This is a genomic window from Streptomyces sp. NPDC002156, from assembly GCF_053593675.1.
Genome location: NZ_JBSFDA010000024.1, coordinates 1 through 57,047 on the forward strand (window position 1 = coordinate 1; position 57,047 = coordinate 57,047).

Consider the following 57,047-nt stretch of genomic DNA (forward strand, 5'->3'; position numbering starts at 1 on the left):
CGAACTCCAGCGCCGTACGCGGGGGCGCACACTGTATGTACTGGACGAGCCGACGACCGGGCTGCACGTCGACGACGTCCGCCGGCTGCTGGCCGCCCGCCGCCGCCCGCTGACACCACTGTTGGTGTTGCCGTTGTCGCCCTCGGCCTGCCCGGGCACGGCGAGTTCGGCGCCGACGCCCGGATTCGCGACCTCGGCCACCACCGCGCCCGCCCCACCCCCGAGAGGCACCTCGAGGACGTACGCACTGCCGCTCATGCCCGGCACCTCGTGCGTCTGGAGCACTCCGCCGTGGGCGCGCACGATCCCGCGCACGATCGGCTCGTGCACCGGGTCTCCCCCGGTGTACGGCCCGCGCACCTCGATCCGTACGACCTCACCGCGCTGCGCGGCAGCGACAACAACGGTGTTGTCCATGTAACCCCCCGCCGAGGCGGGCGAGTTGCCGGTCGCGTCGACGCCGGCGACGTCCGCGACGAGATGCGCGAGGGCCGTGGCGAGGCGCTGCGGATCGACCTCGGCCTCGATGGGCGGCGCGTGCACGGCGAACTGGACGCGTCCGGGCCCGATCAGTTCGACGGCACCGTCGACACCGGCGGCGACGACCGCGTCGAGCATCACCTTCGTACGGGTGACGGAGTCGGTGCCCGTGTCGAGCCGCTGGTAGGAGAGGACGTTGTCGACCAATGTCGTGATGCGCGAGTAACCGGCCGACAGATGGTGCAGTACCTGGTTGGCCTCGGGCCACAGTTGGCCGGCGTCGTCGGCGGCGAGGGCGGCCAGTTCGCGGCGCAGCTCGTCGAGGGGGCCGCGCAGCGAACGCCCGAGCAGCACGAGCAGCTGCTCCTGGCGGCCGGCCAGGGCCTCGTACCGGTCCTTCTCGCGCTCGCCGAGCGCCGCGTACCGGTCCTCGCCCGCGGCGAGTTCCTCCTCGTGCTCCTCGCGCAGCTGCTCGATCTCGGTGACGTGCTGCTGGCGCAGGGCGGTGAGTTCGGAGGCGTGCTCCTCGGCGACCCGCTCCAGTTCCTCCGCGTGCAGCTTGTCGGCGGCGTCCTTCTCCTCCGCGAGGGAGTCGTACGGACGCCGGTCGGTGAAGGTCATCACGGCGCCGACGAGCTGGTCGCCGTCCCGGACGGGCGCGGTCGTGAGGTCGACGGCGACCTTGTCCCCGCTCTTGGACCACAGCACCTGCCCGCGCACCCGGTGCTTGCGCCCGGACCGCAGGGTGTCGGCGAGCGGCGACTCGCCGTACGGGAAGGGCTCGCCGTCGGCGCGCGAGTGCAGGATCAGCGTGTGCAGCTCGCGCCCGCCGAGGTCGCTGGCCCGGTAACCGAGTATCTGAGCGGCGGCCGGATTGACGAGTACAACTCGCCCTTCGGTGTCGGTCCCGACAACGCCCTCCGCCGCCGCGCGCAGGATCATCTCGGTCTGACGTTGCGAACGCGCGAGTTCGGCCTCGGTGTCGACGGTGCCGGACAGATCGCGTACGACGAGCATGAGCAGCTCGTCATTGGCGTAGCCGTAGCTGTCGTACGCCTGCTGGCCGTTCTCAAGATTCGCACTGGTGACCTCGACGGGGAACTCGCTCCCGTCCGTCCGCCGGGCGATCATCCGGGTCGGCTTGGTCTGCCCGTGCGGGTCCATCGAATCGGGGCGCCGCATGGTGCCGGGGATCAGCCGTGAGTCGAACTGCGGCAGCAGGTCGAGCAGCCCGCGCCCGACGAGGGCGGTGCCCGGTGCCTCGAAGGCCGCGAGGGCGATCGTATTGGCGTTGACGACGGTCCCATTGGCGTTGACCAGCACCAACGCATCGGGCAGCGCGTCGAGTATGGCTGCGAGGCGAGCAGCGCCTCGGGATGGCCTGCTGCTCACGAGACGCTTCCTCCCTGTTACCGCACCTTGCCGACCGCGGGCGCCATCTTGCCAACCGGCCCGCAACGTGTCACGCGAGGGAGTCTAAGGGCAGTGGTTGCGCTCGCGACGCCGGATGAGAGGGAGGTCGCACGACGAAGTGACAGAGACCCGGTGACGGTGCACTTCACACCACTTATGCGGTACGGAGTGCCTGTGACTGCGGTGTGAGGGCGCGCGGTGGGCTCCGCCGACCCCCGGGCGGTCTGCCGAACGCCCTATCGAAGATCGGGGAGCAGTGGCACGAGCCGGTCCCAGCGGGCGGTCTGGCATCCGTTGCTGCGGTCGAACGTGGCGTCGACGGGACGCCCGGCCCAGGTCCCGGTCACATGGGCGGTCGCCGGCCCCCCGTACATCATCGTGCAGATGCTGTCGGGGGGTACGGGGGCGAACGGGTCCTTCCCCCACCTCGCTCCCCGGTCGAGCGACCCGCAGGCCCCCTCGACGTCGGGGTGACTCCCGCCCCCGGGATGACACTCCAGCTCGAACCGCCCGTCATCGCGTCCGCCGGTGCCGTGGACGGTGACGGTGAGGTGGTCGGCGGCGCGCGCCGTCGTGTGGACGTGGGGCGCGAAGGGGGAGAGCGGGCGGGTCTGGGGCGCGGCGTCGGCGTGTGCGGCGATGGGCGAGGCGGAGAAGGAGGCGGCGGCGAGGGAGACGCCGGCCGTGGTGGCGAAGAGGACGCGGTGGAGCGGGATGACCTTGAACATGACCTGACTAACGCGTGACGCCGGAGGACGTTGCGCGGGCCGTGTCGGTGCGCCGCCGGGCAGCGGGTGGGGCACGCACAACGGCTTTGCCCTGCGCCCCGCCTGCCTAGTACCGTGGGAGGCGATTGGTGACACCGCGCTCGTCTGTGTCATCATCTGCACGCACCACTCGCGCTCGCGCGGGAGGTTGTGCTGGAGGCGTCGCCTAGTCCGGTCTATGGCGCCGCACTGCTAATGCGGTTTGGGACTTACATCCCATCGAGGGTTCAAATCCCTCCGCCTCCGCACCTGATCCCGAAGCCCTGGTCACGACTGACCGGGGCTTCGGCGGTTCCCGGGCCGTTCCGGGACGTTTCCGCAGGTCAGGCAGGGTGCGGCCAATGGATTTCACCTCACGCCGCCAGTCATGTAATGTTGTTCCCGCAACGCCGACCGGGCCGAAAAGCCCGCAAGGAAGAGCAGACACAACAGAACAGACAAGCACTCGTAGCTTAACGGATAGAGCATCTGACTACGGATCAGAAGGTTGCAGGTTCGAATCCTGCCGAGTGCACAGCAAGCCAGAGGCCCCGTGGATCACTCCACGGGGCCTCTGGCGTTTGCGTGATCTGCCGCAGGTCGTGCCCGGGCGGGCGTCCGATGCCCACAGTGTGCCGGCGCCGCTTGGGACGACAGCAGAAGCGGCCGCTCAGTGAGAGCCCGTTTTTGGTAATGCCCCATTCTTTCCGGTCGGATAAATGTGCGGGGAATGTAGGCCATTCTGCCTAATGTGGCGCCACTGGGGTGATCCTTGTGCGCGGGGCGAGTCGCTTATTAGTAATTCCATGTGAAGAGTTAAGAATGGCGTCGTCTGTGACCGAGGCGATGCGACAGCAGAACGAAGCGCGCTGTGAGCGTGCTTTTTGTCTGATCCCTCCCAACCGAATGGAAGGTTCTCGTGAGCCGTAGATCGATCCGAACCTCGCGTCTGAAATCCGCCGCATTGGTGTCGACGGGCGCGGTTGCCGTGGCGCTCAGTGTGGTGCCGAGCACGGCGGCTGCCGCCGACGCGATGCAGAGGCCCAGTGCCGACAGCGCCGCGGCCCAGCTGCGCCCGACCGACGTGACCTCGGCGGCCATCGCCGATGCGATCCGCAGGGCCGGCGCGCAGGGCCAGGCGACGCTGTACCCGGACGGCGCCCCGTCCGTCGACGACCGGAACAACCGCCCCCACCCCAAGGGTGAGCGGGGTCCGCAGGGCAAGCCGGGCAAGCCGGGCAGACCGGGTAGGCCGGGTAGGCCGGGCCCGCAGGGTCCGCAGGGCGAGCAGGGCGAGCAGGGCGAGCAGGGTGAGCAGGGTGAGCAGGGCCCGCAGGGCAACCAGGGCTTCCAGGGCAACCAGGGCTTCCAGGGCAACCAGGGCGCTCAGGGTGCTACGGGTGGAACTGGTGCCGTCCGGTTCTACGTCCGCACGGCCACGGCGGCAGAGGGAAGGCTTTCGACCGTGCAGTGCCTCGAGGGTGACTTCGCCACCGGCGGCGGAGCCCTCATCTCGAACGGCAACCTCCAGAACACTCTTCCCATCGGTGGCCCGGTGTTCGCGGCTCCCACCCAGGGCGGTACTCCTCCCACAGGGTGGCAGGCCCTGAACACCGCCAACAACACGCCCCCCACCGTCTACGTCGTCTGCGCCGACGTGACGCCGTAACTCCCAATGGCGAGTGCTTTGCCCCCGATGAATTCACCTGATCGGGGGCAGAGCCCATTTCCGTGCCGTCGGTGGAATACCTAGACCAGCAGCGGCCCGCCGCACCGTTCGGCGCCGTCCTTCATCGCGATGAGATTGGCGACCACGTAGGAGATGTTCTTCTCGGAGTGCCATTCGGACGGGAAGCAGGTGGTCAGCCGTGAACTCTGGAACCTGGCCTCGATCTCGGGCACGAACGAGCGGTACTGGTTGTCCGTGTAGTACCAGAAGGAGTTCTCGTTGTAGTACGCGACGTGGGTCGGGTCCTGGTAGGCGCCACGGCCGTCGGAGCTGGGCGTCGTGCTGAGGAGCATGCCGCCGGGTACCAGCAGCCGGTACAGCTCGTTGATCAGGGGCACCTTCGCGGGCACGTGCTCCAGGAAGTCCACGGCCCGCATCAGACCGACGGAGTTGTCGGGCAGGTCCAGTCTGCCCGGCAGGGTTGCGACGATGTCGACGCCCTCACCCGGGTACTGGTCCACGCCCAGGTAACCGGGCGGCTTCCGGTGCGCAGCGCCGAGGTCCAGAGCGAGCAGCCCCCTCCGGTGCGTCCAGGCAAGGGCGTTGGCCTCGATGTACTTGTCGTACAGAGCGACCGTCTCGCGCTGGATGTGCGCGTTGATCTCCGGGGCGCGTTGCGTGTTCGCGGGGTGCATCCGCTGGAGGTACAGACAGCGGGGGATGTGGTGGAAGTCGCCGACGTGGAACAGCCGGCACATCAGGTCCTGGTCGTCCAGAACGGTACGGGTGGCGTCGTACCCCCCTGCCTTCAGATAGGCCTCCTTGCGGAACGCCCGCACATGGTTGGGCGCGTACCAGATGTAGGCGACGTTGTGCGGAGTCGGAGCCATGGACCTGACCTGAAGCAGCTTGCGGCCGTCGACGCGCACGTCCTCGTAGTGCCAGCCGTGTTCCTCGTTGAACCGGCTGTCGTCCCGCTTGCCGTCCTCGGTGATCTGCGCGGTGTTGCTGTAGACGAAAACGACCTCGGGATGCGCGTCGAACGCCTTGCCCAGCTCGGCCAGGCAGGCCTTCGCCAGCAGGTCGTCGTGGTCGAGTTCCACCAGGATCTCGCCGCGCGCCAGTTCACAGGCCCTGCGTTTGGCCGCTCCGACGCCGACGACGTCGTCGGCGATCTCCACCCGGACTCTGTCGTCCGGGCGCTCCGGCCGCCACCGGGTGCCGTTGTTGAGCAGGACGATCCACTCCCAGTCCGGACAGGTCTGCGCTTGGAGGGTCGCCAGGCACTCATCGAGGAAACGGGCACGGTGGCTGGGGGTGAAGACGGAGAACCTCGGGGTGGCGGTCGACGTCATCTGGTGCTCCCTGCTTGGCTCGATGTCGATGAGGGCTGACGGCCCGGAGCCGGGCCACCGCCAATTTCCGCCGACGTTACGAGTCCGCCCTGGTGACCACGCCGCTTGGCAGGCGGTGGGGGCGTACAGACCACCCGAATGTGCCAAGGGGCCCCGGACCCACGTCCTTCAGCCGGCCAGGACGGGATATCGGGCGAACTGGCCCCTCAAGTACCGGTAGTGGGGATGTATCACTTCCATAACACCTGATGGTTGAGATGTGAACTTTGGGACGGGAGGGTGTGAAGATCCCTCTAGCGGTCGAACGTTTCTGCATTCCCCCACGCGTGCGTTCCCGCCCACTCACGTTCTCCTCGGTCGCGGGTCCGGCTCCCTCATGGGACGCGTCGTGACCGGGTAATCCAGAAAGGGTCGAGAGCCCTCCATGCAGTTGCCGCAGTTGCCAGACCGCGCCGCAGCCGTGTCCCGCAAGCGAGTTCAGGCCATCGCCGTCTCTCTCGCCACCGCGGTCACCGTCGGTGGACTCGTCGTGATTCCGGCCGTCACCGCGCAGGCGGCCGTCTCCTGTGCCACCGGTACGTGGACCGAGCAGTTCTTCGCCAACGCCAAGCTGTCCGGCGCGGCGAAGAAGACCGTCTGTGATGCCGCCATCAGCGAGAACTGGGGGGCCGGGCGTCCCGCAGTCTCCGGGCTCGCCAACGACAACTTCTCCGTTCGCTGGACCCAGGTACGGGACTTCGGCGGCGGCGGGCCGTTCAGCGTGACCGCCGCGAGCCAGGACGGCGTACGGATATACGTCGACGGCAAGAAGATCCTCGACACCTGGAAGGACGTCACGCGGACCCAGACCAAGACCGTCGCGCACACCTTCTCCAAGGGGCGCCACACCCTGCGCGTCGACTACTTCGCCGGCCGGGGGTCCGCCAACGTCTCGGTCAAGGTGACGCCCGCCGCCAAGGACAAGGTCAAGCCCAACGCTCCGGTGGGCGTGAAAGCCTCGTACGCCTATCCGACCGCCAAGCTGACCTGGACCAAGAGTCCCGAGGCCGATCTCGCCGGGTACCGGGTCTACCGGTCCACCAGTTCGAACGTGCCGGTCGTTCCCGCCAACCTCATCAGTGGCAGCAAGCTCGTCACCGCCACCTCGTACAACGACAAGCCCGCCGCCACCGGCGCCCGTTACTACTACCGTCTCGTCGCCGTCGACAAGTCGGGGAACGTGTCGGGCGGTTCGTCCGTTGTCAATGTGACGTCCAAGGACGTCACCGCACCCACCGCGCCCACGAACGTCACCGTGACCGGGAGCGGCACCGGCAACACCGTCGCCTGGGGCAGGCCCACCGCCGACACCGTCAAGTACCGCGTGTACCGCGCCACCTCGGCCACCGGCACCGGCGTCACCAAGCTCGCCGACACCACGGCGGCCAGTTACAACGACGCCTCCGCCGCCGAGAAGACCACCTACTACTACGCCGTCGCCGCGCTCGACGCCGCCGGGAACGAGGGCGCCCGCAGCGCCTATGTCTCCGGTACCCGGCCCGACACCACGGCGCCCGCCGCCCCGGCCAGCCTCACCGCGACCGGCATGCTCGGCAGCGTCGAGCTGACCTGGACCTCCGGCGACTACCCCGACACGGTGGCCTACGAGGTGTGGTCGTCGGCCTCCGCCGACGGGACGTACACGAAGCTGGCGTCCATCGACGAGGGGTATTTCAACGACATCTCCGCGGTCGCCGGGGCCGTCACCTACTACAAGGTGTACGCCCTCGATGCCGCCGGGAACGTCTCGGCCGCCGCGACCGTCTCCGGTAGCGCGCTCACCCCGCCCGACACCACCGCGCCGGACGCGCCCAGCGGCCTCGCCGCCGTCGGCGGGGACCGTGAGATCAAGCTGAGCTGGACCGCGCCGGTCACCGAGACGGGCCTCAGGTACCGCATCTACCGGTCCACCAGCCCGGACGTGGCGCTCACCGGCGCGAACCTCGTCGCCGCCGGGCAGACCACCACCTCGTACACCGACACTAACTTCGACGCCGACGCGGTGACCTACTACTACGCGGTCACGGCGTACGACGCCGCCGGCAACGAGTCCGTGAGCAGCGGCTCGGCCGGGGCCACGACCCTGTACTTCGCCGCCGATCTCGTCGTGGGCAAGGGTGGGTTCTCCACCATCCAGGCGGCGCTCAACGCGGCTCCCTCCGGGGCGACGGCGGATGTGACCATTCTGGTCAAGCCGGGGACGTACACCGGGTCCGTGGTCGTCGCCGAAGGCAAGACGCATCTCGTCGTCGTGGGCGGAACGGGCGACGCGGCCGACACCGTCATCACCCAGGCGCGAGGTGTGAGCGACGGCAGCACCGCCGTCACGATGGAGTCGTCGGCGACCGTCTACGCCGACGCCTCCGATCTGACGGTCAAGAACCTCACCATCGCCAACGAGTACGTCGAGGACGCGACCAGCAGCAACAACCAGGCCGTCGCGCTGCGGACCACCGGTGACCGGCAGGTCTACGACAACGTGCGGCTGCTGGGCAACCAGGACACCGTCTACATCCGCGAGCCCGACAGCCGGGTGCTGATCCGCAACAGCTACCTGGAGGGCGACACCGACTGGCTCTACGGCGCCGGTACCGCCGTCTTCCAGAACGACGAGATCCACTACACCGGCAGCCGGGGCAAGAACGGCGGCTCGATCACCGCCGCCAGCACCAAGGCGAGTTCGAACCACGGCTTCCTGATCACCGACAGCGACATCACCCTCGATGCCGGGGTCACCTCGTACTACCTGGGCCGGCCCTGGCCGCAGTACTCCAGCGACTACCAGCCCCAGGTGATCGTCCGCGACACGTCCATACCGAGGACTCCCACCTCGGCGTGGAAGGACTGGGACGCAAGCCACAGCTGGAAGAACGCGCGTTATGCGGAGTACCAGAACACCGGCGTCGGCGCCGACAACAGCGGGACGAACGCGAACCGGCCGCAGCTGAGCGACATCGAGGCCCGGAAGAACACGGCCGCGCGTTTCCTGCGCGGCACGGACAACTGGGACCCGACGGGCACGCTCGCCGCCGAGGACTTCGTCGTCCCGGACGCGCCGACCGGCCTGACGGCCGCGGCCACCGCCACCGGGATCGACCTGGCGTGGACCGCCGCGACGGACAGCGATGTCGCGGGGTACCAGGTGTACCGGCGGGCGCCCGACGGCGACACCCGGGTGATCAGCGGTCAGGCTCCCCTCAGCGGCACCTCGTACACCGACTCCACGGCCGTCCAGGGCAGCGCGTACACCTACTGGGTCGTCGCCATGGACACCTCCGGCAACCTCTCCGGCGACTCGGTGTCGGCCACCGCGACCGTTCCGGTGCCCGTCGTGGACGAGGCTCCGGGCGTCCCGACCGGGCTCACCGCGACCGGCGCCGCCGGGCGGATCGACCTGGCCTGGACCGCGCCCGCCGACGGCGACCTGGCCGGTTACCGGGTCTACCGGTCGACCTCCGCGGGGGTCACGGCGACCGAGGGCAACCTGGTCGCCACGGGCGTCACCTCGACCTCGTACAGCGACAGTTCGGCCGCCTTCGGGACGACGTACCACTACGTGGTCGTCGCCGTGGACGCCGCCGGGCAGGTCTCCGGGGTCTCCGGCGAGGTCAGCGGCTCCGAACTGCCCGTCGGTACCGACGTGGTGGTCGCGGCCGACGGCACCGGGAACTACACCACCGTCTCGGCGGCCGTCGCGGCGACGGCCTCCGGCGGTACGGCGGCCAACCCGTTCGTCATCGCGGTCCGGCCCGGTACCTACCGGGAGACGGTCACGCTGAAGAACAAGCCGTACGTGCAGATCGTCGGTACGAGCGGCGACGCGGCCGACACGACGATCGTGTACGACAACGCGGCGGGCACGATCAACCCGGCCACCGGCGCCGCCTACGGCACCACCAACAGCGCGACTTTCACCAACGCGAGCAACAACACGCGCTTCGAGAACCTGACCATCTCGAACGACTTCGACGAGGCGGCCCACCCCGACCTCATGGCCGCCTTCACGGGCCAGGGCGTCGCACTGATGGCCCAGGGCGACCGGCAGGTCTACGACAACGTGCGGCTGCTGGGCAACCAGGACACCCTCCTCACCAAGCAGGCCAACTACGGCGGTGCCCTGGGACGGCAGTACTTCACGGACTCCTACATCGAGGGTGACGTCGACTTCATCTGCGGCCACGGCACCACGGTGATCGACAACTCCACGATCAAGGTGCTGACCTCGCGGACCAGCACCCCGATCCTTTCGGCGCCGCAGACCCACGCCGCGGTGGGATACGGCTTCCTCATCTCGAACAGCAGCATCGTGACCGACGGGGTCAACAACAACGCGAAGATCAGCCTCGGTCGGCCCTGGAGCGCCAGCGGCCAGCAGGTCATCCGCAACACCTCGCTGCCCGCCCAGGTCCTGAGCGCGCCCTACCAGAACTGGAACGCCACACAGACCTGGCAGGCCGCCCGCTTCGCCGAGTACCTGAACACGGGCACGGGCGCCGACAACACCGGCACCAACACCAACCGCCCCCAGCTGACCGCCGAGACGGAGGGCACCTACACGGTCTCCGCCTATCTGACGGGCACGGACGGGTGGGCTCCGCAGGGTAGTTGACCGTCCATACGGGTACGGGGCTCCATCGTTCGCGGTGGGGCCCTTCGCCGTTGTCCGGTTTCCCGGTCCGCGCGAGGATGACGACGTGACGATCTTGCCGCCGTCCGTCCTGCGCGCACTGGAGCGGTTCCACGCCGCCCGGCCGTGGGACCACAACGCCCACTACCACCCGTGGATCCTGCGGCAGTTGCCCCGGCGGTACGGCCGAGCCCTGGACGTCGGCTGCGGCAGCGGCGACCTGGTGCGGCTGCTGGCCGTGCGGAGTACGTCGTCGGTGCTCGGCGTCGACTCGGACGCCGCGATCGTCGACCGGGCCCGCGAACTCACCTCGCCGGCCGCCCCGGTCACCTTCGCCGCCGTGGACGCGATGACCGGGCTTCCGGAGGGTCCGTACGACGTCATCACCTGCGTCGCCGCCGTCCACCACCTTCCGTACGCCGACGCGCTCGCTCTCTTCCGGCGGCGACTGGCGCCCGGCGGGACGCTGGTCGTCGTCGGGCTGGCGCGGGCCGAGAGTCCCGTCGACCATCTGCTGGGGGCTGTCGCCGTGTTGGCGAACCTCGTCATGGCGTGGGTGAGGAACCGGGGGCGGCGGGCGGCGCGGCCGGTGGCCATGACCGCGCGGACGCGGGCCGCGGAGACGGGGTTCGGCGAGGTGGTGCGGGAGGCGCGGCGGGTGCTGCCCGGATGCCGGGTGCGGCGGCGGCTCTTCTGGCGGTACACGCTGGTGTGGCGGAAGCCGACGGGGAGTTGATCCCTTCTCGCCCCTTCTCCTTCCCATGGCGGTTCCCTTCTGGCGTTCCCTTCTCCTTCATCTCCTTCTTCTGCTCCGTTTTCGCCCTCTTCCTGTGTCACCGTTGGCCCATGACCGAGACTGGGGCTGCCGTCCATGAACCTGCGTAGTCATCTTCTCCAGCGGCTGCTGGGGCTCGAACCTCCCCTCACCCGCGATCTCGTCGTCCAGCGGGATCTGCGCGTCCCGATGGCCGACGGGATCGAGCTGCTGGCGGACCGGTGGGTGCCCCGGGGGCGTGAGGACGACGGGCTGCCCGTGGCACTGATCCGGACGCCGTACGGGCGGCGCGGGGTTCAAGGAGGCGGTTCCGTACGGCTGTTGGCCGAACGCGGGTTCCAGGTGCTCGTGCAGAGCGCACGCGGGACCTTCGGCTCGGGCGGGGTCTTCGATCCGTTCCGGAACGAGCGGGCGGACGGGCTCTCGACGCTGGAGTGGGTGGTCAAGCAGCCCTGGTGCGCGGGGTCCGTCGTGCTGGTCGGGGCCAGTTACATGGGGTTCGCCCAGTGGGCCGTCGCCGATTCGCTGCCGCCCGAGGTCAAGGCGATGATCCCGATGGTGACCGAGTCGGCGCTGACCCTGGAGTTCCTGCGGACGGACGGGTTCTCGCTGGAGACGCCGTTCGAGTGGGGCGTGATGGTCGCCGGGCAGGAACGTCCCTTCGCGGTGCTGCGCCAGATCGCCCAGGCCTCCCGCAACCGGCGTGCCCTGGCCACGCTTCCGCTGAGCGGCGCCGACCTGGCCGCCCTCGGCCACCGCTCCGACTACCTCCAGAGCATCTTCGCCCATGACACCGACGGTCTTGGGTCCGGCGTCGATGAGCGTGACGATCAGCTCGACCATCGGCATCGGGTGACGGGCGTGAGTGTGCCGGTCAGTTCGATCGGGGGCTGGTACGACATCTTCCTGCCGGGCCAGTTGCGGGACTTCCGGGCGCTGCAGGAGGCGGGGCGGTCGGCGCGGCTCACCGTCGGGCCGTGGGGCCATCTGTCCCCGCACGGCACGCCGATCCGCGAGGCGGTCGAGTTCGGGCTCGCCCACGCGCGCGGGGAGACGCCTCCGGAGCGGGAACCCGTACGGCTGTTCGTGATGGGCGGCGTAGGGGAGAAGGACGGTGAGTGGCGGGACTTCGGTGCCTGGCCGCCGGTCGGGTACGCGCCCCGGCGGTTCCACCTCGCGGCCGATGGTGTGCTCGGCGGCGAACCGGGTGAGCGGGCGGCGCACGACACCTATCGGTACGACCCCGCCGACCCCACTCCCGCCGTCGGCGGCGTCCGGATGGGCCGGGGCGCCGGGCGGGTCGCCAACGGGGAGTTGGAGGCGCGGGCCGATGTCCTGACGTACACGACGCCCGAGTTGGAGGAGGACGTCGAGGTCGTCGGGGAGGTCGGGGCGGAGATCTGGTTCAGGTCCAGCCTGGCGCACGCCGATGTGTTCGTGCGGGTGTGCGATGTCGACGCGCGCGGCCGGTCGTACAACGTGTGTGACGGGCTGGTCAGTGTCACCGGCGCCGATGAACTCCGCCTCGTCCGCGTCTCGTTGTGGCCCACCGCCTACCGTTTCCGGCGCGGGCACCGCATCCGCGTGCAGGTGTCCAGCGGGGCGTTCCCGAGGTTCGCGCGCAACACGGGGTCCGGCGAGCCGCATGGCACGGCCACGGTTCTGCTCGCCGCCGACCAGGAGGTGCATCACGGGGGTGGGAGTCCGTCGGCGGTCGTGCTGCCGGTGCGGAGTGAGTGAGCCGTCCTTCCAGTACGTCCTTCTGTGCGTCTAGTACGTCCTTCTATGTGTCCGTCTCGCGGATCTCGTCCATGTACGCGCGGGCCAGTTCGCCCTGGCGTGTGAACCAGTCGGCCAGTACGGAGACTTCGGCCGGGGAGTAGTCGGCGATGAGGCCGGCGAGGCGGGCGTAGTAGGGCTCGTAGAGGGCGTGGACCCGGGCGACGGCGGCCGGTTGGGCGGCCACGCGGACCCGGCGGCGGTCGTTCGGGTCGGGGCGGCGGGTGAGGTAGCCCGCGCGTTCGAGGCGGTTGAGGATGCCGGTGACCGCGCCCGTGGTGACGTGCGCGCGTTCGGCCAGGTCACCGGCGGTGAGCAGGTCCTCGCCCGCCTCCAGGACGAAGGCGAAGCAGGTGAGGTCGGTGACGTTCAGGCCGAGGCGCCGGGCCATCTCCTGCTGGCTGAGCAGGTGCGTCGCGATGGTGTGGTCCATCGCCGTGAGCATCTGGGCGGGGGACGCGGGCGGGCGGGACGTGTCGGGTGGGCCCTGCGCGTCAGGGATGCCTTGCATCGGGAATTGCCTTAGCTGGTGAGAGGTTTTGTGGTTAAACTGCTTACGGCGTGAGAGATTCTCGATTCTACGTGGGGAGACGCGCACGTGAGCACCTACGACGAGGGACACACCGTCGCCGGCTGGACCGGCACCGCCATCGGGACCGTCGGGTCCTGTGTGCTCGGCCTCGGAATCTGTACGACCTCGGCCCTCGCGGTGACGGGCGGGATCGCGGTACTGGCGGTCGCCCTGCTGGTCACCTGGGCGCTGCATCTCGCCGGGTGGGGGAAGGCGCCGGGCGTGCGGCCGGTGGGCGAGTGGCGGATGCGGGCGCGGGACCGCTCGGCGCGGGCCGGGCATTCGGGGTGCGTGGGGTGCCGGCTGGCGGGGCGGGGGCGACGGGTGGGCGGGGCGAGCGGTACGGCCGTTGCCGCCGAGTCCGCCGAGGTCGTTCCGGAGCACGTCTGACGGCGTTGTCAGTGGCAGCCCGTACTCTCGCAAGGGATGGCACAGGCGTGGAGATGCACGGGGCTGCGATGGTCGGCGGACGGTCCCGTGCTGCGGTGGGACGGTGGGCGCGACAGTGCGCTGACGTGGGGAAAGAGGGTGGCCTTCGGGGTCACGGAAGGGGGCGTACGGACATGTGTGGGAGCGCGGGGCAACGCCTGTCCGATACGGGCGGTGGTGTCGGGGCGGAGTACGGGGGCGCGGTGCGAGGAGTGCGCGCGGCTGGACCGGGCGCACTCGGTCGCCGCCGACACGATCGCGGACGATCCACGCCCTTATCACGTATATCTGGCCTGGTTCGGGCCCGGCATGACCAAGGTCGGCATCACGGCGCTGGAGCGGGGCTCGGCGCGGCTGCTTGAGCAGGGCGCTGTCACCTTCAGCTGGCTGGGGTCCGGCCCGTTGATGGCCGCCCGGCGTACGGAGGAGCTGCTGCGCGCCGCACTCGGGGTCCCGGACCGGATTCCGTACGCCGACAAGCGGGCGGTGCGGGCCGCGCTGCCGGGGACGGTGGCGGAGCGGGCCGCCGAGGTCGAGGAACTGCACGCCCGGGCGGTGGCGCTGGGCGCCTGGCCCGAGTCCCTGGAGCGGGAGCCCTGCCAAGTCGTCGACCACGTCGGGGTGTTCGGGCTGACCGGGTTGGCGCCGGCTGTGGGTGCGGTGAGCGAGCTGGTGGCCGGGGGTGTCGTCGGGGGCGAGCTGGTGGCGGCGGCCGGGCCCGATCTGCATCTCGACCTCGGGGACGCGGCTGAGGACGGGCGGGGCGTGGTGGTGCTGGACACGAGGCTGATGACGGGGTGGGAGCTGGTGCCGGTCGGGAGCGGTGGACTCACCGTGCCTGTGCGGGAGTTCAAGGGGATGAAGGGGGCGGGGGAGGCGGCGGGGGTGCAGGACGGGTTGTTCTGAGCCCGATTCGGGGGGTATCGAGCTGAGGAAGGTCTGACATCGGTATGAGGATGAGGTGAGAAGGGGAGGTCGGAGGGGACGAATCGGGCGTGCGGAAGTGGGGTGCGCGACGTCGGATCAGGTTCGCCCAGGAGACGCACAGGATGCCCTCTGGTGGCCTCAGGGGCTTGTCGTCAACGGGTCCGGCGGCCTGTGAAGCCGAGAAAAGGGCAGGTCATAGTGGGTATTGGTGGGTCGGGCGAGGTTGGCCGGGCGGGGCCGTAAGCGACATTTGGGCGGCGGATCCCCAGGGGTTCCCTGAGAGGCGCCTGTGAGTTTCTCAGGAAAATCACAGGTTCCAGAAAGCTTGCTCTCAGAGGACACCGACAAGGTGTCCGCTATGACCACGACCTCGCCCCAGGGGCGCACCGAACTGCTGAGGCCGGACGGGAGCCCCGTCCGAGTGCTTGTGGTGGACGACGAGCTGTCGATCACCGAGCTGCTGTCCATGGCCCTCCGCTACGAAGGCTGGCAGATCCGCAGCGCGGGTGACGGAACGGGTGCGGTGCAGACCGCGCGCGAGTTCCGGCCCGACGCCGTCGTTCTCGACATGATGCTGCCCGACATGGACGGCCTCACCGTCCTCGGCCGGCTGCGGCGCGAGCTGCCCGACGTACCCGTGCTGTTCCTGACGGCGAAGGACGCCGTCGAGGACCGGATCGCGGGCCTCACCGCGGGCGGCGACGACTACGTCACCAAGCCCTTCAGCCTCGAAGAGGTCGTGGCGCGGCTGCGCGGCCTGATCCGGCGCTCCGGTGCCGCCGACCGCCGCTCCGACTCCGTGCTGGTCGTCGGTGACCTCACCCTCGACGAGGACAGCCACGAGGTGTCGCGGGCCGGAGAGGGCATCCACCTCACCGCGACCGAGTTCGAGCTGCTCCGCTTCCTGATGCGCAACCCGCGGCGCGTGCTCAGCAAGGCCCAGATCCTCGACCGCGTGTGGTCGTACGACTTCGGCGGCCAGGCGAACGTCGTCGAGCTGTACATCTCCTACCTGCGACGGAAGATAGACGCCGGGCGCGAGCCGATGATCCACACCCGGCGCGGTGCCGGGTATCTGATCAAGCCCGCCGGCTGATCCGTACTCGGCGTGGGGCGGGCATGTGTTCGCCCTCATAGTCGCGGGTCGGTCGATTCCCCGGCGTACGGGACGGCGCGCGGTCAGAATGTAGGGCGCGTCAATGGTGGTGCCGCTCCGGAAGACGTAGTCGAGCCCGGCAGGAGGGCAGCACGGTGAGCAGTCAGAGGAAGTCGCACAGGCAGCGGAAGGTGAAGCGGCAGAACAAGCCGCGGACGTTGCGCACGCGGCTGGTGGTCTCGGCGGTCACGCTGATCGCCGTGGTGTGCGCCGTGATGGGTACGGTGACGACCATCGCGCTGGAGAAGCACCTCTACACGCAGCTCGACACCCAGGTCGAAGAGGCCGCCAAGCGTGCCGGCGGGCCGCCGAACGGGACGGGGCCGGTCGGCAACCCGGGCGGCAACCCTGAGGATCCCGGACAGCAGCCGGGCACCGCACCCTCCACGGGCACCGCGCCCTCCACCGGCAACGCCACCACCTCCACGGGCGCCGCGAACCAGACCGTCAAGGAACGGCTCACGGAGTTCATGCAGAAGGGCGGGACGCAGGAGTACACCGTCGCCGCGGCCGTCGACGCGAACGGAGGTGTCACCGAGGCGTACGTCGCCGAGATGCCGGCGTCGAGCACGACCTCGACCGACAGCAGCGAGATGGAGGCCGTCGCGCTGAGCGCGGCGCAGCGGTCCGAGCTGGCCGCCGTCTCCCGAAGCGGTGGCCTGCACACCATCACCCTGGGCGACCTCGGCGAGTACCGCGTCACGTACGTCACCGGCAGCCGCGGCAACTTCTACGTCGCTCTGCCCACCGACTCCGTCACCCAGACCATCAGCACCCTGATCCTCGTCGAGGTCAGCGTCACCGCCGCGGGCCTCGTGGCCGCCGGTATCGCAGGCTCCGTACTCGTCGGAGTGGCCCTGCGTCCCCTCCGCAAGGTCGCCTCGACCGCCACCCGCGTCTCCGAACTCCCGCTGCACACCGGCGAGGTGACCCTCAACGAGCGGGTCGCCGAGTCCGAGACAGACCCGCACACCGAGGTCGGCCAGGTCGGCGCCGCCCTCAACCGCATGCTCGACCATGTGCACGGCGCCCTGCACTCACGCCAGCAGAGCGAGATGCGCGTACGCCAGTTCGTCGCGGACGCCAGCCATGAGCTGCGTACGCCGCTGGCGTCGATCCGTGGATACGCCGAGCTGACCAGACGTGGCCGTGAGGAGACCGGCCCCGACACCCGGCACGCCCTCGGGCGGATCGAGTCCGAGGCCGGACGCATGACCCTCCTCGTCGAGGATCTCCTCCTCCTCGCCCGCCTGGACGCGGGCCGCCCGCTCCAGTTCGACCAGACCGACCTCGTACCCCTCGTCGTGGACACGATCAGCGACGCGCGTGCCGCCGGCCGGGACCACAACTGGCGGCTCGACCTGCCCGACGAACCCGCACTGGTGTCGGCGGACGCGGCCCGGCTCCAGCAGGTCCTGGTGAACCTGCTGGCCAACGCCCGTACGCACACACCGCCAGGGACGACCGTCACCGCGCGAGTGCAGCGGCGCGGGCCGTGGCTGTGCGTGGACGTGCAGGACGACGGACAGGGCATCCCCGCCGATCTGCTGCCGCATGTGTTCGAGAGGTTCGCGCGAGGCGACTCCGCGCGCTCCCGGAACACCGGGTCCACCGGTCTCGGACTCGCCATCGTGCAGGCCGTCGCGAACGCGCACGGCGGTGCGGTGACCGTCGACAGCGTGCCCGGGCAGACCATCTTTACGGTGCATTTGCCGGCTCTTGCCCCCGAAACAAACTGGCAATCGGACTCACAGGTACAGCACAGTGCCACCACATGGGTGGAACAGGGGGCCTGACGAAAGTCGGTCCTATGCGAACCGACTCTTCTCCCGGCACTCTGCCGGCGCGGGAGCACCTCCCGGCCGGAGACGCCGGTACGCCTGTCCTGGACGTAGTGATCCCCGTCTACAACGAGGAGAAGGACCTCCAGCCATGCGTGCTCAGACTGCACGAGCACCTCAAGCGCACGTTCCCGTACGCGTTCCGCATCACGGTCGCGGACAACGCGTCGACGGACACCACCCCTCAGGTGGCCGCGCGGCTGGAGGCGGAGATACCGGAGGTCAGGTCCTTCCGGCTGGAGCAGAAGGGGCGCGGCCGGGCCCTGCGGACAGTGTGGTCCGCGTCCGACGCGCCGATCCTCGCCTACATGGACGTCGACCTCTCGACCGACCTCAACGCCCTGCTGCCGCTGGTGGCACCGCTGATCTCCGGTCACTCGGACCTCGCGATCGGCTCCCGGCTCGCCCGCTCCTCGCGCGTCGTGCGCGGTGCCAAGCGGGAGTTCATCAGCCGGACGTACAACCTGATCCTGCGCGGCTCGCTGCAGGCCCGCTTCTCCGACGCGCAGTGCGGATTCAAGGCCATCCGGCGTGATGTCGCCCAGATCCTGCTGCCGCTCATCGAGGACACCGGCTGGTTCTTCGACACCGAGATGCTGGTGCTCGCCGAGCGCGCCGGACTGCGCATCCACGAGGTGCCGGTCGACTGGGTCGACGACCCGGACTCGACCGTCCACATCGTCAAGACGGCGACCGACGACCTGAAGGGGGTGGTGCGGGTGGGCAAGGCCCTCGCCTCCGGTTCGCTTCCGCTGGACCGGCTCGCCCGGCCCTTCGGCGACGACCCGCGCGACCGTGACATCAAGGACGTACCCAAGGGGCTGGCCCGCCAGCTCGTCGGGTTCTGTGTGGTCGGCGGCATGTCGACCCTCTTCTACCTGCTGCTCTACAGCGCCTTCCGGGGCTTCGCCGACTCGCAGATCGCCAACGCGCTCGCGCTGCTGGTCTCCGCGGTCGCCAACACGGCGGCCAACCGGCGCCTGACCTTCGGGGTGCGCGGCAAGGGCGGTGCCGTCCGCCACCAGGCGCAGGGCCTGGTCGTCTTCGGCATCGGACTCGCCCTGACCAGCGGCTCGCTCGCCGCCCTCAACGCGGCGACCAGCGACCCCGGTCACTCCACGGAACTGGCGGTGCTCATCGCCGCCAACCTCGCGGCGACGGTGCTGCGGTTCCTGCTCTTCAGGGCCTGGGTGTTCCCGGACCAGCGCGACGAGCCGGCGGCCTCGACCGTCGTGGCCTCGCACACACCGAGTTCGCCCACGTACCAGGCCTACACCACGGGCCAGTACACCAACGCTTCGTACAACAACTCGCAGTACAGCAACACCTCTTACGGCAACTCCCCTTACCCCACTGACCAGTTCCGCGCCGGTGATGTCGCGGACCGCACCTGGGGGGACCCGACCATGCGGCTCCAGCCGGTGCGCCCGCACGACAGCCAGGATCCGAGGAACCCGCGATGACCACCGCTCACTTCGATCAGACCACCTATCCGCCGCCGGACTCACCGGACTCAACAGCCGTACAGCAGACGGTGTTTACCGACACCGCCGTGCCGGCGCCCTCCTCCGGTGAGCCCAAGCAGCCCTTCGTACACAGACTGTGGCGCGGGCGGCCCGAGGACAACCGGTGGATACGGCCCGCGTTCCTCGCCACGCTGCTGGTGATCGGCGCGCTGTACTGCTGGAACCTGACGGCTTCCGGATACGCCAACTCCTTCTACTCGGCGGCGGTTCAGGCCGGCAGCCAGTCCTGGAAGGCCTTCTTCTTCGGCTCCCTCGACTCGGCCAACGCCATCACCGTCGACAAGCCCCCGGCCTCCCTCTGGCCGATGTCGCTGTCGGTCCGCGTCTTCGGCCTCAACTCCTTCGCGATCCTGTTCCCGCAGGTCCTGATGGCCGTCGCCACGGCGGGTGTGCTGTACGCGTCCGTGCGGCGCCGGTTCAGCGCCACGGCCGGTTTCCTCACGATGGCGGTCTTCGCGCTGACGCCCGTCGCCGCGCTGATGTTCCGCTTCAACAACCCGGACGCGCTCCTCGCGCTCCTCATGGCCGCCGCGGTCTACGCGACCCAGCGCGCCATGGAGCAGGCCCAGACGAAGTGGCTGCTCTGGGCGGGTACGGCGATCGGTTTCGCCTTCCTGGTCAAGACGCTCCAGGCCTTCCTGATCCTGCCGGTCCTCGCCCTGGTCTACGTGATCTTCGCGCCGACCAGTGTGCGCAGGCGTATCGGACAGGTGCTGGCCGCCGGTCTCGCGATGGTCGTCGCGGGCGGCTGGTGGGTCGCGATCGTCGAACTGTGGCCGGCGTCCTCGCGCCCCTACATCGGCGGCTCGCAGAACAACTCGTTCCTTGAACTGACCTTCGGCTACAACGGACTTGGCCGTATCAACGGCGAGGAGACCGGCAGCGTCGGCGGTGGCGGCGGCGGAGGCAGCAGCGGCCAGTGGGGCGAGACCGGCTGGGACCGGATGTTCAGCTCCAGCATCGGCGGCCAGATCTCCTGGCTGATCCCGGCGGCGCTGATCCTGCTCGTCGCGGGCATCTGGGCCGGCCGCAAGGCCACGCGCACGGACGGCGTCCGCGCCGCGCTCCTCCTCTGGGGCGGCTCGCTGCTGATCACCATGGTGGTCTTCAGCTTCATGCAGGGCATCTTCCACGAGTACTACACGGTCGCCCTCGCCCCCTACATCGCGCCGCTGATCGGTATCGGCGCGGCCCTGCTCTGGCGGGAACGGGACAAGATGTGGGCGTCGCTGACGCTCGCGGGTGCCATGACGGCGACCGCGGTCTGGGGTTACGTCCTCCTCAACCGCTCCTCCGACTACCTGCCCTGGCTGAAGTGGCTGGTGCTGGTGGGCGGCCTGGTGGCCGCGCTGGGCCTGATCTTCATCAACAAGCTCGGGCGTCAACTGGCCCTCGCGGTCGTCGGGTTGAGCTTCGTCACGGCGCTGGCCGGTCCGACGGCCTACTCCCTCACCACCCTCAACGAGGGCCACACCGGCTCGATCGTCACGGCCGGTCCGTCCGTCCAGGGCGGTCGCGGTGGCTTCGGCGGTGGCGGTGGCGGCGGTATGGGTGGCGGTCCCGGCGGCGGTGGCGGCATGGGCGGCCAGCAGGGTCAGCAGAACGGCAACGGCAACCAGCAGGGCGGTGGCGGCATGGGCCAGCCCCCGACCGGCGGCAACAGCAACGGCGGCGGGTTCCCCGGCGGCGGCAACGGCCAGAGCCAGGGCAACGGCAACACCCAGGGCCAGGGCAACCAGCAGGGCGGCATGCCCGGCGGTACGACCGGCGAGGGTGGCGGCATGGGCGGCGGCGGTGGCGTGGGCGGTCTGCTCAACGGCGCCAGCGTCACCAGCGAGGCCAAGGCCCTGCTGGAGAAGAACGCGAGCGACTACACCTGGGCCGCGGCGGCCATCGGCGCGCAGAACGCGGCGAGCTACCAGCTGGCCACCGGCGACCCGGTGATGGCGATCGGCGGCTTCAACGGCACCGACCCGTCCCCGACGCTGGCCGAGTTCAAGAAGTACGTGGAGGACGGCAAGATCCACTACTTCATCTCCAGCGGCTCCGGCGGCGGCATGGGCGGCAGCAGCAGCACGACGAGCACGTCGTCCCAGATCAGCTCGTGGGTCGAGAGCAACTTCAAGGAAGTGACGGTGGGTTCGGCCACCTTCTACGACCTGACGCAGCCGACGACCAGCAGCTGACCGTTTTTCCTGGTGGTGACCCGGAGCGATCTCGCTCCGGGTCACCATTTTTAGTTTGTTGTACGCCGTACAGGAACTGTTCTACGGTGTACAACATGTCTACGTCCCCCCAGGGCACCCTTCCGGACCAGGCTCAGGGCCACCCCCAGCGCTGGCTGATCCTCGGTGTCATCTGTCTCGCGCAGCTCACCGTGCTGCTCGACAACACCGTCCTGAACGTCGCGATCCCCTCCCTCACCCGGGAGCTGGGCGCCTCCACCTCCGACATCCAGTGGATGATCAACGCGTACTCGCTGGTCCAGTCGGGCCTGCTGCTCACCGCCGGCAGCGCGGCCGACCGCTACGGCCGCAAGAAGATGCTGGTCGCGGGCCTGGTCCTGTTCGGAGTGGGCTCACTGGTCGCCGGACTGGCCGACAGCACCGGCCAGTTGATCGCGGCGCGGGCCGGGATGGGCGTCGGCGGCGCACTGCTGATGACGACCACGCTCGCCGTGGCGATGCAGATCTTCACGCCGGAGGAGCAGCCGAAGGCCATCGGCATCTGGGCCGCGGTCAACTCCCTCGGCTTCGCCACCGGCCCGCTCATCGGCGGTTTCATGCTGAACCACTTCTGGTGGGGCGCGATCTTCCTGATCAACATCCCGGTCGCGGCGCTGGGGCTGGTGGCGGTCGTGGCGCTGGTCCCCGAGTCGAAGAACCCGACCGGCGACCGCCCGGACCTCCTCGGCGCCGTGCTCTCGACGATCGGTATGTCCTCGCTCGTGTTCGCGATCATCTCCGGCCCCGAGCACGGCTGGACCTCCGGCCGCGTACTGGCTCCGGCGACGGTCGCGGTCGTCGTCCTGGGCGCCTTCGCGTACTGGGAGAGCCGGATCCCGTACCCCATGCTCGACATGCACTTCTTCCGGAACCGCCGGTTCACGGGCGCGGTCGCGGGCGCGGTGCTCATCACGTTCGGGATGGGCGGCTCCCTCTTCCTCCTCACCCAGCACATGCAGTTCGTGCTCGGGTACGGCCCCTTGGAGGCCGGGCTGCGCACGGCGCCGCTCGCCCTCGCGATCGTCGCCCTCAACTTCACCGGCGTGGCGGCGAAATGGTCGGCCAGGCTCGGCACCCCGCTCGCCATCGGGCTGGGCATGACGGCGATGGCGGCGGGCCTGGTCTCCATCGCGACGGTTGCCTCCGGCGGTTACGCGGGTACGTTGCTGGGCCTGCTGCTGATCGGTACGGGCGCCGCGGTGGCGAGCCCGGCGATGGCACACGCGATCATGAGCTCGATCCCGCCGGAGAAGGCGGGCGTCGGGGCGGGGATCAACGGCACGGTGGCGGAGTTCGGGCAGGGTCTGGGGGTCGCGGTGCTCGGCGCGGTGCTGAACTCGCGGTTCGCGGCGCTGGTTTCTGTGGCTGCGGTTTCCCTGCCGGGGGCGTTGGCGGAGGCGGGGTCGGGGGCGGAGAGGGTGCGGATCACGGAGGCGTTTGCGTCCGGGTTGGAGACCAGTCAGTTGGTGGGGGCGGTGGCTGTGTTGCTGGGTGGGGTGGTTGCGGCGGTGTTGTTGCGTCGGGCGGAGAGGGCAGAGTCTGAGGTGGGTGTGGTCGCCTAGTGGGGTGGGGGTTCTGTTCGATTGCGGCTGCTGCGGCGTCGTGGCTGGTCGCGCCCACGCGGCGGAGCCGCATATCAGACACAGCCCCGCGCCCCTTTAGGTCGGCTGCGGCCTAGCATCTTTGTAAGTGAACGTTCGTATTGGAAGGCGGGTCATGGCGAAGGCAGTTGAACGGCCTGCGCGGACCAGCGTGTGGTTGGACGGCAAGGCATCGCGCCGGAGTAGCGGTACTGGCCGGGGCGGGCAGCCCTCGGGGCTGGACCGCGACCGGATCACCGAGGTGACCGTGCGGCTGCTGGACGCGGAGGGGCTGGCCAAGTTCTCCATGCGCCGTCTCGCCGCCGAGCTGAACGTGACGGCGATGTCCGTGTACTGGTACGTCGACACCAAGGACGACCTGCTCGAACTCGCCCTCGACGCGGCCTCCGCCGAACTGCGCCTGCCCGCCCCGGAGGCCGAGGGCGAGGACTGGCGCGACCAGTTGCGCGTGCTGGCCGGCGAGTACCGCTCCCTGCTGGTCCGCCACCCCTGGGTGTCGCCGCTGGCCGGTACCTACCTCAACATCGGCCCGCACTCGCAGGCCTTCTCGCGGGTCGTCCAGCGAGTGCTCCGCCGCACCGGCCTGCCCGCGCGGGGCCTCACGGGCGCCATCGCCGCCGTCTTCCAGTTCGTGTACGGCTTCGGCACGGTCGAGGGCCACTTCATCGCCCGCTGCGCGGACGCCGGCATGACCCAGGACGCCTATTTCCGGCACGCCATGAGCGCTGTCGGTGCCGCCCCGGAGACCGCCGAGTTCATCCAGGAGTCGGCGGACATGATGGCGGCGCGGGGCGGCGGCACGGTGGAGGAGATGCGAGAACGGGACTTCGACTTCGCCCTGGAGCTGCTGGTGGCAGGAATCGAGGCGATGGTGAAGAGGCCCGAGTAGACCCACCTGCTCTTAGGGGCGCGAGGCTGTATCTGATCTGCGGCTCCGCCGCGTGGGCGCGACCAGCCACACACAACCCGCACCCGCAACCGAACAGAACCCCCAACCCATTTGGCGCCCCGCAATTCCCCTACTCCTGCGGAGCAAGCCGCGCAGGGAACCCACCGGTCGCCACAGGCCCCCACTTCACCGGAGTAACCCGAATAATCGACTTACCCTGCTTCACCATCGCGGCGCGATACTCGTCCCAGTCCGGATGCTCCCCCGCGATGTTCCGGTAGTACTCGACAAGCGGCTCGACAGCCTCCGGAGAGTCGATGACCTCCGCCGTCCCGTCGATCTGCACCCACGGCCCGTTCCAGTCGTCGCTCAGGACGAGCAGGCTGACGCGCTCGTCCCGCTTGGCGTTGCGCGTCTTGGCGCGTTCGGGGTACGTCGACACGACGACCCGCCCCGAGTCGTCGACCCCGCAGGTCAGCGGCGAGGCCTGCGGGGAGCCGTCCGCGCGCCGGGTGAGGAGGATCGCCCGGTGCCGGGGCCGCACGAAGTCGAGCAGCTCGTCCAGGGACACGGAGGTGTTCGTAGCGATGTTCGGTGCCATGCGGCCAGCCTAGGGGCAGAGGGGCTGCGGGACCTGTCTCCACAGGGCCTGAGTCCAGCGCTGAGGCAATGGGAGTCGGGGTGTTCACCCGGCCGGACCCGGACAGGCGAGAACGGCGTCCGCCGGAGCGGACGCCGCTGGCTGGCTCGGTCGGGCCGGGTCGGCCGGTGTTCTGCGGCTCGGTCAGGCCGAGTTGGCCGGTACCTGGCCGACCTTGTCCACGACACCGACCTCGATGAGCGCGGCGTCGGTCGTTCCCAGGTAGACGAAGCTGGACGAGTCGAAGACCCAGGCGTAGCCCTTCGAGGAACCCTTGAAGGTGAGGCCGACACCCTCCCGTCCCGAGGCGTCCTTGACATGGTCCACGACCCTCACACCCGGGAGCTTGGCCAGGGCACGGTAGATCGCGGCGCTGAGGTCGGGCAGCAGGGTGGCCTCGTCGATGAAGGCTCCGAGGTTCTCGATGACCACCTCCGGGCGGCGGTTCACGGGCACGTTGTCGGCATCGGCGTAGAACCTCGCCAGCAGCGCGTCGGGGTCGGTGGGCAGCGCCTGAAGCTGCTTGAAGAACGGGTATCCGGTGCCGCCCATGGTCATGTCATCCTTGTGGGACGGGTCGGGCTCGCCCGTCGAGGACACCGCGATGGACTTCCTCAGCCCCTGCCGCGTGCCGTCCACCGAGATCCACTCGTCCTGTCGGATGGTCCCCTCGTACCCGAGCTTCGCTTCGCTCCCCTCGCCGGCCTTGGCGTCCTCCCAAGTTGCCAGATACCAGCCCAACTCGTCCGACGACCCCAGCGACCGGGTGTAGATGAACTGGTCCTTGCTCACCGTGACCGCCTGGCGGTCGGCCGCCGCCAGGGAGATCCGGTCCAGCAGCCGCGTGACCTTCTGCTGGTCGGTGACACCTGTGCCGACCGTGCCGCTCCTGCCGTCCTGCGCGCCGTCGATCGACACCACGCCCAGGGCCACGACGGCGGTCAGCGCCAGCGGAGCGGCGACGAGAACGAGGCGCCGCCCGGGGCGCCGGCGTGCGGGGGCTATGGGTGAGGTGTTCGAGGAGCTGTTCGTCGCACCCGAGTGCTCGTGGGCGGACTCGTGGGTGATGTGTTCCATCAGATGTTCCCTCAGTACGCGGTGGCGGTCCTGAGCGAACACCGGACGGCCGGGCGCGGGCAGCAACTCGGCCAGATCCTGGTGGTCGGCCGGCTGAACGCGTCGTCGTGGGTTGGTGTTCATCGCTTCTTCTCCTGCGTGGACCGAGCCGGCTGGTGGCGGCTACCCGGTAACTGTCCGACCGCGACCGGGCGTTGCACTCCGCTGCGCCCGATGCCGCTTTCCGCGCCGAAGCTGCCGTCCGTGGCGCCCGTACGGTCCCCACCGTTCGTACGGCTCCCGCCATTCGTGCTGCCAGAGCCGCCAGAGCTGCCCTTGTCGCCCTTGAGTTCGAGTTCGGTGAGCTTGCGCAGGCGTTTTCGCGCGCGGGAGAGCCGGGACCGTACGGTGCCGACGGCCACGCCCAGGGCCTCGGCCGCCGTGGCGGCGTCCAGGCCCTCCCACACGCAGAGGGTGAACACTTCGCGCTCCCCACGGCGCAGCGTGCGCAACGCCCGCTGCGCGGCGGCCAGTTCCTCCGAGTTGGCCAGGCGCTGTGTCACCTCGTCGGCGAAGTCCGGTACGGGGTCGGGGGGCGGGACCTTGATGAGCGCGGCCTGGTGTCTTCGCGCCGCCCGCGCGGTGTTGCGCGCGACGTTCGTCGCGATGCCCAGCAGCCACGGGCGCAGGCTGTCCTCGCCCGGAAGCACCCGCTCGCGCAGCCGCCATGCCTCCAGGAAGGTCAGCGACACGATGTCGTCGGCCATGACCCAGTCGCCGGTCATCCGGACGGCATGCCGGTGGACCACCGAAGCGTGCTCGTCGAAGAGTTGCCCGAATGCATCGGGATGCCCGGCTCGCACACGGTCGCGCAGTGAAATCTCCACACTGCTTCCTGTCCTCCGCACGGGCCGCGCTGCGGTGATCCATGTCACACCACAGCCGCACCAGCCGCACCGGCCGTGCGCAGCTCAGCACATCACAGGAGCGAGTCCCCCCGCACAGCCTGGATGTCCAGCTCCACCCTCAACGTCGTACCGATCGCCGCGATCCCCGCCCGTACCACCTGGTTGTAGTTCATGGCGAAGTCCTCGCGCCGCAGTTCGGTCGTCGCCCGGAACGCGGCGCGCGTGCCGCCCCAGGGGTCGGCGCCGGTGCCGAGGTAGGCGAGGTCGAGGTCGACGGGCCGTACGACACCGCGCATGCTCAGCTCGCCGTGGACGGTCCAGCGGTCGGTCCCGGCGGCCGGGGTGAGCCCCGTCGAGTGGAACGTGACCTCGGGGTGGGAGTCCACGTCCAGGAAGTCGGGGGACCGCAGATGATCGTCCCGCGTCGAGTTCCCCGTATCGATCGAGGCGGCCGAAATGACCGCCTCCACCCGGGACTTGGCGACCTCGTCCGGGGCGATCTCGATCGTCGCCGTGAATTCCGTGAACCGTCCGTGCACGCTGGAGATGCCCAGGTGCTGGGCGACCGCCCCGACGGACGAGTGGGCCGGGTCGACGGTCCACGCCCCCGGCGGCGGCAGTTCGGCGCCGCCGCCCAGCCGGGCCAGGGTGACCGTCCCGACCTCGGTCCGCCCTCCCCCAGAGGGGGTACCCCCAGCCGTGACGATCGCGCTGGACGCGGTGGGCGCGTACCCGACGGCCGTCACGATCACGGTGTACGCGCCGGGCGCGAGCGGGGTCGCGTCGCGCACGACCCCGTCCGCGTCGGCCCCGGCCCGCAGCACCTGCTGCCCGGTCATGTCGGTCACGGTGACGACGGCGTGCGACACCGCCCACCCGTCCCGAGTGAGAACCCGTGCGTTGAGGCCCATGTCCCGCTACTCCCCGCCCGGGTGGGCGAGTTCGATGTCGTGGCCGTCGGTTCCGTTGCCGGTGACGGTCAGGGCGGTGGCGGCCGGCGGGTAACCGGTCGCGATGACCGTGTACTCGCCGCTGTCCAGATCGGTGAAGGCGTACGCCCCGTCCGCACCGGTCGTCGACGTGCCGACCACGTTGCCCGCCGCGTCGACGAGCGTGACCCGCGCGTCCCCGAGCGGCCCGTGCGGCGCCCGTACGACACCCTGGACGTGCGCCCCGGACGCCAGTTCCACCTCGACCCGGGTGACCCCGGCGCCGCCGACCTCGACGGGCAGCGCCCGCGGCCGGTACCCGGCGGCGTTCACGGCGATCGTCACGACACCCGGCACCAGCTCGGCGAACGTGAACTCGCCCTGCTCACCGGTGCTCCCGGTGGCCAGCACATCCCCGCGCACATCGGTCACGACGACCATCGCGTCCTTGACGGGCGACCCGGACTCGGTGGCCCGCACCAGCCCGCTGAGCCCGCTCGTGCCGCTGAGCAGGATGTCGTACGAGACCGGCTCGCCGTTCACGACGACGGTCGAGGCCTGCGGCTGGAACCCGTCCGCCGAGGCGATCAGGACGTACGAGCCCGTGCCCGGCGCGTCCAGCGCGTAGCCGCCGTCGCCCTGCGCGACCGCGCGGCCCAGCTGACGTCCGGAGAGGGAGATCAGCGTGACGGCGGCCTGTGCAACGGGCGCGCTCTCGGCACCGCGCACGTGACCCCGTACGGGAATCCCCCCAGGGGCGGGCTCCTCGACGGCCTCGACAGCGACCGTGGCGACGGCGGCGGGCACCTTCTCCATCGCCGCAGCGGTCTCCGCAACCGGAGTGGGAGCAGAACCGCTCTCCTCCGCGGCCAGCGCCAACGCGCCCTTCGTCCGCAACGGGACCTCCTTGATGAAGACGGAGAAGACGAGCGCGAGGAGGGCGGCCGGGGCGGCGTAGAGGAAGACGTCGCCGATGCCGTGGCCGTACGCGCCCTCGATGACCGTGCGCAGCGGCGCGGGCAGGGAGTCGAGGTCGGGGATGGTGTTGGAGGTCGAACCGGAGAGCGCCGAGGCGTACTTCGGGTCGAGGGTGGCCAGGCCGTCCTTGAGGTGGTCGGCGATCCGGTGACTGAGGACCGCGCCCAGCGCGGAGACGCCGATCGCGCCGCCGAGGGAGCGGAAGAAGGTGACCACCGAGCTGGCGACGCCCAGGTCGGAGGGGGAGACCTGGTTCTGGGTGCAGAGCACGAGGTTCTGCATCATCATGCCGACGCCGAGGCCGAGCAGGGCCATGTAGATGGCGACGTGCCAGTAGGCGGTGTCGTAGCGCAGGGTGCCGAGCAGGCCGAGACCGGCCGTCACCAGCACACCGCCGGCGAGCAGCCAGGCCTTCCAGCGTCCCGTACGGGTGATGACCTGGCCGGAGACGGTGGAGGCGACGAACAGGCCGCCGATCATCGGGATCGTCATGACGCCGGACATGGTCGGCGACTTGTCGCGGGCCAGCTGGAAGTACTGGCTGAAGAAGATGGTGCCCGCGAACATCGCGACGCCGACGAAGAGCGAGGCGAGGGAGGCGAGGGTGATCGTGCGGTTGCGGAAGAGGCGCAGCGGGATGATCGGCTCGCTGGCCTTCGACTCGACGAGGACGAAGATCCCGAGCAGGGCGACCGTGCCGCCGAGCATCGCGCCGGTCTGCCAGGACATCCAGTCGTACTTGTCACCGGCGAAGGTCACCCAGACGAGCAGGAGGCAGACGGCCGCGGTGATGAAGAAGGCGCCGAACCAGTCGACCTTGGCCTGACGCTTGACGACGGGCAGGTGGAGCGTCCGCTGGAGCACGATGAGCGCTATGACGGCGAAGGGGACGCCGACGTAGAAGCACCAGCGCCAGCCGAGCCAGCTGGTGTCGGTGATGACACCGCCGATCAGTGGGCCGCCGACCATCGCGGTCGCGAAGGTGGCGCCGAGGTAGCCGTTGTAGCGTCCGCGCTCACGCGGGGAGATCATCGCGGCGAGGATGATCTGGGCGAGGGCGGACAGACCGCCCATGCCGATGCCCTGCACGGCACGGAAGCCGATGAGCATGGCGGCGTTCTGGGAGAGACCGGCGGCGGCCGACCCGAGCACGAAGATGACGAGCGCGAGCTGGATCAGCAGCTTCTTGGAGAAGAGGTCGGCGAGCTTGCCCCACAGCGGGGTGGACGCGGTCATCGCGAGCAGCGACGCGGTCACGACCCAGGTGTAGGCGTTCTGGCCGCCGCCGAGGTCCTTGATGATGTCGGGCAGGGCGTTGGAGACGATCGTCGACGACAGGATCGCGACGAACATGCCGAGCAGCAGTCCGGTCAGCGCTTCCATGATCTGCCGGTGCGACATCGGCGCGCCGTCGGCGGAGCCGTGGGAGACCTGGGAGCCTCCCCCGTGCCTGGCGTGAGCCGCCCGCACACCGGCCGGTGTGGTGGTTGCCATTGAGCTTCCTTGTCTGTTTCCGCGCGTGTACGTCTTCTGCGTGTACGTCTTCGAGGCGTACGTCTGCTACGTGTGCTGCGTCGTCTGGTGGGCGTGGGCGTGGGAGTGGGCGCCGAAGCTGTCCCGGAGCCGCGCCATGAGCCGGACGAGCTGTCCGACCTCCTCGTCGCTCCAGTCGGCGAGCCGGTGGGCGAGCAGTTCGGTGGTCCGCCGCGACAGCTCGCCGATCTGCGCGTGCCCCGAAGAGGTCAGCCGCAGAATGCGGGAGCGCTTGTCGGCGGGGTCGGGGAGCCGTTCGATCCAGCCGCGTCCGGCGACGTGGGCGACATGGCGGCTGGTCACGGACATGTCGACGGCGAGCAGCTCGGCGAGCCGGCTCATCCGCATGTCCCCGTGCCGGTCGAGCAGCGTCAGCACGGCGGCGGAACCGCCGGGACACTCGGGCGGCATGATCCGCCCCAACTCCCGCTTCACGGCCCCGAAGGCACTGAACTGACGCACCAACTCCTCGTACTGCGCCTGCTCTGCCATCACACCCCCTGAAGTCCGCGTCTGAAGTCCGTCTCTTTATTTGTTGCTTGGGGCAACCATAAGAACGATTGGTTGCTACAGGCAAATGAAATGGGGAGGAGGTGGACTAAAAACTTGGCAAAGGCAAGTATTGGCGAACGTAAACGCGCAGGTGGGAGCGGTGAGGGAGGGGCCCCACTTGGGTGAGCCCCGCCAGGTTCGCTAGGGTCTCCCACCATGGCCAACACCCAGGGCCCCGAGGGCAACTACGACCCCGCGGGCAGCACCCAGATGTTCCGAGCGTTCGTCGACGAAACCCCCCAGGGCGGCAGCCGCCAGGCCCCGGCCCCGGCGGGCCCCCGCATCGGCCTGATCATCGGCGTGGTCGTCGCCGTGGCGGTCGTCGCCGCGGTGGCTTGGCTGGCGCTGAAGTAAGGAAGGGCGGGGCGACTTCCTCGCGCGGGACAGCGACGTCCCGCGCTTTGTCGTGTCTGCGGGTCGGTCGGGTCCTTCAGTCCGCCAGGGCGGGGGCGGTCCGTGATCGGCCGGCTGGTCTGTCGGCTCGGTGGCACGGGCAGTCGCAACGGTCGCAACAGGGGCGGCCCGGTGGGGGACTGCCAGGGCAGGCGGTGTTCGACCGTTCCGGAGCACTGCCCGTGCAGGTCCGCGTGCTCGGCGTGGAGTGAGGCCACCTCGCAGGGCGGCTGTAGCTGACGCGGGGTGTGGCCCCGGCCGGTCATCGCTCCTCCGGGGTGTCGTACGCGCCGATCGCATCGTCCGGGTCGAGGTCGAGGTCGAGGTCGAGGTCGAGTTCGGTGGCGCCGGCCTCGGGCAACCGGGCGCCCCGGCTGTCCGCGACGCGTTTCACGTCCCGCAGGGACTCGCTCATCCGGGCCAGCGTGAACCGGAGTTGGTCTGCGGTGACCCTGTCGTCGTCGAGCAGATCGGCGGCATGGTCGAGGAGTTCCCCCGCCATGCCGAGTTGTACGGCCTCGATGCCGTCCGCTACGCGCCACAGATAGCCGGTTCAGTCGCTGAACCTTGCTGCTACGTGCGAATAGCGCCAAGACGGGCCTGAGGTGGCTGTCTTGTGCGAATCGCCTACGGCACGAAGGAACAGCTGCAGCTGCACGAGAAGGCCGCCGACATCGCAAGCGAGCGGCACAGGTCCCGCAGGTCGGCGATGGCAGGAAGCTGGCGGGCTACGTCATAGACAGTCGCGGGCTCATCCAACCGGATGCCTCTGACATCATCCGTCCCTTTGCCAGGCGTCAGGCTCAGTTGCAATTCCGGCGCCAGGCAGGGCGACGCACGACAGTTGAATGCGCGAGCCGGCCGGTGTCGCCCCCTACGCCCACTCCACCCCGACCACCCGCGTCTCCACCCGCATCCCCCAAGGCACGCGCCACTCCTCCACGCACACCGTCCAGGACTCTTCCCTCGTCGCCCCCGGCTGGATCGGCACAGGCAGCGCCACCTTCGACTCGATCGTCGCCCAGTCGATGCCGAGCAGGTCGATGATGTGCGTGCCGAAGGTCACCGTGCCCGAACGGACCGGCGTGCCACCGGTGTTGTGGAAGGCGAGCGTCACCTTCTCGCACCAGCGTTTGTCCGTGGGCGTGAGGACGGGCGCGCTCGTGGTCAGACGGGCGGGACCGACGGGCGGCGACGATTCCGGTGTTGGTACCGGTGTTGGTGTTGGTGTCTGCGCCGGTTCGGAGGGCGCGGGCATGGCCGACGGGGAACTCGTGCCCGTACGGGTGGAGTTGCCGCTCGGTTCTCCAGGAGTGGGCGATCCGGGGCCGGTTGGGCCTGTTGCCGATGCGCGCGGCCGACTCTCCTGTGCCGAGGGAGACTTGGGCGGCGCGGATTCCCGCTCCGGTCCCTCCAGCGGTACGAACGTCACCTCCCCGGTGGGAGCGACCGCCGTACCGCCGCTCGCCGGGCGCTCGACCGCAACGTACCCCTCGCCCTGTCCGTCACCGCCCCCGCACGCCACCAACAGCCCTGCCAGGGTGCAGGTCGCGATGGCCGCCGAGGTGGTCAGGGCGATGGTGCCCCGGCGGTCATGCGTCGTACGGGTCGGGCGAAGCATCGCGACATCGTCGCTGATGCTCCGTCAGAAGTGAACCCCAAGTGCCCGACTCAACGAGCCTCAGTCCGAGATCAGGCCCTCGCGCAGCTGGGACAGGGTCCGGGTCAGCAGGCGGGACACGTGCATCTGGGAGATGCCGACCTCCTCGCCGATCTGCGACTGGGTCATGTTGGCGAAGAAGCGCAGCATGATGATCCGGCGCTCGCGCGGCGGGAGTTTGGCCAGCAGCGGCTTGAGGGACTCGCGGTACTCCACGCCCTCCAGCGCCGTGTCCTCGTAGCCGAGGCGGTCCGCCAGGGAGCCCTCGCCGCCGTCGTCCTCCGGGGCCGGGGAGTCCAGGGACGAGGCCGTGTACGCGTTGCCGACCGCGAGGCCGTCGACGACGTCCTCCTCGGACACGCCCAGGACCGCGGCGAGTTCGGTGACCGTCGGCGAGCGGTCCAGCTTCTGGGCGAGTTCGTCGCTGGCCTTGGTGAGGGCCAGGCGCAGTTCCTGGAGGCGGCGCGGGACCCGGACGGACCACGAGGTGTCGCGGAAGAACCGCTTGATCTCGCCCACGACCGTCGGCATCGCGAACGTCGGGAACTCGACGCCGCGTTCGCAGTCGAAGCGGTCGATCGCCTTGATCAGGCCGATGGTGCCGACCTGGACGATGTCCTCCATCGGCTCGTTGCGGGAGCGGAAGCGGGCCGCCGCGTACCGCACGAGGGGGAGATTCAGCTCGATGAGGGTGTCCCGGACGTACGCACGCTCGGGGCTGTTCTCGTCGAGGGCGGCGAGCCGCAGGAACAGGGAACGGGACAGGGTGCGGGTGTCGATGGCTCCCGTGGCCGGCGGAGCCGGCGGGAGGGCCGGGACGGCCGGGGCTGCCTCTGCCTCGACCTCCACTACGAGGGCCGGGACGTCGTGAAGCTCGGCGGGCGCCGACTCGCTCTTCGTGAGCGTGAGCACCTTCGAGCTGCCCTGGTCTGCGGACATGCCACCCCCTTTGGGTCGCGGACGGTCGCGGCGGACGCTCCCGTCTGAGGAACGCAGCCTTCACCTGAATACCGGAGCCGAAGCCACGGCAAACGCTCTTCCGGCAGAATGTCACATGTCGGCAACACGCTGTAGTGACATGTCGACATGTAAGACACGAATCAGCCCTGGAAAGAGGGGGTCTGACGGTTTTTCACCCCAGAACCGCGAGGAAGTACGCCACTGGGCGATTCGCTCTCCCAGGTGACGTCTCGATCCTGTGTCCGGTTCTCCCCGGACCGCCCCCGTGGTGACTCGTGTGACTCCTGCGGCGACGCCCGCAGCCACTCCCGCGACTACGCCTCGATGCGGTTCGCCGAACGCAGTCGCGCGAAGCTGCGGGCCAGCAGCCGGGACACATGCATCTGGGAGACGCCCAGTTCCGCGCTGATCTGCGACTGGGTGAGGTTGCTGTAGTAACGCAGCAAAAGGATCCGCTGCTCGCGCTCGGGGAGTTGGACCAGGAGATGGCGGACCAGATCGCGGTGCTCCACGCCGTCCAGCGCCGGGTCCTCGTAGCCGAGCCGGTCGACCAGACCGGGCAGGCCGTCGCCCTCCTGGGCCGCCTCCAGCGAGGTTGCGTGGTACGAGCGGCCCGCCTCGATGCAGGAGAGCACGTCGTCCTCGCTGATCCGCAGCCGCTCGGCGATCTCGGCGGTCGTCGGGGTACGCCCGAACGCGGTCGTCAGATCCTCGGTCGCGCCGTTGACCTGCACCCACAACTCGTGCAGCCGGCGCGGTACGTGGACCGTGCGGACGTTGTCCCGGAAGTACCGCTTGATCTCGCCGATGACCGTCGGCATCGCGAACGTCGGGAACTGCACACCCCGGTCCGGGTCGAACCGGTCGATGGCGTTGATCAGCCCGATGGTGCCGACCTGGACGACGTCCTCCATCGGCTCGTTGCGGGAGCGGAAGCGGGCGGCCGCGTAGCGCACGAGCGGGAGGTTCGCCTCGATGAGCGCCCCTCGCACGCGGTTGTGCTCCGGCGTACCCGGGTCCAGGACCTTGAGCTGGCCGAAGAGCACCTGGGTGAGCGCTCGGGTGTCCGCGCCGCGGCTCCGCGGTGGGGCGGGCTCCTGGGGAGCGACCTCCAGGGGAGTGGCCTCCTGTGGCGCGGTCTGCTGTGGTGCGGCTTCCTGGGGTGGCGCAGTACTGGCCGACACGGTCAACGCCACCTCTTCATCGGTCAACTCTTCATCGGTCAACTCATCCGTCAAAAGCGGTCATAGCATCACAAGACATGTGCACTGTGTGCAAGCACCCCATAACACCGTGTTGAGTAAGGTTTGGTGCATAAGGCGCGAAAAGGCCCCACACCGTTCCGGTGCGGGGCCAGTTGCGTGCTCGGCCTAGAACTCGTAGTCGGCGATCACCCACGTGGCGAACTCGCGCCACTGTGCCGCGGCCGCCTGGTGGGCCGGGTGCTCCAGGTACCGCTTGAGCGCGTCCGTGTCGTCGACCGCCGAGTTGATCGCGAAGTCGTAGGCGATGGGGCGGTCGGTGATGTTCCAGGCGCACTCCCAGAAGCGGAGTTCGTCGATCTGCCCGGACAGGGCGCGGAAGGCCTCGACACCTGCCACGACCCGCGGTTCGTCGCGCTGGACGCCCTCGTTGAGCTTGAAGAGGACCAGATGGCGGATCACATGTACTCCTCTACTTGGCGCCGTCGGCGATCCAGGTCATGAAGTCCCCTATGGCACTGGCCGCGTTCGAGACTCCCTCGAACGCCATCTCGACGTATTCGGCCGCCTTCTGCGGGTCCGTGATGATCACGTACAGCACGAAGACCACGAGCACATAGACGGCGATCTTCTTCGAATTCACCGCCACCGCGGCCTCCCCTCAGACCAGACCAGACCACACCCGACTGATGTCGCACGAAGGGCCCCGCCGTCCGGCGAGGCCCTTCTACAGCGGTAGCGGAGGGATTTGAACCCTCGGTGACTTGCGCCACACTCGCTTTCGAGGCGAGCTCCTTCGGCCGCTCGGACACGCTACCGAGACAGACCTTACAGCACGGTGCGGCGTGCTCCGAAATCCGTTTTTAGTTCCGGAAGAAGTCGGTCAGGAGGCGCGCGCAGTCGTCCGCGAGGACGCCGCCGATCACCTCGGGGCGGTGGTTGAGGCGGCGGTCGCGGACGACGTCCCAGAGGGAGCCGGCCGCGCCCGCCTTCTCGTCGCGGGCGCCGTAGACGACCCGGTCGACCCGGGACTGCACGAGGGCGCCCGCGCACATCGTGCAGGGCTCCAGCGTCACGACGAGCGTGCAGCCGGACAGCCGCCACTCACCGAGGTCGGCCGCGGCCCGCCGGATCGCGAGGACCTCGGCGTGCGCGGTCGGATCGCCCGTCGCCTCGCGCTCGTTGTGCCCGGTCGCGAGGACGGTCGTACCGTCGGCGGCCAGGACGACGGCACCGACGGGGACGTCACCGCCGAGGACGGCCCGCCCGGCCTCGGCCATGGCGAGCCGCATCGCGGCCCGCCATGGATCACGTACGGGGTCGGGCGCCCCCTCGACGGTCAGGCCCTGTTCGTTCAGCGCACCGTCTCCAGGACCTCCGACGCTCCGAGGGCCTCGGCGATCGCGCTCAGCGCGTCGTCGGCGTCCAGGGCGCGCAGTTCCTTCTCGCCGACGCCGAGGTCGTCGAGGATCTCGGTGTCGCCGACGGGGCCGTGCGGCACCGCCTCGGCGGAGGTGCCGGCCTCGTCGTCATCGTCGGATTCGGCGTCCGGATCGCTGTCCGATTCACCGTCCTCGGTGCCGTCGAGGTCGAGGGCGTCCAGATCTGTATCGAGGTCGTCCGGATCGCGGCCGAGCAGCTCGGCCGTGAGCAGGATCTCGCCGTACGAGCTACGGGCAGCGGCGGCGGCGTCCGAGACGTAGATCCGGGGGTCGTCCTCGCCGTCGACGCGGACGACGCCGAACCAGGCGTCCTCCTGCTCGATGAGCACCAGCACCGTGTCGTCCTCGGGGGAGGCTTCACGGGCCAGTTCGGCCAGGTCCGACAGCGTTTCCACATCGTCGAGTTCTGTGTCGCTCGCTTCCCACCCGTCTTCGGTGCGCGCGAGCAGTGCGGCGAAGTACACCGTGACTCTCCCACTGGTCCTAGGCGTGCCGGTTGGGGGTCCCCCCGGCGGAGGCTTTGGGTGGGGAATGCTGTGCGCCGAGCCCCACCCACTCGGAATCGTGGCAGAAACGGAGCGTTCAGGGGACGTCTTCGGCACCCTGTGTCCGGCTCTTTTGATCGCTTGTCGGCCGAGCCCTTCACCAGCGCTCTCGTTGCCGCCACCAGCGGATCGTAACCGGCTTCCCTGGCCGCCCCCGCACGGCCACCCCTTCAACGCGCCTACTACCAGCGGAACGTACGCATGCGCATGGCGTGGCGGAGGCGGGCGGTCTTGGCGCGGCGGGGCTGGACACGGTCGCGCAACTCGCGCGCCTCGGTCAGCTCGCGCAGGAAGACGGCCCGGCGCCGACGCCGCTCGGCCTCGGTCTCCGACGATTTCTGTTCCCGGTCCTCCCGGGCGGGTTCCCGGTTCGGTTCACGGTCAGGCACAGGCAGACACCCCCAGTCCGTCCCCCCTGGTCCATCCCTCCCACTTTCCCTCCGTCGGGCGGTTTGATGCCAGCGGAAGGGTGATCGGGGAGCCGAGCCCCCGCGCAGGACCACGGCTACTGTTAGGGCCATGCGTCTTCACGTCGTCGACCACCCTCTGGTCGCTCACAAGCTCACCACGCTGCGCGACCAGCGCACCGACTCCGCGACCTTCCGCCGTCTCGCAGACGAGCTGGTCACCCTGCTCGCCTACGAGGCCACGCGCGACGTGCGTACCGAACAGGTCGACATCACGACGCCGGTCGCCTCGACCACGGGCGTCAAGCTGTCCCACCCGCGCCCGCTGGTCGTGCCGATCCTGCGGGCCGGCCTCGGCATGCTGGACGGCATGGTCCGGCTGCTACCGACCGCCGAGGTGGGCTTCATGGGCATGGTGCGCGACGAGGAGACGCTCCAGGCGTCCACGTACGCCACCCGGATGCCGGAGGACCTCTCGGGCCGCCAGGTGTACGTCCTCGACCCGATGCTCGCCACCGGCGGCACCCTGGTCGCGGCGATCCAGGAGCTGATCAAGCGCGGCGCCGACGACGTGACGGCCGTGGTCCTGCTGGCCGCCCCGGAGGGCGTCGAGATCATGGAACGCGAGCTGGCAGGCACCCCGGTGACAGTCGTGACGGCCTCGGTCGACGAGCGCCTCAACGAACACGGCTACATCGTCCCGGGCCTGGGAGACGCGGGAGACCGCCTCTACGGCGCGGCTGAGTAGGCGCGCCCCTTTAGGAGCGCGGGGAACTGCGCGACCAGCCACGACGGCGCCGCAGCCGAACAACGCACATCGCGGGATCGTTCAGCAACCCTTAGGCGTGCCGGACGGCACCGGCGCAGGCCTGGCCAGCGCAGCCAATGCCTGGTCAGCCTCCTGCTTATTGGTCAGCGCCGTGAACTTCGTCCCGATGAGCAGGTCGACCTCGGTGGCCGACGCCCGCGCGTCGGTCTTCACCTGCGCCCCGGCCAGCTGCGTGCCGAGCACGGGCAGCGCGGCCTGGGCGGCCGACTTCGCGCCGAGCACCATTCCGGCGCCGGCGATCTTCTTGTCGTAGGCCTTGGTCGCGTTGCCGACGTCGCCGATACGGAAGCCGCGCTTCCGCAGCTCGTCCGCCGCCTGTTTGGCGAGGCCGCTGCGGGGCGTGGCGTTCAGGACGTTGACGGTGATCTGGCCGGGCTTGGGCAGCGCTCTGGCGGCCGTCGTCGCCGAGGGCGAGGGGCTCGCCTTGGAGGCGCAGTCCGACTTGGGGCCCGCTGCCGTGGCCTTGCTGCCGCCGCCCGTGAAGACGTCGATGAGCTGCAAGGTGCCCCAGCCGATCAGGCCGAGGGCGGCGACGGAGGCCACGAGTCCGAGCACGAGTCTGCGGCGTCCCCGGGGTCGGCGCATCCGCGGGTACTTGTCCCCCGTGATGCGGTACTGGCCGCCCATTCCGGGGGGAGTCAGCATGCTCATGGGCGCAGCGTAGTGCGCCTTGGCGGTGATGCCTACTAAATGATCATTGACCTGGCCCGGGTAGTACCCGAAAGGGCCAATAAGGCCAGTGAAAGAGGGTGGGGACGGACGTCAGTCCAGTTCCAGCACGCGTGCGTGCAGCACCTGGCGTTGCTGGAGGGCCGCCCGGACCGCGCGGTGCAGACCGTCTTCCAGATACAGGTCGCCCTGCCACTTCACGACATGCGCGAAGAGGTCGCCGTAGAACGTGGAGTCCTCGGCGAGCAGGGTTTCCAGGTCGAGCTGGCCCTTGGTCGTCACGAGCTGATCGAGGCGGACCGGGCGCGGCGCGACGTCCGCCCACTGCCGGGTGCTTTCCCGGCCGTGGTCGGGGTACGGCCGGCCGTTTCCGATGCGCTTGAAGATCACACGGAAAGCCTACCGGTCCAGACGTTCCGGGCGCAGCCATGGAGACGGAGTGCGACGCTGGAAAAGATGCCGTAAAGCGGGGCAAACCGGAACAGGGGTCTGACATGAGCGACCGCGAGACCGCGCCATCGGCCACCGCAGGGACCGCCGCGGAGTCTTTGCCACCGGCAAACGCGCCCGGATCACCACCCCGCGCGCCGGGGAGCGCTCCCGCACTCCCCCAGCAGGCCCTGGAGATTGCTTCCGGATACGCCTTCACCGGCCCGGCGCTCGATCTGGGCGCCCTGATCTGGGACGGGACCTGCCTCCCGGACGCCCAGATCCGCATCCCCCTCCCCATGCTCAACCGGCACGGTCTGGTCGCGGGGGCCACCGGAACCGGCAAGACCAAGACGCTCCAACTGGTCGCGGAACAGCTCAGCGCCCAAGGTGTGCCCGTTTTCCTGGCCGATGTGAAGGGCGACGTCTCCGGGATCTCGGCGCCGGGGGAGATGAACGACCGGGTTCGGGCCCGTTCCGCCGAGGTGCACCAGCGGTGGACGGCGACCGGATTCCCCGCCGAGTTCTACGCCCTCGGTGGCATCGGCCACGGCATCCCGGTCCGCGCCACCATCACCAGCTTCGGCCCGGTGCTGCTCTCCAAGGTCCTCCAGCTCAACCAGACCCAGGAGCAGTCGCTCGGCCTGATCTTCCACTACGCCGACCAGAAGGGCCTTGAGCTGCTCGACCTCAAGGACCTGAGAGCGGTCGTCGCCTTCCTCACCTCCGACGAGGCCAAGGCCGAGCTGAAGAACATCGGCGGCCTATCGACGGCCACGGCCGGGGTGATCCTGCGTTCCCTCACCGCCTTCGAGGCGCAGGGCATGGCGGACTTCTTCGGCGAGCCCGAGTTCGACACGGCCGAGCTGCTGCGCACGGCGCCGGACGGCCGGGGCCTGATCTCGCTCCTCGAACTGCCCGCCGTACAGGACCGGCCGCAGCTGTTCTCGACCTTCCTGATGTGGCTGCTGGCCGACCTCTTCCACGACCTCCCGGAGGTCGGCGACGCCGACAAGCCGAAGCTCGTCTTCTTCTTCGACGAGGCGCATCTGCTCTTCAACGACGCGTCGAAGGCATTCCTGGACGCGATCACACAGACCGTCCGGCTCATTCGCTCGAAGGGGGTGGGCATCTTCTTCGTGACGCAGACGCCGCGAGACGTCCCCTCCGACGTCCTCGCCCAGCTCGGCAACCGCGTCCAGCACGCGCTGCGCGCCTTCACCCCGGACGACCAGAAGGCCCTCAAGGCCACGGTGAAGACGTTCCCGAACTCGCCGTACGACCTGGAGGAACTGCTCACCGGCCTCGGCACGGGCGAGGCGGTGGTCACCGTACTGAGCGAGAAGGGCGCCCCGACGCCGGTCGCCGCGACCCGTCTGCGCGCCCCCGAGTCGCTGATGGGCCCGGTCGAGGCCACCGTTCTCGACGAGGCGGTCAGGTCCTCGCAGCTGTACGCACGTTACGCACAGGCTGTGGACAGAGAGTCGGCGTACGAGAAGCTGACGGCCGCCCAGTCCTCCGGGGGTGCCAAGGGCCCGGACGAGATGAAGCCCACGAAGCCCAAGGAGGCCAAGACACCTAGGGCTCCCAAGGAGGACCCCTCCGTCGTCCAACAGGTGGTGGGCAGCGGCATGTTCAAGTCGCTCGCCCGTTCCGTGGGCACCCAGATCGGGCGGGAGATCACCCGCTCCCTCTTCGGGACGGCACGGCGGAGGCGGTAGCCACCAGGGTCCCGCCCCCGCCGCCCGGTCAGCGGCCCGGCTCCTTCGCGGGCTGCTCCGGCTTGGCCTCCTTGACCTGCGGTTTCGGTGCGTTGCGTACGGCCTCGGCGCGCAGCAGGGCGCGCAGGACCGCGTAGGGGTCGATCGCCATGGGGGTTGTTCCTTGTCCCGTTGACTGACAGATGGACCGGGGAGCCGGTTCTGTCAGCAGCGCAGGACCACCGAGCGCGGGGCGCGCGGCGAAGGAGCGGCGGGAGGCGTGCGGGTCGGCAGGGGCCGGGCGGTGGGACCCGCGATCGGGACGGGTACGGGCCGCAGTGGTACGACGGAACGGCCGGTGCCCCGTGTCACCGGCCGTAGCACGGTGTCCAGGACGTCGTACTCGAAGACCGCCGAGCCGCTCTCGGCCGCCGCCACAGAGGCGGGCACCGTCTGCGCGCCCGCGTGCCCGCCCGGCATGGACAGGGCGAGCAGCAGGACGAACGCCCGCAGCCAAGCACGCCGACGGGCTTGCGATGCGACGGTGCTCACGGGGTTTGTCTCCCGTGCGGAGTACGTCGTTCATCACATCGGCGGGGAGAACCGCCCGCTTGGCCTACTTGCCGGCGGCCTTCGCTGCCTTGGCCGCCGCCTTCATCTCCTGCTTGTGGGCGCGCACCTTGGTCAGGGACTCGGGGCCGGTGATGTCGGCGACGGAGCGGAAGGACTTCGGTTCGCCGTAGGCGCCCGCCGCCTCGCGCCAGCCCTTGGGCTGGACGCCGAGCTGCTTGCCGAGGAGGGCCAGGAAGATCTGGGCCTTCTGCTTGCCGAAGCCGGGCAGGTCGGTGAGGCGCTTCAGCAGCTCCGGCCCGGTCGCCGCGTCCCGCCAGACGCCCTCGGCGTCACCGTCGTAGTGCTCGACGAGGTACTGACAGAGCTGCTGGATGCGCTTGGCCATCGAGCCCGGGTAGCGGTGCACGGCCGGCTTGTCGGAGAGGAGCGCGGCGAAGGCCTCGGGGTCGTACGCCGCGATCTCGTGCGCGTCGAGATCGTCGGCGCCGAGGCGCTGCGCGATTGTCGCCGGCCCTTTGAACGCCCACTCCATCGGCACCTGCTGATCAAGCAGCATGCCGGTCAGCGCGGCGAGCGGGCTGCGGCCGAGAAGCGCGTCGGCCTCGGGGTCCTGGGCGAGGTGGAGAGTGACGTCCATGGTCCGATCATGCCCCGATCGCGGCCGGGTTGCGCGGTTGCCCGCTACGGCCGCCAGTACCCCAGCCCGTGCACCCGCTGCTTCGGCAGCCCCGCCTCCTTGCGGAAGTAGCTCGTCAGGGCCCGGGTCGTGGCCGTGTCGCAGGCGATCCAGACGTACGGGTCGGCGCTGTGCCGGAGGAGGTCGGGGAAGGCCGCGCGGACCTCGGCGACCAGGTGGGCGCCCGCGTCCCGGCGGGGGACCGGGCGGATGTCGTGGTGGTCGGCCGTGGTGCGGAAGGGGTAGCTGTCGGCGCCGTGGTCCGACTCGAACCAGATCGTCGCCGGGGCCGAACCCAGGGTGTCGAGGAGGGAGTTGAGCGCGGGCAGCGAGGCCGGATCGCCTATCGCGAAGACGTGCGAGGGTTCCGGCTGGGGCCGCGTGAAGCCGGTTCCCTGGACCGTCGCCTCGATGGTGTCACCGGGCTTCGCCGCCCGCGCCCAGTCGCTGGCGCATCCTTCGTGGAGCGCGAATTCGAGGCTGAACGTGCCCGGCTCGGGGTCCGGGTCGACCAGCGTGTACGCCCGCTGGTGCGGCTTGCCCGCGTTGTCGAACCACAGCCGGACCCACATCGTGGGGTGGACGCCGGTGGCGGCGAGCATGCCGCCGTCGGTGAGGTGGAGGCGCCGGTAGCGCGGGGAGACGTCCTCGGCGCCCGTCACGGTGAACACGAAGTCCTTGCCGCGGAAGAGCTTCAGGACCGCGCCCTCCCAGCCGTGCCCCTGCCGCTGCCCCTGTGCCATGGCTTTTTCACCCCTCGCGTACGATTCCACCACAACTTACTTAGGTAAGGCTAACCTAAAGCACAGTTTCAGGCGCCAGTGAGGACACGGATATGGCCACCGAGATCTACCGCGACGCCTGGGGGATCCCGCACCTGCGTGCGGGCGACGCGTATGAACTCGCCCGTGGCCAGGGCCGCGTCACTGCCCTCGACCGGGCCTGGCAGCTGGAGGTCGAGCGTCACCGCGCGCAGGGCACCTCGGCCGCGTTCCTCGGCGCCGAGGCCGTCGGCTGGGACGTGTTCGCCAGACGCGCCCGCCTCGACGACACCGCGAGACGCTGCTACGCCGCCCTGGAGAGACGTGACCCCGAAACCGCCGCCTGGGTACGGGCGTACGCGGATGGCGTGAACGAGGGGTTGGAGGAAGGGGGCGCCACCGCGCCCGAGTTCGCCGCGACCGGGCTCGCCCCCGGCCGCTGGGAGCCCTGGACCCCGCTCGGGATCTGGCTCGCCACGCACATCCTGTTCTCCGGGTTTCCGGCCAAGCTCTGGCGGGAGCAGGTCGTGCGGCACCTCGGCGCCGACGCCATCGGCCTGTTCGCCACCGACGGTCCCGGTACCTCCGGCAGCAACGGCTGGGTGGTCAGCGGTGAACGGTCGGTCACCGGGCTGCCGTTGCTCGCGGGCGATCCGCACCGGTACATCGAGGATCCCGGGGTCTATCAGCAAGTGCGGCTGTCCTGCCCGGAGTTCGACGTCGTCGGGCTGGCCGTCCCTGGCGTCCCCGGCATCGCCCACTTCGGGCACACCGGCACGGTCGCCTGGGCCATCACCAACGCCATGGCCGACTACCAGGATCTGTATGTGGAGCGAATTCGCCGTACGGGGGCGGGAGTTGAGGCCCTCGATCCGGATGGGGAGTGGCGGCCCGCCGATGTGCGGGTAGAGGTCGTCGAGGTCGCGGGCGGGGAGTCCGTCGAGGTGGAGGTGATCGAGACCGGGCGGGGGCCGGTGGTGATCGGCAGCGCCGACGATGATGATGCAGAAACGATTAGTCTGCGCTACCCGCCCCGCGTCACCGGCGACCTCGGCTTCTCCGCTCTCCTCCCTCTCCTCCGCTCCCGTCGCGTCGCCGACATCGACCGTGCCCTCGATCTCTGGGCCGAGCCCGTCAACGTCGTCCAGGCCGCCGACACCGAGGGCGGGCTGCTGCACCGGGTCGCCGGGCACGTCCCCGTACGCGCCGAGGCCAACCGGACCCGGCTCGTGCCGGCTTGGGAGCCCGGGCACGAGTGGCACGGCCGGCACGAGACGCCGTACGGCACCGTCGACGACGGTCTCGCCGTCATGGCCAACCAGCGCGGCCCCGCGACCCCCCTCGGCGTCGAGTTCGCGCCGCCGCACCGGGCGGACCGTATCCGCGCTCTGTTGGAGGAGAAGGACCAGTGGTCGGCGGGCGACCTGCCCGTCCTCCACATGGACACCCACCTTGCCTCCGCCGCGCCGCTCCTCGATCTCCTTGCCGGACTGGACGGACTGACCCCGCACGAGGACGCCCTCCGCGGCCAACTCCTGCGCTGGGACCGCCGGATGGACGCCGACAGCACGGAGGCGGCGACCTACGCGGCCCTGCGTTCCGCCGTCGTACGCCGCCTCGCCGCCCACCCCGCCTTCGCCGCACTGGCCGTTCCGCCCGCGTACCCGGAGGTCTTCCTCCCCTGGCTCGCCCTGCTCCCCCGGATCGGCTTCGCGCTCGAAGGGCTCCTGCGGGCGCGGGAGTTGTACGGGATCGATCGTGCCGCCCTGGTGAGAGAAGCCGTCGCCGAGGTGGCCGCCGACCCGGGCTCCGGCTCCGAGACCTGGGGCGAGCGGCACCGGCTGGTCCCCTGGCGGGCGCTCGGCAGCACCTCGTACGACGAACCGGGGCTCTCCGGAGACCACGACTGCGTGCTCTGCACCTCCGCCGTTCCCGGGCTCACCGATCTCAGCGCGCGGGGGCCCGCCGCGAGGTACGTCTGGGATCTGGCCCGGCGTGAGGACAGTCTGTGGGTGGTGCCCTTCGGGGCCTCCGGGGTTCCGGGCTCCGACCATCACCGCGATCAACTGCCCCTGTGGACAAGGGGGGACCTCGTCCCGGTCGTCACCGACTGGGCGCGGCTCACAAGGGAGTACCCGCCGGTTTCTTCGTACGGGGGTCGCGTGGCCGTTCATGAGCAGGTGGTCGACGGGTTCGGTACCGTGCGCGTGCTGCGGCTCGACCCCCTCGCCGATGCCGGGGTCGTGCACGGCTGGGTGAGTGAGCCGCGGGCCGGGTTCTGGGGGATGAGCGGGCTGAGCGAGGAGCAAGTCGCCGAGATCTACCGTCACTTGGACACCCTCGACACCCATCACGCCTATCTGCTGGTCAAGGACGGTACGGCGGTCGGGCTGCTCCAGACCTATGAGCCCGAGGCCGACCGGGTGAGCGAGTGCTACACCGTCGAGCCCGGCGACATCGGCGTCCATCTGCTGCTCGCGCCCGCCGGGGCGGAGGGCCGGCGGGCAGGGTGGTCGGCCGCGCTGATGGGGGTGCTGGCGGAGTACGTGCTGGTCGGGCTCGGGCGGCGGCGGATCGTGGTCGACCCCGATGTGGGGAACGAGAAGGCTGTCGCCCGGTTTCTTCGGCAGGGGTTCGTCGCCGGGCCCGTTGTCGTGCTGCCCGAGATCGACCTGCCGGACGTGTATCTGCCCGAGAAGCGCGCCCAACTGGCGTTTCTTCCCTGGGAGGTAGCTTTTCCCGGGTGACTCCAGAGAACCCGGTGAACCCCGACGACCTGATCGCCCACTACGGCCTGGAGCCGATCCCGCGTGAGGGCGGGCTGTTCCGGCGTACCTGGGCGGGGCCCGAGCGGGCCGACGGGCGGCCGGAGGGCTCGGCGATCGTCGCGCTGCTGACCTCCGCGCCCGACGACTTCTCCGCGCTGCACCGGCTGCCCTCGGACGAGATCTGGCACTTCTACCTCGGCGATCCGTTGGAGATGCTGCTTCTGGCGGCGGACGGCACCTCCCGGACGGTGGTGCTCGGGCCCGGTGTCCTGGACGGGCAGGAGATCCAGGTGACCGTGCCCGCCGGTACCTGGATGGGGGCGCGGGTCGTCGAGGGCGGGGCCTGGACGTTCTTCGGGTGCACGATGGCGCCCGGGTTCACCTACGAGGGCTACGACCACGGCGACGGTGCCGAGCTGGCCGCGCGTTATCCGGCCGAGGCGGCTCGTGTCCGGGCACTGTGTCGGCCATGAGAGACATGAACCTTCTGGCAGGCCAGGTCGCCCTTGTCACCGGGGCCGGTGGTGGGATCGGGCGCGGGATCGCGTTGCGGTTCGCGGCGGAGGGGGCCGCCGTCGCCGTGCACTGCCGGACGTCGGACGAGGGTGAGCGGGACGTGGTCGCGCGGATCGGGGCGTCGGGCGGGCGGGCCGTCGTACTGCGGGGTGATCTCAGCGACGAGGACGAGTGCCGGCGGGTCGTGCGGGAGGCCGCCGAGTGGGGTGGCGGGCGGCTGGACGCGCTGGTCAACAACGCGGGTGTGCAGCCGGTCCAGGAGCTGGCCGGGATGACGGTCGCGGACTGGCGGGCGGTCGTCGACACGAACGTTCTGAGTGTGTTCGCCTGTACGCAGGCCGCGGCGGAGGTCATGCGCGGGAATGACGGTGGGGGGAGCGGTGGCGGGAGTGTTACGCACATCGCGTCCATCGAGGCCGCGCATCCGGCGGCCGGGCATGCGCATTACTGCGCTTCCAAGGCGGCCGTGGTGATGCATGCCCGCTCGGCGGCGCTCGAATACGGGCGGTACGGCGTCCGCGTCAACACCGTCTCGCCCGGGCTCGTCGACCGGGAGGGGCTGGCGGACGACTGGCCGGACGGGGTGCGGCGCTGGCAACAGGCGGTGCCCGTAGGAAGGTTGGGGCGGGCCGAGGACATCGGGGACGCGTGCGTGTTCCTCGCCTCGGGGCTGGCGTCCTGGGTCAGCGGGCACGACCTGGTCGTGGACGGAGGGATGTCCGCGCGTCCCACGTGGTGAAGGCCACGGCGAATCCCGTGTCGGCCCGGTGAGCGGGGCGTCAGGATCGTCCGTACGTATACGAGAGCCGGATTGTCCCGGAGACGGAGAAGGTACGTGGGCCGACTACGGAACGAAGGGCGCGATGACCGACGAGCCGCAGGAGGCGAGCACCCAGGGACCGACGGGTTCAACAGAGGCGGAATCCGGGGGACCCGGGGCGCCCGGGGACTTCAAAGGGTGGTGCTGCTGGGCACCATGCTGGTCCTGTTCGTCCTCGTCGGCGGGGCGGGTACCGCGTCCGCGCATGCCGCTCTCCGAGACAGCGACCCCCGTGACGGAAGCGTCCTCGACTCCGCGCCCCGACAGGTCACCCTGAGCTTCACCGAGTCCGTCGGTCTGCTCGACGACTCCTTCCGTGTCTTCGACCCCGACAGCCGACGCGTCAGCACCGGCGAGGCCGAGCATGTGAAGGGGAGTTCCGACGCGGTGCGCGTGAGCCTGCCCGAGGGGCTCGGCGAGGGCACGTTCACCGTGGCCTGGCGGGTCGTCTCGGCGGACAGCCACCCCATCTCGGGCGCCTTCACCTTCTCCATCGGCGAGCCCTCTGCCACCCCGGCCACGATCGACACCGGTCCCGTCGAGAACGCGGCCACCAGCGCCCTCTACGACATCGTCCGCTATCTGGCGTACGCGGCCCTGGCGCTGCTCGTCGGCACGGTCGTGTTCGTTCTGTTCTGCCGGCCGGCCGGCACGGACCCCCTGCGCAAACTGGTCCTGACGGGCTGGTGGACCCTCCTCGTGTCCAGCGTCGCCCTGCTCCTGCTGCGCGGCCCGTACGAGGCGGGCACCGCCCCGGCCACCGCCTTCGACCTGTCGACCCTGGAACGCACCGCGACCAGCAGGCCGGGCCTGGCACTCCTGGCCCGGATCGTCCTGCTGGCGGCAACGGCCGTACTGCTGACGGTGGTTGTACGTCGACGGCAACGTGACGGGGACAGCGGCAAACCGGTCCTCCTCGCTGCCGGGGGCGTGCTCGCCGTCGGTCTCACGCTGACCTGGGCCGCCGCCGAACACGCGTCGGCCGGTATCCAGGTGCCGGTCGCGATGGCGTCCTCGGTGCTGCATCTGCTCGCCATGGCGGCCTGGCTCGGCGGCCTCGCGGCCCTGCTCACCAGCCTCCAGGCGGCGGAGCCGCTTCCGACGTCCACCGTCGCCCGCTTCTCCCAACTCGCCTTCGTCTCCGTGACCGTCCTGACCGTCACCGGCGTCTACCAGTCCTGGCGCGGGCTGGGCTCCTGGGACGCGTTCACAGGTACGTCGTACGGGCGCATCCTGATCGCCAAGCTGTGCGCGGTGGTGTTCCTGCTGGTGGCGGCCGGGTTCTCGCGCCGCTGGACGGGGCAGTTGCTGGTGCCGGAGGCGGCGGAGGCGGCGGAGGTCGCCGAGGTCGCCGAGGCGAAGGTCGTGGAACGGGTGCCCGAGACGGTCGGTGCTCGGGTGACTTCGTCCGGCGGCGACGGTGACAGCGACGCCGCTGACGATGACGTACCTCCGGACAGCTCCTCGCCCTCCTCACCTTCCTCTCCCTCCTCCGACTCCTACCGTCGTCGGCTCCGGCGTTCCGTGCTGGTCGAAGTGGCCGTCGGGATCGCGGTGTTGGTGATCACGACGATCCTCACGGCCACCCTGCCGGGCCGGGCCGCCGCCGAGGCGGCGGAGGCCGCCCAGGACGCGCCCGCGCCCGGGGTGATCAGCGCGTCCACGACGACGATCCCCTTCGACGTCGGTACGCCGGGCGGGCACGGCAAGGTGCAGGTCACCCTCGAACCGGCCCGGGTCGGCGAGAACAGCGTGCAGGCCGTGGTGTTCGGGCCCGACGACGGTTTCGCGATCGTCCCCGAACTCCGGATCTCCTTCTCCCTCCCCAGCAAGGACATCGGCCCGCTCAATGCCGAGGTCACCGACCTGGGCGGCTACTGGGGCACCAACACCCTTCAGCTGCCGATCGCCGGCACCTGGACCATGAAGGTGACGATCCGGACCTCGGACGTGGATCAGGTGAGCGTGTCCCGGAAGGTGAAGATCAGTCCCTGACCTGGGCGAGGTGGTCGGTGAGGGTGGTGACCGACGTGAGGATCTCGGCCGGTGGCCGGGCCAGGTCCACCGCGTGCGTGGTGACGGTGATGCCGGCGTTGCGGATCGGGTGGGGGACGGGGGCGTCGCCGCGCTGGGCCGCGTACACGAGGTGGCCGTGCGGGAGGGCCAATGCCGTGCAGTAGCTGAGCAGTTGGTACATGTGCTCGTGGGGCGGCGGTGCGGCGCCGAGGTCGATGTACTTGGCGTCCACGACGGTCAGCGGGCGTCCGGCGCGGTAGAGGACCAGGTCGGGGCGGATCCGGACGCGGGAGCCCACGTCCAAGTGGTGGCGCCGGTCCTGAGGTCGGACCCGTATCCGGTACGGGACCAGGGCGGCGGTCAGGGTGTCCGTGAGGAACCGCTCGAAGACCCGGGCCAGGTCGAGGACGAAGCCGTCGGTCGTCACCGGGGTGGGGCTGTCGTGCGGCGAGATGCCGCGGTCGGTGAGGATCAGCTCCGCCAGACGCAGGGCGGGCGCGTAACGGGAGTTGAGGCGGGTCGGCGTCCAGGTGGGCAGCGGGGTGCCCGGGCGCAGGGGCGTGACCTCGGGGAGGCGTCCGGCCAGGTGGCGCAGGGTGCGGCGGGCCGTGTCCGTGACTCCGGGCAGGCGTTCCAGGCGGTGCAGCGCGGCCAGCAGGACGCGGTTCTCCGCGATGTCGGCCGTGAAGTCGTCGTAGCGGACGGCCACGGGGAGCGGCAGTCCCGTCCGGCGCAGCTGGTCGGCGGTGCGGATCCGGCCGCGTACGACGGGGAGTTCGTCGTCGGTGACGCGGTAGCCGTGCAGGACGCCGGGGTCGAGGGCGCGGCGGGCGGCACGGGCGTAGGCGTCGGCGAGGGCGGGGAGCAGGGCGTCGTCGGACGCCGACGCGGTGACCGGCTGGTCCTGCCAGGGGGTGCCCGGGGCGTGGGTGAGGAGGAACAGCAGCTGGGAGACGGGGAGTTTGGGCCGGATACGGAGTTCGACGGTGCCGTCGCCGCGTCCGAGCCGGATCAGACCGACGCGCTGCCGGCCGGAGACACGCCAGCGTCCGCCGGGGCCGGGTGCCGGGGTGAGCCGGACGAGGTCCGTGCGATTGGCGAGGGTGGCGACCTGGGCGGGGCGCAGGGCGACCAGGACACCCCGGCCGGTCTCGGTGAGGGAGATGTGGTCGGTCGTGACGGCCACCGGGTCACTCCGGTGCGGAGGACGCGGAGGGCGGAGAAGGCAGGGCGGCGCTCAGGGCGTCGAGCCCGTACTCCTCCTCGACGTCGACGCCCGTGCCGTACAGCTGGTCCTCCAGGAGGGGCAGGATCTGGGTGCTCCAGATCAGCTCCAGGCCGTCGGGGTCGGCTGCCTGGCGGTTCATCAGGTACGACGGTCCGATCGCCCGATCCGGGTCTGCCAGGCGGGAGTTGAGGGCGTCGAGGAGGTCGGCCGGGCGCTCGGGCAGGCTGTGGCGGTCCAGCCAGCGGCGCAGCAGACCGGCGACGGGCGGGCGGTCCGGGGAGAGCCTGCGGAAGGCGAACCGGCGGCGCATGGCCGCGTCCACCAGGGCGATGGAGCGGTCGGCGGTGTTCATCGTGCCGATGATGTAGACGTTCTTGGGCAGGTCGAACTGCTGCTCGGGCGAGTACTGGGTGATGATCGGCTCCTCCCGGTACTCCAGCAGGAAGTACAGCTCGCCGAAGACCTTGGCGAGGTGGGCCCGGTTGATCTCGTCGATGACCAGGACGTACGGGTTGGCCGGGTCCTGCCGGGCCCGGTCCACCAGCAGCTTGAACGGTCCCGGCACCACCTCGAAGACCACCGTGCCGCCGTCGCTCCTGACCGGCCGGAACCCCTCGAAGAAGTCCTCGTAGGTGTAGGAGGGGTGGAACTGCACCAGCCTCGTGCGGTCCGGCCCGGCCACGTGCTGGGCGAGGCGCCGGGCCAGGAAGGTCTTCCCGGTGCCGGGCGGGCCGTACAGGATGATCTGCTGCATCCGCTCCAGCTGGCGTGCGGTGTCCCGCAACCAGCCGACCGGCATGAGCAGTTCGCCCGCGAGGTCCTCGCCGACCGGCGGCAGCTCGATCGGGCGGGTCGCGTCGACCTTGAGCAGCTCCTCCTCGACGGCGTCGGTCAGGTCGGCGGCCTCGGCGAGTTCCGCGGCGACCGTGCTGATGTCGTAGACGGTGGGCGGGCGTTGGAGCTGGCTCTGCACCTGCTCGGGGAGGTCGGCGCGGTGCAGGGGGCGGGTGGCGGTGGCCCACTTGACCGGGCGGCGGCGGGCCCGGTCGGGGCCGTCGGAGAGGTCGTACCGGGCCGGGCCCTCGACCGTGCCGACGTGCACGTCGTCGGGGGTGACGGTGACGACGACGTCCCCCTGCTTCATCTGCGAGAGGAACAGATGGAGTTGGCTCGTCGTCTGGCCCCGGGCCTGTGCGGAGGCCTCCGGCATGGCACGGGAGACGGCTTGCTGGATCGCGTACTTGGGTGAGCCGGCGGGGATCTCCGGCAGCTCCATGAAAGACGTCGAGCAGTATCCGTGCGCCAGCCAGTCCGGGATGTGGTTCTGCCCGTCGACATTGAACCCCCTTACCAGCCAGCCCTGTTGGCCTACCTGGGTCGCCCCGGGGCGCCAGTGGTCCAGCCAGGGATCGGCGAAGAAGTTCACCGGTTCCGCCGACTCCTCCTGCAACAGGCCGCGCAGGGCGAGGAGGTCGCGGTCGTCGTCGCCGGTGGGGTCCGGGAGGCGGTCGCGGTAGCCGGTCAGGATGCGCCGCTTGCTCTGGGTGCTGGCGATGGGGAGGAAGGTCTCGGGGAACAGGAGTGCCTGGAGGACGTGGACCTGGGCGCGGGCCTTGTTGTGGCCCATGGAGGTGAGGACGGCGCGGCATGTGTCGCGGAAGAGCCAGGGGTCTTCGAGCAGTTCGCGCCTCGCGTGGGGTGCGAGTGCCGTCAGCTCTTCCACCAGCAGCACCAGGAACTGGAACTGCGCCCAGCGGTAGTTGAGGAAGGCCTGGCCGCCGTTGATGAACCCGTTGAGCGGGGCGCCGAGTTCGGCCGGGATGGCGATGTCCCGGTGGGCCCAGGAGAGCACCTCGTTCAGGATCTCCCGTTTCCTCGGCACGCCTATCTGTTCCGGCTTCAGCGGTACGAGGTTGACGTAGAGGAGTTCCGCGGCGAGGACGATCGTCGCGTGGGGTGCGCCGGCCAGTTGCCGTTCCAGCTTCACGAGGAAGGTGTCGGAGGACTCGTCCGGCTGGTCGACGAACCTGCGCCGCAGGTCGGTCGCCGTGTCGTACGTCCAGATGGTCAGCCCCGGGACGAAGGCGGAGCGGCCGTCGAGCAGCCCGCCCCGGAAGACGCGCCGCGCCGCACCGACGACAGGAGCCCCTTCAACTGTCGTGCCGTGTACGCCCGTTCGTGGCCCACGCTGCTCGATCACGTCCGATGTCCCCCAGTTCGCCCCGGCTCTCGCGCCGCTCATCGTAGGCGCCGACCCGGAACCACACCGCCAGGACGATCGGATAGACCAGGTAGCCGAAGCGGGTGGCCGGTATCAGGCACATCGCCAGGCCCAGGCCGACGGCCAGGCGGTCCGCCGCCGCCCGGACCGTGTGCGGCGGTCGGACCACGAGTGACACGGCCACCGCGACGGCGCTCGCGACCAGCAGCGCGACCGCGAGGACGAAGCCACCGGGCACGTACTCCGCGAGCAGATGCCCGGGCAGCGGGCTGGTCGCCGGGGACTGGATGCCGCCCTTGCCCAGCGGGAACAGCACCACGTGCTCGACGAAGGCGTGGGGGTCGGCCAGCGCGACCGGTATGACAGCCGCCGCTGCCGTCAGGAGCGCGGTCGCCGCAGCCCGTACGGCCGTGCTGCGGCCCGCCGTGACGGCGATCAGCACCAGGGCGACGGGGAGGAGGGGCCAGGCCGTCCACTTCAGGGCCGCCGCGGCGCCTATGGCCAGCCCGGCCGCGACCCCGGCACCGGGTCCGGGTCCGGAATCGGCCCGGCCCGCCAGCGCCAGCCCCAGGCACATCAGCCCGATCACCGGCAGGTCGACCCCGCCGACGGCGAGGGGCAGGGCCACGGCCGGGAAGGAGACGAGCAGCGCTGTACGGGCCGAGCCGGCTGTCTGCCCCGTACGGGCCGAGCCGGCTGCGTGTCCCGTACGGGATCTGGTCGTCGCGTACATGCAGGCCACGAAGGCCGCGCAGAACCACAGACGGGCGTCCGTGAGCGGGGCCAGCGCGGTGTCGCCCAGGAGGGCGTGGGGGAGGCCGAAGAGGGCCATGCCGGGCAGATACGGGTTGTAGTCGTCCAGGGCGGTGGGGTGGGCGGGGTACGGGCTGCCCGTGTGCAGGAGCAGGGCGCCCGAGTGCTCGACGACACCGACCTCGGACTGGGCCCCGCCGAGCACGATCAGCAGGGCCAGGGGGAGCAGGACCGCGCCGACGGTGGCCGCGCGCAGCGCCCGGCCCGTCCAGAGGCGCGGGTCACGGGCCGCCAGGAGCGCCGCAGTGCCGTAGCCGAGGGCCGCGCAGACGCCCCACACGCGGTGCGGGGTCAGGGTCGTGACCAGCGCCAGGCCGAGGGCGAAGGCGGCGCAGGCCAGGAGATGGACGACGTCCCAGCGGACCGGGGGCGCGGCGAGGGGTTTTCCGACCGCTGGGGCCGCCGTGACGGGCGCCGTGACGGTGGTCGTGGCAGGTGCCGTGACGGTGGTCGTGCTGGGCATGGGCGGGCTCCTGCCGGCTCCGGCTGACGGGTGAGGTGATCGCCAGGCGTGACGGCCTGGGGTGATCACCACCAATGTCGTTTCCGGACCGGCCCGCCCACCTCGGCCGAAAGGTCACTGTTCGTGACCGGCGAGATGCGCTGCTCGGCCGATCGGCCGAGGGAGTGAGCGGCGAGATGTGCGTGAGCTGTTTGCCGTCTATCTGTTAGCAAACCTTCTCGTTTTGATGTCCATCACGTTTCAGGAACGGAGGCCTTCAGCTCTTGACGCATGACAGGACATGGAGCTCTTATTACCGCCACGATGTTTGGTCAAGTTGATTTCTGGTCGATTTAGATCAGCATGGACCCAGCGTAGTCGTGACCTTGCTCCCCGTTTAGGGGGGTCTGTCCTCAGGAGCCGTCATGCACCACACCCCCTCCGGTCTGTCCGTCCCCGGTCCCAGCCGCCGCACCCTGCTGCGCGGGATCGGCGGCGCGGCCGCGCTCGGCGCCGCCGTTCCGCTGCTGAGCGCCTGTGGCGGCGACAGCGACTCGGGTTCCGACACGAAGACCGTCACCCTCGGCTCGAACTCGTCGGACGCCGTGCCGAAGAAGGCCTTCGCCGAGATCTACGCGGCGTTCACGAAGAAGACCGGCATCAAGGTCGACGTGAACACGAAGGACCACAACACGTTCCAGGAGCAGATCAACTCCTACCTCCAGGGCACCCCGGACGACGTGTTCACCTGGTTCGCCGGCTACCGCATGCAGTTCTTCGCGGGCAAGGGCCTGGCCAGCCCGATCGACGACGTGTGGCAGAAGATCGGGAGCAACTTCCCCGACGCGATGAAGCAGCTCAGCAAGGGCGCGGACGGCAAGTACTACTTCGTGCCGCTGTACACGTACCCCTGGGCGATGTTCTACCGGAAGAGCGTCTTCAAGGAGCACGGCTACGAAGTGCCCACCACCTGGGTGCAGTTCATCGCGCTGTGCAAGCAGATGAAGGCGGACGGCCTGGTCCCGATCGCCTTCGGCGACAAGGACGCCTGGCCCGCGCTCGGCACCTTCGACCAGATCAACTTCCGTACGAACGGATACGACTTCCACACCGAGCTGATGGCCGGAAAGGCATCCTGGACCGACGCGAAGGTTCGCGCCACGTTCGACAACTGGGCCGAAATTCTCCCCTACCACCAGGAGGGCTCGACGGGCCGAACCTGGCAGGACGCGGCCCAGACGCTCGTCTCGAAGAAGGCCGGCATGTATCTGCTGGGCACCTTCGTGGGCCAGCAGTTCACGAACGCGACCGACCGTGACGACCTCGACTTCTTCGCCTTCCCGGAGATCGACCCCTCCTTCGGGCAGGACACGGTGGAGGCGCCCACCGACGGCTTCATGCTCAGCAAGTCCCCGAAGAACAAGGCCGGTTCGGTCCAGCTGCTGGAGTACCTGGGCACTCCGGAGGCCGAGCAGATCTACCTCAAGTCCGACCCGAACGTCGTCGCCGCCTCCACCACCGCCGACACCTCCTCGTACAGCGCCCTCCAGAAGAAGGCGTACGCGATGATCTCCGGCGCGAAGAGCCTCACCCAGTTCATGGACCGCGACAGCCGGCCGGACTTCACCTCCACGGTGATGCAGCCCGCGCTGCAGAAGTTCATCCGCGATCCCAAGGGCATCGACAGCCTGCTCTCGTCCATCGAGCGCCAGAAGAAGACGATCTTCGCCTCCTCATGAGCACCTTCGATTCGAATCCCGTGATCCCGGGGGCGGCCGACGCGCCGCCCCCGGGCGATACCGTCACCCCCTCGTCCCCGCAGCGACTCAAGCCGCCCCAGGGGCACAAGCGGCTCCTCACACGCAAGGACAGGGTCGCCCTCGGCTTCATGGCCGGGGTGCCGACGTTCCTGCACATCGCCCTCGTGTGGGTGACGGCCCTCGCCTCGGTCGCGCTGGCCTTCACCACCTGGGACGGCATCGGCTTCGGCTCCATCAAGTGGGTCGGGCTGCAGAACTTCCGCGAACTGTTCGACAGCAACCCGCAGTTCTGGCCGGCCGTCCAGCACAACGTGATCTGGTTCGTCGTACTGATCCTGATCCCGACCCCGCTCGGCCTGTTCCTGGCCGTGCAGCTGGACAAGAACATCCGCTTCAGCCGGATCTACCAGACGGCGTTCTTCCTGCCGGTCGTGGTGTCGATGGCCGTCATCGGCTTCGTCTGGCAGCTGGTCTACAACCCGGACACGGGCCTGATCAACAGCCTGATCGGCGCCAACAAGCCCGGCCACTACATCGACTGGATCGGCGATCCGGACCTCAACCTCTGGGCCATCCTCGTCGCCGCCGCCTGGCGGCACACCGGCTACATGATGATCCTGTACCTGGCCGGTCTGAAGGGCGTCGACCCGTCGCTGCGCGAGGCGTCCTCACTCGACGGCGCCAACGAGTGGCAGACGTTCAAGAACGTCATCTTCCCGACCCTGCGCCCCACCAACACGATCGTCCTGGTCGTCACGATCATCGAGTCGCTGCGCGCGTTCGACCTCGTGTACGTCTTCAACGGCGGTGCCGAGGGCACCGAGTTGCTGTCGATCCTGGTCACGAACAACATCATCGGCGAGTCCAGCCGTATCGGTTACGGGTCCGCGATCGCCGTCGTGCTGCTGCTGATCTCGCTCGTCGTGATCATTCCGTACCTGGTCAGCACCTTCCGGAAGGAGCGGCGAGCATGAGCGCCCCCACCCTGGCCGTGAAGGGGCGCGCCCCGGTCCGCCCCGGCCGCGTGCTGCTGCACGTGTTCCTCGTCGTCATGTCGCTGGCCTGGCTCGCGCCGCTGCTGTGGGCGATGTACGCGGCCCTGCGCCCGTACTCCGAGACCAGCGACAAGGGCTATGTCTCCTGGCCCGACAAGCTGAGTTTCTCGAACTTCACGAACGCGTTCACGCAGTCGGACATGACGCACTACTTCGTCAACACGCTGATCATCGCCGTACCGGCGGTGCTGCTGACGCTGTTCCTGTCGTCGATGGTCGCCTTCTACGTCAGCCGCTTCGACTTCCGCGTCAACCTGTTCCTTCTCCTGGTCTTCACGGCGGGCAACCTGCTTCCGCAGCAGGTCATCATCACCCCGCTGTACCGCCTCTACCTGTTGGTGGACCTGCCGGGCATCACCGACTCCGGCAAGCTGTACGACTCCGCGCTGGGCCTCGTCCTCATCCACATCGCGTTCCAGTCGGGCTTCTGCGCGTTCGTGCTGGCCAACTACATGCGGATGCTCCCGCACGAGCTGACCGAGGCCGCGCTGGTCGACGGCGCGTCGGTGTGGCGGATG

At 69.9% G+C, this 57,047-nt stretch carries 49 protein-coding genes, 3 tRNA genes and 1 pseudogene (1 of these 53 running past the window's edge); 24 read left to right on the forward strand and 29 right to left on the reverse strand.

Features of this window, described 5'->3' with window-relative positions; all coding sequences use genetic code 11:
* Positions 1-152 precede the first annotated feature (152 nt).
* Both ACWCRB_RS13145 and ACWCRB_RS13150 read right to left on the reverse strand, forming a co-directional pair.
* Positions 153-1,872, reverse strand: a pseudogene (locus ACWCRB_RS13145) (PAS domain-containing protein); the annotation flags it as partial.
* A gap of 257 nt (positions 1,873-2,129) precedes the next feature.
* Positions 2,130-2,621, reverse strand: a complete 492-nt coding sequence (locus ACWCRB_RS13150; RefSeq protein ID WP_450996116.1) for an SSI family serine proteinase inhibitor — start codon at positions 2,619-2,621, stop codon at positions 2,130-2,132.
* A gap of 194 nt (positions 2,622-2,815) precedes the next feature.
* Here ACWCRB_RS13150 and ACWCRB_RS13155 point away from each other — a divergent pair.
* The 3 genes from ACWCRB_RS13155 (at position 2,816) to ACWCRB_RS13165 (ending at position 4,308) form a co-directional block, all read left to right on the forward strand.
* Positions 2,816-2,906: transfer RNA gene (locus ACWCRB_RS13155), tRNA-Ser, on the forward strand.
* Between the two features lie 195 nt (positions 2,907-3,101).
* Positions 3,102-3,174 (forward strand) — tRNA-Arg (locus ACWCRB_RS13160).
* A 384-nt stretch (positions 3,175-3,558) separates the two neighbouring features.
* A complete protein-coding gene (locus tag ACWCRB_RS13165) occupies positions 3,559-4,308 on the forward strand; it encodes a hypothetical protein (RefSeq protein ID WP_450996117.1) in 750 nt (249 codons plus the stop codon).
* Positions 4,309-4,388: 80 nt separating this feature from the next.
* Here ACWCRB_RS13165 and ACWCRB_RS13170 read toward each other — a convergent pair whose 3' ends face one another.
* Positions 4,389-5,663 (reverse strand): glycosyltransferase, encoded by a 1,275-nt coding sequence (locus ACWCRB_RS13170; protein WP_450996118.1) that lies wholly within the window; start codon positions 5,661-5,663, stop codon positions 4,389-4,391.
* A gap of 424 nt (positions 5,664-6,087) precedes the next feature.
* Between ACWCRB_RS13170 and ACWCRB_RS13175 the strand changes: the two genes are divergently transcribed.
* The 3 genes from ACWCRB_RS13175 to ACWCRB_RS13185 all read left to right on the forward strand — a co-directional run bounded on the left by ACWCRB_RS13175 (position 6,088) and on the right by ACWCRB_RS13185 (position 12,844).
* On the forward strand, positions 6,088-10,311 hold the full coding sequence (locus tag ACWCRB_RS13175) for a pectinesterase family protein (RefSeq protein ID WP_450996119.1): 4,224 nt from the start codon (positions 6,088-6,090) through the stop codon (positions 10,309-10,311).
* Positions 10,312-10,396: 85 nt separating this feature from the next.
* On the forward strand, positions 10,397-11,065 hold the full coding sequence (locus ACWCRB_RS13180; RefSeq protein ID WP_450996120.1) for a class I SAM-dependent methyltransferase: 669 nt from the start codon (positions 10,397-10,399) through the stop codon (positions 11,063-11,065).
* A gap of 135 nt (positions 11,066-11,200) precedes the next feature.
* On the forward strand, positions 11,201-12,844 hold the full coding sequence (locus ACWCRB_RS13185; RefSeq protein ID WP_450996121.1) for a CocE/NonD family hydrolase: 1,644 nt from the start codon (positions 11,201-11,203) through the stop codon (positions 12,842-12,844).
* A gap of 43 nt (positions 12,845-12,887) precedes the next feature.
* Here ACWCRB_RS13185 and ACWCRB_RS13190 read toward each other — a convergent pair whose 3' ends face one another.
* Positions 12,888-13,394 (reverse strand): MarR family winged helix-turn-helix transcriptional regulator, encoded by a 507-nt coding sequence (locus ACWCRB_RS13190; protein ID WP_450996122.1) that lies wholly within the window; start codon positions 13,392-13,394, stop codon positions 12,888-12,890.
* Between the two features lie 87 nt (positions 13,395-13,481).
* Between ACWCRB_RS13190 and ACWCRB_RS13195 the strand changes: the two genes are divergently transcribed.
* From ACWCRB_RS13195 to ACWCRB_RS13230, 8 genes are all read left to right on the forward strand, one after another.
* Positions 13,482-13,844 (forward strand): HGxxPAAW family protein, encoded by a 363-nt coding sequence (locus ACWCRB_RS13195; RefSeq protein ID WP_450996123.1) that lies wholly within the window; start codon positions 13,482-13,484, stop codon positions 13,842-13,844.
* Positions 13,845-13,880: 36 nt separating this feature from the next.
* Complete coding sequence (locus tag ACWCRB_RS13200; protein WP_450996124.1) at positions 13,881-14,789, forward strand: DUF2797 domain-containing protein; 909 nt, start codon at positions 13,881-13,883, stop codon at positions 14,787-14,789.
* Between the two features lie 379 nt (positions 14,790-15,168).
* Entirely contained in the window at positions 15,169-15,906 is a 738-nt protein-coding gene (locus ACWCRB_RS13205) for a response regulator transcription factor (RefSeq protein WP_235476918.1), read from the forward strand.
* Between the two features lie 155 nt (positions 15,907-16,061).
* Positions 16,062-17,762, forward strand: coding sequence for a HAMP domain-containing sensor histidine kinase (locus ACWCRB_RS13210; protein ID WP_450996125.1), 1,701 nt, complete (start codon positions 16,062-16,064; stop codon positions 17,760-17,762).
* 14 nt (positions 17,763-17,776) lie between these two features.
* Positions 17,777-19,270 carry a glycosyltransferase gene (locus tag ACWCRB_RS13215; RefSeq protein WP_450996126.1) on the forward strand — a complete coding sequence of 498 codons (1,494 nt, stop codon included), beginning with the start codon at positions 17,777-17,779 and terminating at the stop codon, positions 19,268-19,270.
* Positions 19,267-21,519, forward strand: coding sequence for an ArnT family glycosyltransferase (locus ACWCRB_RS13220; protein WP_450996127.1), 2,253 nt, complete (start codon positions 19,267-19,269; stop codon positions 21,517-21,519). Before ACWCRB_RS13215 ends, ACWCRB_RS13220 begins: the two co-directional genes overlap by 4 nt.
* 95 nt (positions 21,520-21,614) lie before the next feature.
* Complete coding sequence (locus ACWCRB_RS13225) at positions 21,615-23,120, forward strand: MFS transporter (RefSeq protein ID WP_450996128.1); 1,506 nt, start codon at positions 21,615-21,617, stop codon at positions 23,118-23,120.
* 154 nt (positions 23,121-23,274) lie between these two features.
* Positions 23,275-24,048, forward strand: coding sequence for a TetR/AcrR family transcriptional regulator (locus ACWCRB_RS13230; RefSeq protein ID WP_450996129.1), 774 nt, complete (start codon positions 23,275-23,277; stop codon positions 24,046-24,048).
* A gap of 130 nt (positions 24,049-24,178) precedes the next feature.
* Here the strand turns inward: ACWCRB_RS13230 and ACWCRB_RS13235 are convergent, their stop codons facing one another.
* The 6 genes from ACWCRB_RS13235 to ACWCRB_RS13260 form a co-directional block, all read right to left on the reverse strand.
* Positions 24,179-24,649: a PPOX class F420-dependent oxidoreductase gene (locus ACWCRB_RS13235; protein WP_450996130.1), complete on the reverse strand. Its 471-nt coding sequence runs from the start codon at positions 24,647-24,649 to the stop codon at positions 24,179-24,181.
* Between the two features lie 183 nt (positions 24,650-24,832).
* Complete coding sequence (locus ACWCRB_RS13240; protein WP_450996131.1) at positions 24,833-25,888, reverse strand: CU044_5270 family protein; 1,056 nt, start codon at positions 25,886-25,888, stop codon at positions 24,833-24,835.
* Complete coding sequence (locus ACWCRB_RS13245; protein WP_450996132.1) at positions 25,885-26,631, reverse strand: RNA polymerase sigma factor; 747 nt, start codon at positions 26,629-26,631, stop codon at positions 25,885-25,887. The genes ACWCRB_RS13240 and ACWCRB_RS13245 overlap by 4 nt, the downstream gene beginning before the upstream one ends.
* A 92-nt stretch (positions 26,632-26,723) precedes the next feature.
* The gene (locus ACWCRB_RS13250) at positions 26,724-27,563 is read right to left on the reverse strand and encodes a YceI family protein (protein WP_450996133.1); all 840 of its coding nucleotides are present in this window, start codon (positions 27,561-27,563) and stop codon (positions 26,724-26,726) included.
* Positions 27,564-27,569: 6 nt separating this feature from the next.
* The gene (locus ACWCRB_RS13255) at positions 27,570-30,053 is read right to left on the reverse strand and encodes an MFS transporter (protein WP_450996134.1); all 2,484 of its coding nucleotides are present in this window, start codon (positions 30,051-30,053) and stop codon (positions 27,570-27,572) included.
* Positions 30,054-30,119: 66 nt separating this feature from the next.
* On the reverse strand, positions 30,120-30,584 hold the full coding sequence (locus ACWCRB_RS13260; RefSeq protein ID WP_450996135.1) for a MarR family winged helix-turn-helix transcriptional regulator: 465 nt from the start codon (positions 30,582-30,584) through the stop codon (positions 30,120-30,122).
* Between the two features lie 216 nt (positions 30,585-30,800).
* On the opposite strand from ACWCRB_RS13260, the gene ACWCRB_RS13265 reads away from it, so the two are divergent.
* Positions 30,801-30,998 carry a hypothetical protein gene (locus ACWCRB_RS13265; RefSeq protein ID WP_369029032.1) on the forward strand — a complete coding sequence of 66 codons (198 nt, stop codon included), beginning with the start codon at positions 30,801-30,803 and terminating at the stop codon, positions 30,996-30,998.
* A gap of 301 nt (positions 30,999-31,299) precedes the next feature.
* Here ACWCRB_RS13265 and ACWCRB_RS13270 read toward each other — a convergent pair whose 3' ends face one another.
* From ACWCRB_RS13270 to ACWCRB_RS13315, 10 genes are all read right to left on the reverse strand, one after another.
* Positions 31,300-31,539 (reverse strand): hypothetical protein, encoded by a 240-nt coding sequence (locus ACWCRB_RS13270; protein ID WP_450996136.1) that lies wholly within the window; start codon positions 31,537-31,539, stop codon positions 31,300-31,302.
* A gap of 372 nt (positions 31,540-31,911) precedes the next feature.
* The gene (locus ACWCRB_RS13275) at positions 31,912-32,658 is read right to left on the reverse strand and encodes a hypothetical protein (RefSeq protein ID WP_450996137.1); all 747 of its coding nucleotides are present in this window, start codon (positions 32,656-32,658) and stop codon (positions 31,912-31,914) included.
* A 60-nt stretch (positions 32,659-32,718) separates the two neighbouring features.
* Complete coding sequence (locus ACWCRB_RS13280) at positions 32,719-33,636, reverse strand: RNA polymerase sigma factor SigF (protein WP_235476933.1); 918 nt, start codon at positions 33,634-33,636, stop codon at positions 32,719-32,721.
* Between the two features lie 335 nt (positions 33,637-33,971).
* Entirely contained in the window at positions 33,972-34,853 is an 882-nt protein-coding gene (locus tag ACWCRB_RS13285; protein WP_369029264.1) for an RNA polymerase sigma factor SigF, read from the reverse strand.
* Positions 34,854-35,027: 174 nt separating this feature from the next.
* Positions 35,028-35,321, reverse strand: a complete 294-nt coding sequence (locus tag ACWCRB_RS13290) for a Dabb family protein (RefSeq protein WP_450996138.1) — start codon at positions 35,319-35,321, stop codon at positions 35,028-35,030.
* A 10-nt stretch (positions 35,322-35,331) separates the two neighbouring features.
* Complete coding sequence (locus ACWCRB_RS13295; protein ID WP_450996139.1) at positions 35,332-35,508, reverse strand: hypothetical protein; 177 nt, start codon at positions 35,506-35,508, stop codon at positions 35,332-35,334.
* An 84-nt stretch (positions 35,509-35,592) separates the two neighbouring features.
* Positions 35,593-35,677, reverse strand: a tRNA-Ser gene (locus ACWCRB_RS13300).
* Between the two features lie 45 nt (positions 35,678-35,722).
* Positions 35,723-36,151: a tRNA adenosine(34) deaminase TadA gene (tadA, locus tag ACWCRB_RS13305; RefSeq protein ID WP_450996140.1), complete on the reverse strand. Its 429-nt coding sequence runs from the start codon at positions 36,149-36,151 to the stop codon at positions 35,723-35,725.
* Between the two features lie 62 nt (positions 36,152-36,213).
* Positions 36,214-36,765 carry a tRNA adenosine deaminase-associated protein gene (locus ACWCRB_RS13310; RefSeq protein ID WP_450996141.1) on the reverse strand — a complete coding sequence of 184 codons (552 nt, stop codon included), beginning with the start codon at positions 36,763-36,765 and terminating at the stop codon, positions 36,214-36,216.
* A 263-nt stretch (positions 36,766-37,028) separates the two neighbouring features.
* Entirely contained in the window at positions 37,029-37,235 is a 207-nt protein-coding gene (locus ACWCRB_RS13315) for a hypothetical protein (RefSeq protein ID WP_235476938.1), read from the reverse strand.
* 130 nt (positions 37,236-37,365) lie between these two features.
* Between ACWCRB_RS13315 and upp the strand changes: the two genes are divergently transcribed.
* Positions 37,366-38,001: a uracil phosphoribosyltransferase gene (gene upp / locus ACWCRB_RS13320; protein WP_235476939.1), complete on the forward strand. Its 636-nt coding sequence runs from the start codon at positions 37,366-37,368 to the stop codon at positions 37,999-38,001.
* 81 nt (positions 38,002-38,082) lie between these two features.
* On the opposite strand, the gene ACWCRB_RS13325 is transcribed toward upp, so the two are convergent.
* Together ACWCRB_RS13325 and ACWCRB_RS13330 are read right to left on the reverse strand one after the other, a co-directional pair.
* Complete coding sequence (locus tag ACWCRB_RS13325; protein WP_450996142.1) at positions 38,083-38,733, reverse strand: LytR C-terminal domain-containing protein; 651 nt, start codon at positions 38,731-38,733, stop codon at positions 38,083-38,085.
* 111 nt (positions 38,734-38,844) lie between these two features.
* Positions 38,845-39,141, reverse strand: coding sequence for a type II toxin-antitoxin system VapB family antitoxin (locus tag ACWCRB_RS13330; protein WP_003999914.1), 297 nt, complete (start codon positions 39,139-39,141; stop codon positions 38,845-38,847).
* Positions 39,142-39,245: 104 nt separating this feature from the next.
* On the opposite strand from ACWCRB_RS13330, the gene ACWCRB_RS13335 reads away from it, so the two are divergent.
* Entirely contained in the window at positions 39,246-40,901 is a 1,656-nt protein-coding gene (locus ACWCRB_RS13335) for a helicase HerA-like domain-containing protein (RefSeq protein WP_450996143.1), read from the forward strand.
* A 28-nt stretch (positions 40,902-40,929) separates the two neighbouring features.
* Here the strand turns inward: ACWCRB_RS13335 and ACWCRB_RS13340 are convergent, their stop codons facing one another.
* The 4 genes from ACWCRB_RS13340 to ACWCRB_RS13355 all read right to left on the reverse strand — a co-directional run bounded on the left by ACWCRB_RS13340 (position 40,930) and on the right by ACWCRB_RS13355 (position 42,872).
* The gene (locus ACWCRB_RS13340) at positions 40,930-41,052 is read right to left on the reverse strand and encodes a hypothetical protein (protein ID WP_268828185.1); all 123 of its coding nucleotides are present in this window, start codon (positions 41,050-41,052) and stop codon (positions 40,930-40,932) included.
* 53 nt (positions 41,053-41,105) lie between these two features.
* The gene (locus ACWCRB_RS13345; RefSeq protein WP_450996144.1) at positions 41,106-41,432 is read right to left on the reverse strand and encodes a hypothetical protein; all 327 of its coding nucleotides are present in this window, start codon (positions 41,430-41,432) and stop codon (positions 41,106-41,108) included.
* A 64-nt stretch (positions 41,433-41,496) separates the two neighbouring features.
* Positions 41,497-42,090 carry an HhH-GPD-type base excision DNA repair protein gene (locus tag ACWCRB_RS13350; RefSeq protein WP_450996145.1) on the reverse strand — a complete coding sequence of 198 codons (594 nt, stop codon included), beginning with the start codon at positions 42,088-42,090 and terminating at the stop codon, positions 41,497-41,499.
* 44 nt (positions 42,091-42,134) lie between these two features.
* Positions 42,135-42,872: a siderophore-interacting protein gene (locus tag ACWCRB_RS13355; protein ID WP_450996146.1), complete on the reverse strand. Its 738-nt coding sequence runs from the start codon at positions 42,870-42,872 to the stop codon at positions 42,135-42,137.
* Between the two features lie 92 nt (positions 42,873-42,964).
* Here ACWCRB_RS13355 and ACWCRB_RS13360 point away from each other — a divergent pair, with 92 nt between their 5' ends.
* The 4 genes from ACWCRB_RS13360 (at position 42,965) to ACWCRB_RS13375 (ending at position 48,989) form a co-directional block, all read left to right on the forward strand.
* Entirely contained in the window at positions 42,965-45,637 is a 2,673-nt protein-coding gene (locus tag ACWCRB_RS13360; RefSeq protein WP_450996147.1) for a GNAT family N-acetyltransferase, read from the forward strand.
* A gap of 14 nt (positions 45,638-45,651) precedes the next feature.
* Positions 45,652-46,131 carry a cupin domain-containing protein gene (locus ACWCRB_RS13365; protein ID WP_450996172.1) on the forward strand — a complete coding sequence of 160 codons (480 nt, stop codon included), beginning with the start codon at positions 45,652-45,654 and terminating at the stop codon, positions 46,129-46,131.
* A gap of 5 nt (positions 46,132-46,136) precedes the next feature.
* On the forward strand, positions 46,137-46,913 hold the full coding sequence (locus tag ACWCRB_RS13370) for an SDR family NAD(P)-dependent oxidoreductase (protein WP_450996173.1): 777 nt from the start codon (positions 46,137-46,139) through the stop codon (positions 46,911-46,913).
* A 222-nt stretch (positions 46,914-47,135) separates the two neighbouring features.
* Positions 47,136-48,989 (forward strand): copper resistance CopC/CopD family protein, encoded by a 1,854-nt coding sequence (locus ACWCRB_RS13375; RefSeq protein WP_450996174.1) that lies wholly within the window; start codon positions 47,136-47,138, stop codon positions 48,987-48,989.
* Here ACWCRB_RS13375 and ACWCRB_RS13380 read toward each other — a convergent pair.
* The 3 genes from ACWCRB_RS13380 to ACWCRB_RS13390 are packed head-to-tail and all read right to left on the reverse strand — an operon-like array spanning position 48,979 to position 53,735.
* The gene (locus ACWCRB_RS13380; RefSeq protein ID WP_450996148.1) at positions 48,979-50,196 is read right to left on the reverse strand and encodes an McrC family protein; all 1,218 of its coding nucleotides are present in this window, start codon (positions 50,194-50,196) and stop codon (positions 48,979-48,981) included. The two genes, ACWCRB_RS13375 and ACWCRB_RS13380, sit on opposite strands and share 11 nt — an antisense overlap.
* Before the next feature lie 4 nt (positions 50,197-50,200).
* Positions 50,201-52,438: an AAA family ATPase gene (locus ACWCRB_RS13385; RefSeq protein ID WP_450996149.1), complete on the reverse strand. Its 2,238-nt coding sequence runs from the start codon at positions 52,436-52,438 to the stop codon at positions 50,201-50,203.
* Positions 52,389-53,735 (reverse strand): glycosyltransferase 87 family protein, encoded by a 1,347-nt coding sequence (locus ACWCRB_RS13390; RefSeq protein ID WP_450996150.1) that lies wholly within the window; start codon positions 53,733-53,735, stop codon positions 52,389-52,391. The genes ACWCRB_RS13385 and ACWCRB_RS13390 overlap by 50 nt, the downstream gene beginning before the upstream one ends.
* A 404-nt stretch (positions 53,736-54,139) precedes the next feature.
* On the opposite strand from ACWCRB_RS13390, the gene ACWCRB_RS13395 reads away from it, so the two are divergent.
* The 3 genes in view from ACWCRB_RS13395 to ACWCRB_RS13405 are tightly spaced (each overlapping or abutting the next) and all read left to right on the forward strand, a layout consistent with a single transcriptional unit that may run on beyond the window.
* Positions 54,140-55,453 carry an ABC transporter substrate-binding protein gene (locus tag ACWCRB_RS13395; protein WP_450996151.1) on the forward strand — a complete coding sequence of 438 codons (1,314 nt, stop codon included), beginning with the start codon at positions 54,140-54,142 and terminating at the stop codon, positions 55,451-55,453.
* Positions 55,450-56,448 carry a carbohydrate ABC transporter permease gene (locus ACWCRB_RS13400; RefSeq protein WP_450996152.1) on the forward strand — a complete coding sequence of 333 codons (999 nt, stop codon included), beginning with the start codon at positions 55,450-55,452 and terminating at the stop codon, positions 56,446-56,448. The genes ACWCRB_RS13395 and ACWCRB_RS13400 overlap by 4 nt, the downstream gene beginning before the upstream one ends.
* A protein-coding gene (locus ACWCRB_RS13405; RefSeq protein ID WP_450996153.1) for a carbohydrate ABC transporter permease crosses the window boundary here: on the forward strand, positions 56,445-57,047 show its 5' portion. 285 nt of this gene lie beyond the right edge of the window; the window shows 603 of its 888 coding nt (coding positions 1-603); it begins with the start codon at positions 56,445-56,447; its stop codon lies beyond the right edge, outside the window. The genes ACWCRB_RS13400 and ACWCRB_RS13405 overlap by 4 nt, the downstream gene beginning before the upstream one ends.

Coding starts and splice junctions, on each gene's coding strand:
- ACWCRB_RS13150 (WP_450996116.1), bottom strand. CDS start 2,621: ATGTTCAAGGTCATCCCGCTCCACCGCGTCCTCTTCGCCACCACGGCC.
- ACWCRB_RS13170 (WP_450996118.1), bottom strand. CDS start 5,663: ATGACGTCGACCGCCACCCCGAGGTTCTCCGTCTTCACCCCCAGCCAC.
- ACWCRB_RS13175 (WP_450996119.1), top strand. CDS start 6,088: ATGCAGTTGCCGCAGTTGCCAGACCGCGCCGCAGCCGTGTCCCGCAAG.
- ACWCRB_RS13185 (WP_450996121.1), top strand. CDS start 11,201: ATGAACCTGCGTAGTCATCTTCTCCAGCGGCTGCTGGGGCTCGAACCT.
- ACWCRB_RS13190 (WP_450996122.1), bottom strand. CDS start 13,394: ATGCAAGGCATCCCTGACGCGCAGGGCCCACCCGACACGTCCCGCCCG.
- ACWCRB_RS13200 (WP_450996124.1), top strand. CDS start 13,881: ATGGCACAGGCGTGGAGATGCACGGGGCTGCGATGGTCGGCGGACGGT.
- ACWCRB_RS13205 (WP_235476918.1), top strand. CDS start 15,169: ATGACCACGACCTCGCCCCAGGGGCGCACCGAACTGCTGAGGCCGGAC.
- ACWCRB_RS13215 (WP_450996126.1), top strand. CDS start 17,777: ATGCGAACCGACTCTTCTCCCGGCACTCTGCCGGCGCGGGAGCACCTC.
- ACWCRB_RS13220 (WP_450996127.1), top strand. CDS start 19,267: ATGACCACCGCTCACTTCGATCAGACCACCTATCCGCCGCCGGACTCA.
- ACWCRB_RS13225 (WP_450996128.1), top strand. CDS start 21,615: ATGTCTACGTCCCCCCAGGGCACCCTTCCGGACCAGGCTCAGGGCCAC.
- ACWCRB_RS13230 (WP_450996129.1), top strand. CDS start 23,275: ATGGCGAAGGCAGTTGAACGGCCTGCGCGGACCAGCGTGTGGTTGGAC.
- ACWCRB_RS13235 (WP_450996130.1), bottom strand. CDS start 24,649: ATGGCACCGAACATCGCTACGAACACCTCCGTGTCCCTGGACGAGCTG.
- ACWCRB_RS13240 (WP_450996131.1), bottom strand. CDS start 25,888: ATGAACACCAACCCACGACGACGCGTTCAGCCGGCCGACCACCAGGAT.
- ACWCRB_RS13250 (WP_450996133.1), bottom strand. CDS start 27,563: ATGGGCCTCAACGCACGGGTTCTCACTCGGGACGGGTGGGCGGTGTCG.
- ACWCRB_RS13255 (WP_450996134.1), bottom strand. CDS start 30,053: ATGGCAACCACCACACCGGCCGGTGTGCGGGCGGCTCACGCCAGGCAC.
- ACWCRB_RS13260 (WP_450996135.1), bottom strand. CDS start 30,584: ATGGCAGAGCAGGCGCAGTACGAGGAGTTGGTGCGTCAGTTCAGTGCC.
- ACWCRB_RS13265 (WP_369029032.1), top strand. CDS start 30,801: ATGGCCAACACCCAGGGCCCCGAGGGCAACTACGACCCCGCGGGCAGC.
- ACWCRB_RS13270 (WP_450996136.1), bottom strand. CDS start 31,539: ATGGCGGGGGAACTCCTCGACCATGCCGCCGATCTGCTCGACGACGAC.
- ACWCRB_RS13275 (WP_450996137.1), bottom strand. CDS start 32,658: ATGCTTCGCCCGACCCGTACGACGCATGACCGCCGGGGCACCATCGCC.
- ACWCRB_RS13280 (WP_235476933.1), bottom strand. CDS start 33,636: ATGTCCGCAGACCAGGGCAGCTCGAAGGTGCTCACGCTCACGAAGAGC.
- tadA (WP_450996140.1), bottom strand. CDS start 36,151: ATGCGGCTCGCCATGGCCGAGGCCGGGCGGGCCGTCCTCGGCGGTGAC.
- upp (WP_235476939.1), top strand. CDS start 37,366: ATGCGTCTTCACGTCGTCGACCACCCTCTGGTCGCTCACAAGCTCACC.
- ACWCRB_RS13325 (WP_450996142.1), bottom strand. CDS start 38,733: ATGAGCATGCTGACTCCCCCCGGAATGGGCGGCCAGTACCGCATCACG.
- ACWCRB_RS13335 (WP_450996143.1), top strand. CDS start 39,246: ATGAGCGACCGCGAGACCGCGCCATCGGCCACCGCAGGGACCGCCGCG.
- ACWCRB_RS13340 (WP_268828185.1), bottom strand. CDS start 41,052: ATGGCGATCGACCCCTACGCGGTCCTGCGCGCCCTGCTGCGCGCCGAG.
- ACWCRB_RS13350 (WP_450996145.1), bottom strand. CDS start 42,090: ATGGACGTCACTCTCCACCTCGCCCAGGACCCCGAGGCCGACGCGCTT.
- ACWCRB_RS13355 (WP_450996146.1), bottom strand. CDS start 42,872: ATGGCACAGGGGCAGCGGCAGGGGCACGGCTGGGAGGGCGCGGTCCTG.
- ACWCRB_RS13360 (WP_450996147.1), top strand. CDS start 42,965: ATGGCCACCGAGATCTACCGCGACGCCTGGGGGATCCCGCACCTGCGT.
- ACWCRB_RS13370 (WP_450996173.1), top strand. CDS start 46,137: ATGAACCTTCTGGCAGGCCAGGTCGCCCTTGTCACCGGGGCCGGTGGT.
- ACWCRB_RS13390 (WP_450996150.1), bottom strand. CDS start 53,735: ATGCCCAGCACGACCACCGTCACGGCACCTGCCACGACCACCGTCACG.
- ACWCRB_RS13395 (WP_450996151.1), top strand. CDS start 54,140: ATGCACCACACCCCCTCCGGTCTGTCCGTCCCCGGTCCCAGCCGCCGC.
- ACWCRB_RS13400 (WP_450996152.1), top strand. CDS start 55,450: ATGAGCACCTTCGATTCGAATCCCGTGATCCCGGGGGCGGCCGACGCG.